Genomic DNA, 57,671 nt, shown 5'->3' on the forward strand with positions numbered 1-57,671 from the left:
CAAAAGTGGTTACAGTAAATCATATTTCAAACGCTCTCGGAATTATCAATCCGATTAAATATATTATCGACAAAGCACACGCTGTTGGTTCTGCAGTTTTGATTGACGGCGCGCAGGCTGTTCCGCATTTAAAACCTGATGTTCAGGAATTAGATTGTGATTTTTATGCTTTTTCAGGACATAAAATGTGCGGTCCAACTGGAACTGGAATTTTGTATGGAAAAGAAGAATGGCTGAACAAACTTCCTCCTTATCAAGGCGGCGGCGAAATGATTAAAGAAGTAACTTTCGAGAAAACTACTTATGCTGATCTTCCTCATAAATTTGAAGCCGGAACACCAAATATTGCCGGCGGAATTGTTTTAGGAACTGCTATTGATTATTTAAACAATATTGGTTTCGAAAATATTCAGGAATATGAGCACGAACTTTTAGAGTACGCTACAAAGCGTTTATCTGAGATTGAAGGCTTAAGAATCTACGGAACTGGAAAGAATAAAGCATCTGTGGTTTCATTTAATATAGATGGAATTCATCCTTATGATATTGGTTCGATTATCGACAAATTAGGAATTGCAGTTAGAACCGGACACCATTGTGCGCAGCCAATTATGAATTTCTTCTGTATTCCGGGAACAATTCGTGCTTCTTTTTCTTTTTACAACACCAAAGAGGAAATTGATCTAATGGTTGATGCAGTTAAGAAAGCGCAAACTATGCTGAGCTAAAAACCTTTTATATGAGAATATTATCTTTTTTACTCTTAACTATTTTTATTGGAACGAGCTGTTCTAGTCAAAAAAATGCAGATATGACCAAAACGCAATTGGAATACACTGCCGTTTCAAGAGGAATTTACAAGAAGATAATTGTTCAAAATAAAACAGCAACAGTTACTAACGGCAGAAATACGGAAGCGGTAGAAATAAAAATTGATGAGGCAAAATGGAAACAAATTGCAACTGAATTTTCGAAAATAAATTTAGAAAATATTCCAAATTTGAAAGCTCCAACAGAAAAACGTTTTTACGACGGTGCCGCGATTGGAAATTTAAAAGTAACTCAAAATCAAAAAACCTACGAAACAAAAGGTTTCGACAATGGTTTTCCTCCAAAGGAAATAGAAAAACTGGTTAATTTACTGATTGATTTTGCTAAAGAATAATTATGACAATAAAAGAAATTCAAAACGAAATAATAGACGAATTTTCGATGTTCGACGACTGGATGCAGCGTTATGAGTACATCATCGAACTAGGAAAAAGTCTTCCATTAATTAAAGAAGAATACAAAACCGACGAGAATTTAATCAAAGGATGTCAGTCTAAAGTTTGGCTTCAAGGCGAACAAAAAGATGACAAAATTGTTTTTACGGCTGATAGTGATGCTATTTTAACAAAAGGAATAATTGCGATTTTAATTCGTGCTTTTTCGAATCAAAAAGCATCAGACATTATCAATGCGGATACTGATTTTATTGACGAAATTGGATTAAAAGAACATTTATCAGCGACACGTGCCAACGGTTTGGTTTCGATGATCAAAAACATCAAAATGTACGCTTTGGCTTTTGATGCTAAAAATAAAAATTAAATTTCTTTTGCCACGAATTTCACGAATTGACACTAATTTTTAAATTCCGGAAATTTGTGAAATTCGTGGCGAAAAAACAAATAACAAAATGGAACAAGAAATAGACACAAACGAATTAGGAGAATCAATCGTAAAAGTTTTAAAAGGAATTTACGATCCTGAGATTCCTGTTGATATTTATGAATTAGGATTAATTTACGATGTAATGGTAAATACAGATTACGAAGTAAAAATCTTAATGACACTTACATCTCCAAACTGCCCGGTTGCAGAAAGCTTGCCAAGAGAGGTAGAAGAAAAAGTAAAAACTATCGAAAACATCAAAGATGTAGAGGTAGAAATTACTTTTGATCCACCTTGGAGTAAAGATTTAATGAGCGAAGAAGCGAAATTAGAATTAGGAATGCTTTAATATTTGTTTCAGGTTTAAAGTTTTCAAGTTTCAGGTTACGCAACTTGAAACTTGAAACCCTCAAACTTGAAACCATTTTTCACATGGAAGAAATCATCAATAAAGTTGCCAATAGTGCTTTAGAAGTTTTTGATCTTGAGGATTATTATCCAAAAGGAATCCGTACGCAAATTGACATTTCACAATGGCTTTTGGAAGGATTTTTATTGAAAGAAAAAGACTTTAGAGAACACCTTAAAAATCACGATTGGTCACAATACCAAGATCAATATGTTGCTGTGCATTGTAGTACAGACGCTATCGTTCCGGCTTGGGCATTGATTTTAGTAAGCATCCATTTAGCACCTTATGCAAAAAAAGTAGTCAATGGAACTATCGAAGATTTAGATGCTAGTTTATATGAAGAAATCTTAAGTAAAATCGATTATTCAGTTTACAAAAACAAACCTGTCATTGTAAAAGGCTGCTCAAGAAAACCAGTACCAATGCGAGCTTATATTTTAGCAGCAAACAACCTTCAATCCTTTGCCCGAAGTATAATGTACGGTGAAGCTTGCTCTGCAGTCCCTTTGTACAAGGAATCTAAGAAATAACTTGCTTTTTCGATCAATTATGCCTTAACCTTTTAAGCGTTTTTAGTATATTTGTTAATACACTTAAACTAAATAACCATGAGAAAGCTGACGTTATTACTCTTCATTTTAGCGAACTTTACTTTTGTTCAGGCACAAAATTCAGAAAAAGAATTAATTCAAAATACCGAAAAAGCGGTAAAAAAAATAAACGATACTATTGAGGAAGATGGCTGGAAAGCAAAAGGAACTGTGTCTCTTTTGCTAAATCAGTCAAGCTTTAACAATTGGATTGCTGGAGGGGAAGACAGTTTTTCTGGAACTTTGGGAATCAACTATGATTTTAATTACAAAAAAGAAGACTTAACTTGGGATAATAAAGTTTTAGCTTCATACGGACTTTTACAAACCAAAAATGCCGATTTTGGAAAAAAGACAGATGACAGATTGGAATTTAATTCCATTGTCGGAAAACGAGCTTTTGGAGAATGGTACTACTCTTATTTCCTAAATTTCAGAACACAATTTACAACTGGCTATGTTTATGGACAGGATGCAAATGGAAAAGAAATCAGAACTGAAAACACCAAATTTATGTCTCCAGGTTATCTTACCACAGATCCTGGTATCTATTGGACCAAAGATGATAATCTTAAAATAAACTTTGCTCCTTTAACTTCAAAATTTACATTTGTTGACAGCGCATATACTTCTGGAATAGATCAAGCAACAGGATTACCTTATGTTGATGGTGCTTATTTTGGTGTAGATGCTAACAAAAGTATGCGTTACGAATTAGGTTTTTATGCCTCTGTTTACTATAAGCTGGCAATAATGACCAATGTAACTGCCGAAAATACTTTAAATCTTTACTCTAATTATTTAGAAGATCCACAAAATGTAGACATCAATTACTCTCTGAATATTGTTATGAAAATCAATAAATTCCTATCGGCAAACTTATCTTTCCAAGCGATTTATGATGATAATGCTTTTCAAGGATTTCAAACTAGAGAAGTATTTGGTTTAGGAGTTAATTTTGGTTTTTAATTTAAACTGCAAACCGCTTAATTTTACCACAGAGAGCGCTGACTAAAGCATCTCAAAAAACACAAAGTTCGTAAAGCTAAATATCTATATAGCTTTACGAACTTTATGTTTTAATAAAAGACCGTTTATAAGAATTTAACTTATTCTTGTTCTTCTTTTTCAACTGCATCCTTATAATCTGGATACAAAAATTTATTGTATGGAAATCGCGTTATATGAATCTGACGAACTGCTTCGTACACCATTTCTCTAAATTCTTCAAAATTTTGCTTTTGTGTTGCCGAAATAAACAAAGTATTATTTTCTCCAACATTACTCATCCAAGTTTGTTTCCATTCCTCAAGTGTGTAATGTTTTCTGGTTCTTTCGGTAATCAAATCATCTTCATCGATAGTCAAATGTTTGTAAGCATCAATTTTATTAAAAACCATAATCGTTGGTTTGTCATTGCTTTTGATTTCCTGCAAAGTTTGATTTACAGATTCGATATGATCTTCAAAATCTGGATGAGAAATATCTACAACATGCAAAAGTAAATCAGCTTCACGAACCTCATCAAGTGTACTTTTGAAAGAATCTACTAATTGTGTTGGCAATTTTCTAATGAAACCAACTGTATCAGAAAGTAAAAACGGTAAATTTTTAATTACCACTTTTCTAACCGTTGTATCTAAAGTTGCAAACAATTTGTTTTCGACAAAAACATCACTTTTACCAATAGCATTCATCAAAGTCGATTTTCCAACGTTTGTATATCCAACTAAAGCCACACGAACCATTGCTCCGCGATTACTTCTTTGAATACTCATTTGTTTGTCGATCGTTTTGATCTTATCTTTCAAAAGTGAAATACGGTCACGCACAATACGTCTATCAGTTTCAATCTCTGTTTCACCAGGACCACGCATTCCAATTCCCCCTTTTTGACGCTCAAGGTGCGTCCATAAACCAGAAAGTCTTGGTAATAAATATTGGCATTGCGCCAACTCTACCTGAGTTCTTGCGTACGAAGTTTCGGCTCTCTGTGCAAAAATATCCAGAATCAAATTGGTCCTGTCAAGAATTTTACAATCAATAATTCTTGAAATATTCTTTTGTTGAGATGGCGATAATTCGTCATCAAAAATTAAAGTCGATATATTGTTTTCTTTTACAAAAAGATGGATTTCATCTATTTTTCCTGTACCAACAAATGTCTTGGGATTTGGACGCTCCATTTTTTGCGAAAAACGTTTTATAACTTCACCACCAGCGGTAAAAGTCAAAAACTCTAATTCGTCCAAATATTCGTTAAGTTTTTCCTCACTTTGATTTTGAGTTATAATACCAACAATGGCGGTTCTCTCAAAATTTATAACTTCTTTTTCTAACATAGCTTTGAATAAGTTGCAAATTTAATGATTTGCCTGCTACTTACAATTATAGAATTAGGTTTTTAAATTGTATTTAAAAAGATAAGCCATTTATAAACTATGTTTTACAAAGGATTTTCTTTTATAAAACTTGTTTCCAAATGGCTTAAAAATGATTTTAAACGTATTTATTCGTAAATAAAGGTTTTCTCTGTTTTTACAATTCCGTTTTCTTCAATTTGCGAACACGAAATTGGAAAATTTAATTTGTTGTATTTATATTTTCTGCTTACAGCAACTAATACAGTAGATGATGGACTAAAATTCATTTCGTTGTTGTATGAAATCGACTCAAAACTAAACTCATCTTCATGATAAGAAATCATTGGAACGATTACTTTATAATTATCACCAAACAAGCTTTGTACAATTAACTGATCGACAGATTTTTTATCATCATATGTGTATGATTTAGAAATTTTATCTCCAACTAATCCTTTATGCTTAGACACATTATCGTTTACATAAACATATTCAATTTTTCCGATGATTGCCTTGTTTCGATCGCGAGAAGTACGTCTTACAATAATTCCGTTTTCTACAATATATTCAATATCATCAACTAAGTTTTGGTGATTAGTGCTTTTTTTAGTAGTTACTTTAACTCGAGCTCCTTCGTATACAAAAGTGACCACTTTAGTTATATAGTCAGGTCCTTCTTGATATTTTTTTACAAATTTGGTAATGTTATTATCGGCATTATAAGTGTAATTAATAACTTCTTTCCAGTCGCTGCCCACTTTGTCTTTAACTGTCATATCAAGCAGACCATTTTTATTATAAAAAAAATGCTGAATAACGTCTGATGTGGTAATTGTTTGAAGTTTACCGTCTTTAAATACAACTGTCTTGTTTACAATTTCACCGTCTTTTGAGTTCTGGTAATTTGTTTTTACAATGTTTATTTGCTTTAATTTTACAGGAGTATCGTCCTGACTATGTGCTAAGAAAGGAAACACCATCATTATGATGGCAATAAAGTAGATTTTCATTTTGTTTTTGTATTGATTTGGGATGACCAAAATACAAAATTCTACTAAAATTTAACACTTTAAAACTTAAAAAAGGTCAAAATACTCTTCTGCAGATTAAAACTAAATTTTGAATTCTCTTTTACTTTTCTCCAAAAATCTTTACATCATCAACCATAAAAGCACCATTAAGCGTTTTGTCTTTTCCAGATCCTACATATCTAAAACCGATATAAATATTTCCTGAATAAGATGATAAATCGATACCGCCTGAACTTATAAATTGGCGTGCAGGAGTTGAAAGCGCCGGAACCTTTGCATCCAGTTTTGTCCATTTTGCTTTGGTAACATTTGAACCATCAAAATTTGTTGAAACGTAAACTTCAAGTGTATTTAGAGGCGAATCAACCTTTAAATCATGTTGTGCGCTTCTAAAAGATAATATCGCATTCTTATATCCGGTCAAATTAATTTTTGGAGAAACCAGCCAGGCAATATTTTCTGCAGCTGTTGTGCTTGTCGTATTAAACTCGGCATAACCATTTCCTGCATAAACGATACTTTTCCATAATTTTGTTGCTTTTTCTACAATATTACTCCAACCTGGAAGTGCAAAATTGACATTGTTTTTAACTGTTTGAAAATCTTCTGAGAAAAAGGGAGTATTTCTTTTCCCATTCATTACAACATCATTTTCTGATCGTACCATCAATTGATAATCTGAACCAAATTTGGTTAGAATCCCTCTAACTTTTCCACTTCCCTCTGGTACAAAATGATCTGCAAATTTTGCATAACTACTTGTTCTAAATATAATTTGATTTCCCGTTTTATCACGCAGGTTCCAATTTGTTGATCCTCCTACATTATTTGATTCTTCAAAATAATGACGATCAAGAGCAGCTTCTGTAAATTCTACATCATTGAACTCAACTAATGTATTTAATTTACTGTCAACAAGTGCTTCTTCTATAGAAAGTGACTCTACTAATTGATTTTCATCAATTATAGTACACGAGGCATTTAATACATTCTTAAAGTCATTCTGAGAAATTCTGCCAATTGCAGGATCTCCTGAATTGCTAACGTATAAACTTCCCATTCTTAAACCTCCATAATACAAATCCGTGAATTGATTTTTGAGTTTCACATAAACTTTGTTCCCCAAACGATAATCAATATAAGTATTAGAAACATCAACTGGAACACTAAACCCCACTGCAGGGCTGTTAGCTGTTGCTTTTGTTTGCAATGAAATAGTTTTAAAAAAGTTCCCTCCTTCGTCACTCGATACTACATAAGCTTCAATAATATCATCATATAAATATTGCTTTGCCGCACTGCTCGAAAGTTCGTACACTTTTTCGACTGTTTTATTTACTGTAAAATCTGGTTGTGTACAAACTAGTTTTGGGATTTCAACTTCGGTGCTGCAGCCGAAAACAAATAGCAATAATGACGCAAAAAATGAGTTTAGGATTATATTTTTCATGATAAATAAATTTTCGTTTATAAACCGATTGTGAGATTTAAGAAATAAGTTCTGCCGTAACCATAATAATGTTTTGGTCCAAAAGAAGGCGTTCCACTGGATACATCTTGGTTTAAGGCTCTAAAGTTTGCATTCCGCGCCTGCTCAAAACCGCCAGTTTTATATATTGAATTCAAAACATTATTAACGCTGGCAAAAAGTCCAATATATTTTTTATGAACCCTCCAAGATTTTCCGCCATTAACATTTAATAAGCTTACAGGATCAAACTTTTCTTGTTTTAATAATTCATTTCCTCTTTCAGAGGTTGCTTCAGGAAAAGAAAATCCATTTGCGGGATTAATGTAGAACTGAGAAGTTCGAGAAATTGGAGAAACATCAATATAATTATCTGTCAAATAATTTATATTAGTTCCAATCCACCAGAATTTAGGATCACGATATTCTAAACCAACTGAAAGGGCGCTTTGAGGTGTTCCAGATTGTTTGTAGTTTTTAAGATAGGCGGAGCCAAAGTCAAAAGTAGTTTGTGCACCATCTTTTGCTGCATTTGCATCATTTGTAATCGATACATTTGGATTACTGCTGTAAATATAATTACCGTAAGCGGCACTTAACGTTGTTTTTAATGTTGATGAGATTTGATATTCAAAACTCAGTTCTGCTCCAGTATTTTTCTTATCTAAATGTGTTAAAGTCTGGCTTACAAAAGCATCTGTTGCATCATAGCCTGCGCCATTATCAAAAATTCCTTCGGCATAAAAAAAAGACGTTTTTGACGTGTTTTTAATTAAAGTGTAAAAAGCTGTTAATCGTATTTTAAGCTTAGGAGAACTATACACATAATTGGCTTCGGCACTGCTTATATTCTCACTTTCTATTCCATTTACTATATTATTATTTAAACGTGAATTTGAAAATGTATTTCGAAGAGACGGCGCTCTTGTAAGATGTGCTCCATTAAAAAACAACCATTGTTTTCCCGAAATTTTATAGGTGAAGCCTCCTTTGAAACCAAAATTCTCAAAATTTATTTTCTCACTTTTTCCTAAAGATGTCGTGGCATAAATTCCGTTTTGATATAATCCTTCTCTTTGATAATTGGATACCGAATACGATTGTGCCAAATAAAACTCGGTTTTATTATAAGAAAATTTAAACTGTGTAAAGGCATCGATTGTATTGGCTAAAAAATTATAATTATAACCAAAAACGTCTCCCTCTTTTACCTGTCTATTTGGGTTCTGTAAGTCAGATTGAGAAAAATCTCCTTTGTAAAATGGATCAATATCTTCAAAATATTTTCCGCCGAGAAGATCTAGTAAATATTGAAAATTATGCGATTTTAAATTCCGATACGTAACTCCTCCATCAAAAGAAATATTTGAAGTAATCTGGGTATTTAGATTAGAATTTGCTGCAAAAGTTTTATCATCTGTTCTGTCTTCGTATAGAATATAATGACTTTGTGCCGGCTCGTAGCCATTTTCTCCTAGTTTTTGATTTGCCAAATACATGGCATTCCAATCTATTTGGGAATTTGCCAAAAATATGTTTTTACTTTTCTCAGCATTTTCATAATCTGGAGTAAATTCACCTGAAAACTCTCCTTTATCTTTTGCATAAAGTGAACTAAAATAACTTGGCATTTTTCTATAATAAACTGGATCGGGACTATCTGCATTTTGATAATCAATTGTACTGTTTCCAACTTTCCCAAATTGATACATAAGACTCGAATTCAGGTTTGTTTTTTCATCTATTTTAAAATAATGATTAAGCATAAAAAGAGGTTCTTCAACCTTTTTCACTCTTGCATTTCGCTTTTTCCCATTCTGAAATCCCCAATACGAATTGTATGTTTCACCCATTAAACTAGTTACTTCGGCTGTATTTGGAGAATTTTTCCCGCGAGAATTTGGCGTATAAAACCCTGTAAAATTGAGAGAATGTTTATTATTTAATTTCTTTTCGACGCTCATAAAAAAAGAATCGGCATCAAAATTTGTTCCTTCAAAATAGCCTTCGTCTGCCCATCTTTTACCTGCTGAAACCACATAAGCCCAGCCCGAAGAACTCATTCCTGAAGCATACGTTGCAATTGCTCGTAAACTATAAGTTGTATTACTTCCTGAAAAGGTCAGCTGTGATCCTTTTCGATAAAGGGAAGCTCGTGTAAAAATCTGCTGCGTTCCTAGAATACCTCCAAAAGTATAATTTGAAGCTGCTGTTCCAATCGAAAAATCCTGATTGCGAAGTACGTTATTTAATCCGCCCCAATTGTTCCATTGCGGTCTGCCGTCATAGATTTTATTCATTGTCATTCCGTTTAGCATCATGGTGCCATTTTCGCTGTCTAGACCACGAATCCTAAATCTTGCCTGGCTCCAATTAAATGCTGAAGCCTGCATAAAAGCATCTTTTGAAGATTGCAAAAGCCCCGAAGTCATTTCGGATGAACTATTATCATCAGATAAATCGCTGTCTAATAAAGTTATCAATGCGGCTGGAACTTCATCTGAATAAATATCTTCTAACTGTAATACGCCGAGATATATAATCTGACCAAAATTTGAATTAATTTTCAGAAGCAAGTCTTTGCAGTCTTGGCTGTGAATCAAAAGTAGCTGCTCTCCCTCTATAGAAGAATGCAGTTCAAATTTGCCGCTTTTTGAAGTAAGTTTTGTTATAGAAGAATTCTGAATGCTTACTACAACATTCTCAAGAGGATTCTGCGTTTTGGCATCAATAACAACTCCTCTAAAGATTGTTTCTTGTGCAAAAGCAAAACTAAAAGACCATAGAATAAAAAAGACAATGTATTTTTTTACCATTAAAAATTCCAATTTACTTTGAAAATTATTTTCGGATATTAATCCTATTCAAAAGATAAAATTGGTTTTTGGAAAAGAGTTTTGTCTTATTGCTAATACAAACAATAGAAAGTTCAAATATAGATAAATTACCTTAAAAAGAAAATAAATTCTTACAAATTTAAAATAATTATGTTTAATCTTTTAGATAATTTTCTAAAAAAAATAAAAATTTAGTGTTACGCTATAAAGTTTGTGAGCAAAAAAGATTATGCTGTAGTTCTAATTTTTGAAACCATAAAAGCAATTAAAACACCAAAAATTCCGATAAAAGCAAAAGAAAACTGAAGTCCGAAATTTTGAGCGATATGCCCAATAACTGGCGGCCCCATTAAAAAACCTAGAAAACTAACACTTGAAACAATTGTTAATGCTTCTCCAGGCGGAACAGTCGGATTTTTTCCAGCCATACTATAAACTGTAGGAACAATAGTTGCAACACCTAAACCAACTGCCATAAAAGCGATAGTACACGGAATAATATAAGGAAGAAAAACTGCTGTAAAAAGTCCAGCAGAAATTAAGATTCCGCTAATTTGCATTACACGTTCACGACCAAATTTATTGATTAATCCGTCGCCTAAAAATCTTCCTCCAGCCATCATAATCATAAATGAAGTATATCCTAAAATAACCAATGGTCCTGGTGCTTTTACTATATCTTTAAAGTAAACACCGCTCCAGTCAAACATTACTCCTTCACTTGCCATACTGCAAAATCCAATAACACCAAGCCAAATTAATGCGCTGTCTGGTTTTGTAAACAGCTTTTTCTTTTCGGCAGTATGTTTGATTTTTTCTTTGGCTTTGACCAAAAATTTAAAATTAAAAGCTACCATTAAAAGTACTATGCCTCCTACTATAATAAAATGATGCAAAGGAGTTAAATTTAAAGCTAACATCCCTAAACCTACTAATGCTCCCGTAAATCCGGCAAAACTCCACATGCCATGAAACGAAGACATGATTGTTTTTTTAAAAAGAACTTCGGTATAAACACCTTGAGTATTAACGGCAATGTTTGCTAAGTTTCCAAATAGTCCAAACAAAAATAAGCCTAACGATAATTGCAAAGCTGATGTCGCCAACCCTAAATTAGCTAAACATAAAACATACATAATTAAAGAGAATACCAAAACACGGTGGCTCCCAAATTTAGTAACCATCTTTCCAGAAAACGGCATGATTATTAACTGCCCCATTGGTAAGGCAAAAAGAATAGAACCTAAATCACCTTCGGTTAAGTGTAAAGCGGTTTTAATATCTGGAATTCTGCTTGCCCAGGTTGCAAAACTTAATCCCATTCCAAAATAAAACATTCCAACAGCAAAACGAATTCGGTTCAGGTAAGAAGCTTTTGCTTCTCTAAAAACTTTCTTGATTTTTCCTTTTGTCTGGAATAATTGTAATGGATTGAAATTTATCAAAATGGATGCTTTTTAAGGTTTGACAGTATAAAAGTACAAAAAAGAGCTTTTATTGACTGCCAAACTCTACTAGTTCTACAAGTTATAACGTTGTAGTTTTATAAGTTGAAGCTATAAAATGTTTTTAACACATAAAAACATTCATTTTTACTAAACTCAAAGAACTATATTGAATGCATTAAAACTTATAAATTAATGGCTTTTTTCTCAGCATTACTTGCAATTGCTGCTTCGATGATCTGCATTACTTTTACACCGTCTTGTGCTGTAACTGGCTCTATTGTATCATTTGATATTGAATTAAAAACGCCATCGAAAAAAGAAAAATAATTTCCTTGAAGAGTTGATACTTTTTCTCGAATCACTTTTCCATTAATTTCAGTATGAATTATTCCTTGTAAATCTTCAGATTCAGTTCCCCATGTTTCTAAATTCGGCTTCTTGCCAATTTTTAATTCATCTTCCTGAACATCACCTCGAGGTTTTAAAAAACTTCCTTTTTTTCCATGAATTGTGTATGCTGGGTTAGCTTCTCTAACAAAAAATCCTGCTTTTAAACGCACTCTAAAATCTTCATAAATCAATAATAAATCAATCCAGTCGTCTACTAAAGAATTCTCTCTTGTAATTCTGATATCTCCAAAAACTGATTTCGGAGAACCAAATAAACAAACAGCCTGATCGATAATATGCGGGCCTAAATCTTTTAGAACTCCGGCTCCGTCATTAGCAGTTTCTTTATGGGCTTTTGGGCTTAATAAGGGGTTGTATCTATCAAAATGAATTTCGGCTTCTACCAACTCTCCTAAAACGCCGTCATGAATTACTTTTTGAACGGTTTTAAAATCGCTGTCCCATCTTCTGTTTTGAAAAACGGCAAGTTTTAATCCCTTTTCTTTTGCAAGCGCAGCAAGTTCTTCGGCTTCGGCAACAGTTGTTGTAAATGCTTTTTCTACAACAGCATGTTTGCCTGCTAAAAGCACTTTTTTTGCATACTCATAATGAGTTCCAACAGGTGTGTTTACAATTACTAAATCGACATCATCTGCTAACAAATCGTCTAGTGAAGGATAACTTTTTACTTCAGGATAGTCTGCCTGAATGAGTTTTTTACTTCTTTCCCAAGATCCCAATAATTCAAAACCGGGATGAATATCTAAAAATGGGGCATGAAAAACTTTCCCTGACATTCCGTACGATAATAGTGCTGTTTTAATTTTTTGCATGTTGTTTTAGTTTTTTTGCCACAGATTAATGTGATTTTTTTTCGCCACAAATTTCACGAATTATCACAAATTATTTTAAGCTTTCGAACGCACCGATTTGTGCAAATTCGTGGCGAAAAAACTCAAAAAAATCCTTTCAATCTGTGCAATCTGTGGCTAAATAAATTATAGTTTAGCTCTTTCGTATTGTTTTGGCCAATGAATATCGTTATTTAATGCTGCAGCAAAATCTAAAGGCAAGTTAGGATTTCTTAATGATGCTCTAGCAAATAAAATTAAATCGGCTTGATCTTTATTAAGAATTTCTTCGGCTTGTTTTGCTTCAGTAATTAAACCTACAGCACCTGTAAGGATGTCTGTTTCTTTTTTAACTTTTTCAGCAAAATGAACTTGATAACCTGGGCCAACTGGAATTTTTTGATGTGAAACCAATCCTCCCGATGAAACATCGATTAAATCTACTCCTTTTTCTTTTAAAATTTTTGAAAGTTTTATAGACTCTTCAATATTCCAGCCGCCATCTGCCCAATCTGTTGCTGAAATTCTAACAATTAAAGGAAAATCTTTTGGCCATTCTGTTTGAACAGCTTCTAAAATTTCAAGTGTAAAACGAATTCTATTTTCAAAACTTCCACCATATTCATCAGTTCTAATATTTGTTAAAGGCGATAAAAATTGATGCAGTAAATATCCGTGTGCTGCATGAATTTCTAAAACTTTATATCCAGCTTCAACTACTCTTTTTGTTGCTGTCTTAAAATCGGTAATTACTTTTTGAATTCCGTTTTTGTCTAAAGCTTCTGGAAGAAATGGTTCGTTATCATGATACGGAATCGCGCTTGGAGCAACAGTCTGCCATCCATCTTGATCGAAATTTAATTTTTTATTTCCAAGCCACGGAGCCGAAACACTTGCTTTTCGTCCTGCATGCGCCAATTGAATTCCTGGAATCGAATTTTGAGAAGTAATAAATTCGGTAATTTGCTTTAGTTTATCAATATGTTCCTCTTTCCAAATTCCAAGATCAGCAGGAGAAATTCTAGCTTCTGGTGAAACTGCTGTAGCTTCCTGAATAATCAATCCAGCACCTCCGCTGGCACGACTTCCTAAATGAACTAAATGCCAATCGTTTGCAAACCCATCAACAGCCGAATACTGACACATTGGCGAAATCGCAATTCTGTTTTTTAAGGTTATACTTTTAATAGTTAAAGAAGAAAATAATTGTGATGCCATATTTGTAACTTTTAATGGTTTTGTGCTACCAATTAAAATGACAGCATCATAAAACGTAAAGTTACGGCATCTTGTTAAAATGAGAAATTTAAATGTTTGTTTATTAACAAACATTTAAAACCTTAAACGTTATCTTGCGGTCTTAAATTAAAATAGAAAACGCTACTTTTGTGCGTTAAATACGAACTAAAAATAAAAAATGGATATAGTTATCAAACTCTCTCAATTTCTATTGAGTTTATCTTTACTTATTATTCTTCATGAATTAGGGCATTTTATCCCTGCAAAATTGTTTAAAACAAGAGTCGAAAAATTTTACTTATTTTTTGATGTTAAATATTCGCTTTTAAAAAAGAAAATTGGCGAAACTGAATATGGAATTGGATGGTTACCGCTTGGAGGTTATGTAAAAATCTCTGGTATGATCGACGAAAGTATGGACAAAGAACAAATGGCTTTGCCTCCACAACCTTGGGAATTTCGTTCTAAGCCGGCTTGGCAGCGTTTGATTATTATGCTTGGCGGTGTTACAGTAAACTTTATCCTGGCTTTTATTATCTATATAGGAATGGCTTTTGCATATGGCGATACTTATATTGCTAATGCAGACTTAAAAGATGGTGTGGCAGTTGAAAATCCTGCAATGATTAAAGCTGGTTTTAAAACTGGTGACAAAATTATTTCTATTGATGGAAAAACTGTTGAGAATTTTGACAAGGATATGAACATGAATATCATCATGGCAAAACATATCTTGATTGAAAGAGACGGGAAACAACAAACTATTACAATGCCTACTGATTTTGTAGATCAGCTTTCTAAAACAGAAAAAGGGTTCCTTGTTGATATAAGAAGACCTTTTGCAGTAGGAAAAGTAACTGAGGATTCTGCTAATCAAAATTTAAAACCAAAAGATTTATTTCTTTCTCTTAACGGACAAAAAATTAAATATTTTGACGAAGTAAAAGCAATTTTAGAAGTAAACAAAGGAAAAACAATTCCTGCTGTTGTTTTACGAGATTTAAAAGAAACACCTATTAGTGTTAAGGTTTCAGAGAAAGGAACATTAGACGTATTGGTTGGTGGTTTAGACATGAAATCATTGGAAAAACTTGGATATTATAAAGTAAGTACAAAAGAATATGGTTTCTTAGAATCTATTCCTGTAGGAATTGAAAAAGGAAAAGATCAATTAGTAGGTTACGGAAAACAATTGAAGATGATTTTTAATCCTGAAACAAAAGCATACAAACAAGTAGGTGGTTTTGCGGCTATTTATAACATTTTTCCAAGTTATTGGAGCTGGGAAACGTTCTGGTCAATCACAGCTTTGTTGTCAATTATGCTTGGAGTAATGAATTTATTGCCAATTCCGGCACTTGATGGTGGTCATGTGATGTTTTTATTATACGAAATGATTAGTGGTAAAAAACCGAGTGATAAATTCCTTGAAAACGCCCAAATGGTTGGGTTCGTACTACTTATAGCGTTGCTTTTGTTCGCAAACGGAAACGATATTTACAAGGCAATTATGAAGTAGAAAAAAAAAATGAGAAAAAGAGTTAAAATATTTTTGAGAAACTAAAAAATCGATTATATTTGCACTCGCTAAAAAGAGCAACAACTTCCTCCTTAGCTCAGTTGGTTAGAGCATCTGACTGTTAATCAGAGGGTCCTTGGTTCGAGCCCAAGAGGGGGAGCAACTTTTTTTAGCAAACATATTTACCTTTAAGGTGATTCCTCCTTAGCTCAGTTGGTTAGAGCATCTGACTGTTAATCAGAGGGTCCTTGGTTCGAGCCCAAGAGGGGGGAGCTTAAAAAAAAGACTATCATTTCGATAGTCTTTTTTTTGTTTAAATACCTTACACTTTATTTTTTAGCGATTTCACTGTTCCCGTTTTTACTTTCAAACAACTTCATCATTTCTTCAGCTTTTTCTATTTCACTTATTGCTTTTAAAGACTGGGCATATCTAAAATAAAATACTGCCTCTAAATTTGACTCAAGATCAATAAGCTTAGAATAATACTTGGCTGCTTCCTCATAATTATCTTCAAAATAAAACTTATCAGCCACTTTTTTAAGCATGTCTACAGATTTGTATCCTTTATCTAAAACATGGGCATAAGTGTTTAAAATATTTATGTTTGCGGAGTTCTCCGTGTACGCTGGCGTAATTACCTCAACTTTTATTGGTTTAATTTTTTGAGACATAGTATCAACAATAGCTTTCGAAGGCAAAATCATCTCTGTTTTTCTAACTTTTGCCTTTTTGTATATTGGAGTAACAGTTCTTGTGTTATTTGGTCCTAGATCGTTTGTATATACCATATCAAGCTTTGAAACTTCATATTTAGTTGTTCTTTTTCCAAATGGCATATTTATTACTTCGACAACCAAATAAGAATCAATAACAAGATCTTCATTTGATTTGCTATCAACTTTTGACTGCGTTTTTCCAGTTCCAGCATGAGCAATAGTCTGCTCTATAGACTGAGCGTAACAACTAAAAGAAAAAACGCATACAATTACTCTAAAAAGCACTGCATTTGTTTTCATGATGAATTGATTTTGATTAAAAGGGTCGTAATACTATATAAAGGTACCGCATTACAAACTTTTTACTTTAATATAACTACAAACTACGTCAAAAAACGTTCAAATGCAGAATCACGCTCAAAAGCAGCAACAAAATAGTACAAAAAAAGCGCTGCAAATTCTATTGCAGCGCTTTCTTATTTTTCAAAAGTTTGAATTAAACTTACACTCCTAACTTCTTAGCAATGTCAGTTGGGATTCCTCCTTTATTTACCATTAAGGCAGTAGTTTTATATTTTACGAAATTTTTGGTTACAAATAAGAAACCTTTATAATCGTTTGTTTCTCCCCAAGAATTTTTTACGATATAATATTCTTTTCCTGTTTGATCTTTTGCAAGACCAATAATGTGCATTCCGTGGTCGTCTGTTGTTGTGTAGTTATCAAACGCAGTTTGACGCATTTCTGGAGTGATTTCCGGTTCTGCTTTTGGTCCGTTAAACATATCTGCTTTTTCTTCGGCTGTCATGTCATCAAATTTCTTTGTTGCAACGTAAGCTACACCATTTTTCCAGCTGAAACTTTTCTCGCTCACATCTGTCGCCCATGCAACTGTATATCCTTTTTTCAAAGCATTGTCAATTACATCTGTCATATCATTTACTTTTACGTTGTAAACTTGATCTAATGACCAGTTGTCTGGCACCATCATAGTTGTTTTTTGGTAATATGGAGATGTTGTAAAAGATGACATTTCGATATACTCGTCTGGATTAATTCCAACTACTTCTTTTGCAAAAGATTGTGGTGTGTAATTTTTTCCTTTATAATTAAAATTATCTGGCACTTTTCCTAAATAAGAATCAATAACAGCTGCATATGCTTTTTGCCAGTTTGGCGTTAATTCACCATTTGGGTTTTTAACTACCGCTGCAAGAACTGCTTCGATTAAAGCTCCCATTTCACCAAATTTATTTTTGTCTGTACCGTAGTTTAATCCTGTATAAACTTCTCTAGGAACAGTTCCGTATTTTTTATACATATTGATTACATCGTGCAAAGCACCGCCATCACCTAAAGAAATCGCTCCATGCATACGAACATAATTCACTCCTTTTTCTACATAAACATTTCTTGCAGAAAAAATTTGTGACAACTCTACTGGTTGTTTTCCTAAACGAATCATTTCTGACTCTAAAAATGAGTTTGTTGAGTAACTCCAGCAAGTTCCTGATGATCCTTGAGATTTTACCGAAGTTGTTCCTAAGTTAATTACTTCAGTGAATTTAAAGTTCTCTTTACTTTTATCACTTGCATTCAACTTTAATGAATTTACCAAAATGTCTTGTGCAAAACAGCTGCTCACACCAACCAAAAATGCTGATGCAACGAAAACTGATTTCATCGTAATTTTATACATAATCAATGATTTAAATAGTTGACTAATTAGTAGTCTGTATTATATTTTTGTTACAAAACAATTAAATATTAAAGTATTTGTGCGAAACACAACTGTTAATTTTTTCTTAATATCTCTTATTATCAAAGTATTTATTACAAAAAGCCTCTATAGAGATGTCTACAGAGGCTTTTGTGTTATATTTTTAAAAAGTAACTTCTTACATATTTTTTTATCTTAACCAATTACTGCCAAAAACAATATAGTAGGCCCAATCTTCCGGACCTCTTGCAACGTCAACTCCCATTCTGAGTTTAAACTTTCTGGCAACTAAGTATCTAAATCCTGTTCCGTAACTATACACTACAGGTTTTGCAAAAGCTTTATCCCAATCATTAAATGCGCTTGCTACGCCGCCAAATCCCATTAAACTCCATCTTCTATACAAATCCCATCGTAATTCTCCTTCGGTTACAATACTGGTTTTTCCTTGATATCGAGCAGCAGGAATTCCTCTTAAATTAATACCTGGACGAAGATAAAAAGGCGGACTTCCAAACGCCTGCTCTCCTTCTATCCTAAGCCCGCCTATTAATTTTTTAGTTAAAGGATAATAACCTATTGCCGATAAATTAACGCGCCAAGCATCATAATCGCTGCCTATTGCATCATCTGACCAAAAAAAGTCTGACTGCAGTCTTATTCCTTTATCTGGTGTAAAGATATTATCGCGTCCATCAAACTGAATAGCAGCTCCAAGCTGACTTACGGTACTTTTAATATCTCCGGGCTGAACAAATGGCGGAGGAATATTTATGTCTGGTAAATTTATTTTAGAATTTAAAAAAAGATATTGCGGCCCAGCACTCCATTTTGCGTTTCTAAACTGCTTTAGCCATTGTGTATAGAAAACAGTAGATCTAAAATTGAGTTTGAATTCCTGATCTTTTCCATTTGGCAGATTGTTTTCGTAAAACGATAAATTCATATCGCCGTAACCTGCCATAACGCGGTATAATATTCGAGAGTTGACTAATGTACCTGAACGAAAAGCTCCTGCCATCCAGCTTTTATTTCCCGTATACATACCAATTCCGCCTGTTATATCTGGATTTATAAACCGCTTTTTTCCGTTTTCATCTATTACTGGCGGGCGTTTTTTAAGAAAAATTGGCACTAGTGCTCCACCTATTCCACCCAAAGCAGGTTCGGTAATAACAGTTGGCACTACAATAAAACCATGTGCATAAATTATATAATCGCTCAAATCAAAAGCTCCATCTAGAGAATCTTTTACACTTATATGCTGTTTTTGTCCTATAATTGTATGACACGAAAAAAGGCAAAATGTAAAAATGAAAATTAATTTCTGAAAAAAAACTCTGTTTTTTATCACTGAATCTGAATAGTTTTTTTTCATTTAAATTAATTTTAAGATTATCGATTTTATAAAAAAACATCAACCATTTAACCTGCAATTAGTTGCTTAAACTATTCTTTTGCAAAGCTGAAGACATGAGCCAATGTTAAAAAAAATGTATTTCCTTGAAATCTGTTTACAGCACCAATCTCTGAAACCCATCGTAATCCTGCTGTAGTTTTGCAGCCAATATGAAAATAATTTACCTCGGCACCTATTGCTCCAACTCTGTCTTTGCTTGGTTCAAGCAGCAGCGTTCCAGCTGGAATTTCATCATGTGATACTTTATACTGTAAATAATAAATTAATCCCGCATTAAGTATTCCTTTTGGAGCGGTTTTCTCTGCATTCATCATATAAAATGTTTTGCCTAAACCACCTTCAATACTTAAAATATCTCCTGTTTTTATATTAGTGTCTTTCTTTTTACCATTCATTTCGTAAGCCGCTAAAGCTGAAAAATGAAACGTTTTTTTATCATTAAAAAACAAGGTTGTTCCTGCCGAAAGTTCATTCATAAACATTCCAAGTCCGCTATTATCACTTGCTCCTAGTTCATATTTTCCAGTTGGAAGATATAATTGATAACTAAAAACAAAATCTGCTCTTTTATTATGCCAGCCTAATTGAATTGGCTGCACAAGCATATCTGTAAAAGAAAAAGAGCTTTTTGAATCGATATAGCTGCCCTGAATAGTATTTGATGCAAAAGCCACTAAGATTGTTGCTCCGTAATTAGCTCCTAAAATTTTAAAATCACTTATATAATTTGCCCCAACACCTGTTAAAAACATATTGATATCTGGATTTGCAATTGATTTATCACCATCAGAATTTCTTAAAGAACCGGCTTCATAAAAATACCCAGGCACATACAAACTCAAAGTATTAGCTGGAGCCTGAGTACCCGACTGTAATCCAGATGAACCTAATATATGTCCGCCTTTAAGTTGTGAATACCCTGAAAAAGAAACAAATAAAAAAAGTAATGTCAGTGTTGATCTTATTTGTCCGTAACTATTAAATTTCGTTGTCATAATCTCTTAATTTAAATTTAGTACTTCTTCAAATTCAATCTAGGCAGATAATTCTTTTTAGTTTGGAGATTGTTTTAAAAAATAGGAAGGTGACTTTTCAGGACTAATTCTGATAACTCTAAAATATTCTGAAGGAGATTTTCCGGTATGCTTAATAAAAGCTCTAAAACAAGTTGTTCGAGATTTAAATCCCGAAGCCCATGCCATTCCTTCTAATGACAAACCCTTCCAATCAGAGTCATTGATTTTTTCTTTAAAAAACTCAATTCTTTTTAAATTAATGTAGTCTTGAAAATGAAGATTAAATTCTGAATTAATTAAATTAGAAAGATTGTTAACTGAAATTCCTGTTTCATCAGCTACATCACGAATCACTAAATCTTTTTTCAAAAAGAGTTTTTTCGCGTCAAATATGCTTTCTAATTTAGTTATATAGATTTGTTTTTTTTCTGGCGTTAACTCCTTAACAATAGGCAATGTGTTTTTTACTTCTCGAGATGCAACAGTAATTAAACCATCCTCAACAAAATCAAGAGTATCTACTGTATTTTTATCATAAAAAATATGAGGTGTAAAATAAAGCCACCCAACAGTAAAAATAAGAACCAATGAAATTAAAACACAGCAGGAAAAATCGATAGTGCCTGCCTTATTGATCAAAAAGAAATGTACGAAAAGAGTTGAAAATAAAAACAAGATCATCAAATTATAAATTCTGATCCATTTTAAGGTCTTTATTTTATGAAGATGATTGCCCTTAAATTTTTCTAAGTCATAATTTAAAATCATCATGGTCTGACAAAAAGCATACATTAGCCAAGTACCTAAACTCAGAATTGAGAAAGGACTGTTGACTTTGGCAGAAACATAAACAATAAAATTACTATCACTATAATTTCCTATCCACACTAAAACTGTCAGCAAAAAGTAAACGACAAATGGTACAAAATGAAGCCAGTCAAATTTTTTAAAAACGATCTCTGGAAACAATATACTTCTAACATATAAAAATGCACTGGGAGCAGCCAGAAAAATAAACGATTTTGTAATCATAAATAAATCTGGAAAGGCCTTAAAAATATTTGCCGATAAATAGAAATTGTAAATACTGACAACCGTCAGGCTGAACAAAAACAATCCTAAGAAAAAACTTTTTGAGTAGTTTCTCTTTGAAAACAGAACCATAAAAGAGGTTGCAAAACCAACCATTGCTGCTATAAAAAAGAAAATTGAAAGTACTATATCGGCCATACGCTTTAAGCTTAATATAATGAATATCTTCCTTTTTTCTTGAGTATCTAAATACTTAAAAAAGGATTACAGTTTACATTTTCATAACAGCTGCACTTGTCCTAAACGAAAAGTACAGCTGTTATAAAAAATAAATTTGAAAGCTATTTTTTTGCTAAGCCGGGAGGAAATCCTGCTAATATTTTTTTAATAGAACTATTAATAAATTCTTCAGGATTATCTGGTTTATTGTCTATTTCGGCATTTCCTATACCTTGCCAAACCAGTTTGTCTGTTTTTGTAGAAACTATATCAATGACTAATGAACCATCAACATAATCATAACTATTAAATGTTGTGTTTGCGCCGCCCATCATTGCACCGCCTCCCCAATATCCATATGGTCGATACATTCCGCCATATCCATAAAAATCTGTATTAGCAGAAACTGAGGTTTTATTTTTTAAGATTGAAACAGCATTTACTTTTAAGTCAGGATTTGAACTTTCAGTAAATCCTTTTGAGATCATTTCAGCACGAATTGCTTTCGTAACTCTGTCAATATTTAGTTGGTTTACTTGACCTTGTTGTATTTTTAAATCATAAACTGCAAAAGTTTTGTATTCACTAAAATTTGCGGCATGATCATAATCGGTTGTAACTTTTACTGTTGGGGAGCAGCTATAAAGTAAGCCCAATACTATCATTGGGATTATGCGAAGATTTGTTCTTTTAATATTCATAGTGTGGTATTTAAATTAATGATTAAATTAGTTTAACTTCAAATTATTAAAATTCCGAAAAATCTGAGAATGAACGTCTATATAACTCTTAAACTGTATGTTACCAATGTTAATTTTTCGTAAACAGCTTATTTTTACACTCTCAAAGATAAATTATTTTATTTAATTTAACATAATTGTTTGCAAAATATTCTTACTTATTTTCACCAAACATTCATTTTCTAAAACAAATTAAATTAGCAGTTGAACCTTTTCTATTTACCTTGTACAACTACATAACTATCTTGGCCGTCTTTTGAAATTGGCTGATAGTAAACATTATTATAAATCATATATTTTTGCCCGTCTATTGTTTTCTCTTCAGATCCTTCTGGCAAATGCGTGACTATAGCCCCTACCGGCGCATTTACTACTTTGTATTTTGAAGTATCTTTAGTATAATAAGTTCCTCCATAGTAATAATAGTCGATACCAGAGACATTAATGGTTACATAGCCTTTGGGCAATTCTGAAATAGTTGCTCCCAACGGTGCTGGAACTACTTTGTAACCGCCTGAATCTTTTACATAATAAACTCCATCATCATAATTGTATTGATTATCCTCAACCGAAATTACAATTGCTGCTGTAGTTAATGTGGCTGCAAAAAAGCCAATCGGATACCATGTTGGCCCCCAATAATAAGGAACAAACGGATGATAGATGTAAGGATACGGCACCGGATAAGGATGAAACGGCGGAGGAGGCAATGGCCTAGGATAAGGATGTGGAGGTATTGGTCGCGGTCCGGGCGGAATTGGACGCGGCCCTGGAGGTATTGGCCTAGGCGTGGGAGGAATTGGCCGTGGTGATGGCGGATGTATGGGCATTGGTCTCGGCATAACTGCATGAGGTGTAAAATGACCAAATCGTTGTGCATTTGCAGATTCTGGAACAATCAGCATTATTACAAATATTATAGCAACAACAAATACTTTTATATGTTTTAGTAAATCTAATTTCATAATGGTAGAATTTTAGATGATTATTTTTTCGTCTCTCTTTCCTTAAGGGGAACTTTTACTGCCTTTGGCGGAGCTGCAAATTCAAACATATAATCGGGGAAATCTGGATTTACAACCCAATCTTTGTATACTGCTTCATATTGAGGTTTGTCTTTGTCATTAGTATAAACTATTACCATTTTTACAGGCAGGAAAAAATCGTCGCTTCCAATCCAGAATTGAAAACTTTTGTTTTTATCTGCTCCTGCAATATGAAAACATTCTTTATCGTCAATAATAGTTTTGCCTAAATAAATTAAATTCCCCTTTTCTGCTTTAAGGTCCTCTAAGAATGTTTCGTAGAAAAAATCGGCAGCAGGAAATTCAATTCCAAATTTTTTGCTGGTTTCATCAATCGTTTCTATAACCGTTTTTGGTGCTGCTGCAGTTGCATAGGTATTATTATCAAAAGAATAATAATATAAACTCTTGCCATTATACCATAAACTTCTGTTTCCTTTATCTCCAGTTGAAGTAATTTTCATTTTATCTGGAAATTTGATCGAAACTTTTTCATTTATCGAATGCTTAATTAATCCCAGACTTTCATTAGAAATATCATAAGTCATTATCGATTTAAAGCTGCATGATTTTATGTATTGCAATGATTCTGTGGTTCTATGCAAAATATAAACTGCTGCAGAATCAATTCTTGTTGTCTGGCTTTGCATTGTAATTGTTATAATAGCAAAACCGATTAAAAACATAATTTTTTTACTCATACTTACAATTATTTAATTAACGAAAATTATATTTCTGCCGAAATAGGCAATCTTCCTTCTTTTACTGCTTCAACCAATTTGTTATAATCCAATTCGTTTTGATGGGCATATGAAATCGAAAATTTTGAAATTGCATTCGCAAATTCATCGTTATTTCCTATATATCCCGACAATATCGATGGATCTCCTGATCTCGCATGAGCTCTTGCAAGCGCCCATCCGCACGCTTTTGCATAATCGGCCATGTTTTCTGCTTTCATTATTTCGATAACAGGTTTTATTTTAGCATCTCTAAGCTGGCGGATATAAAAAAACCTGCCTCTATCATCATTTGTCCATCCTAAAAACATATCTGAAGCCGACTGCATTAACTTTTGCCCCATTACAATTCGTTCTCCCTGATGCTTGTATTTTCCTTTAATTTTTACATTGGGTTCCAAAACACTTTGTCTGGCTTCTTTAAATTGTAAAAAAATAGGTTCTCCAGTTGCGGACATTAATAAACTGATTCCGCAAAGTGTTCCAACACTTCCCACACCAACCACTTTTATCGCAAAGTCATGTATGGTATACCGGCTTAATAAAATCTGTTTATCTTCAGGAAGCGATTCGACATATCGTTTATGAATTAATTTTGCTTCTCTTAAAGTATAGTTTTGATCTGTTCCAGACGGATGATAAATCAATGGCGGATCATCTTTTATTTTTGCCCTGACCCCATCTAGATAAGTCATTTTTGCAAACTCTTTTTCATGTGCGGTAGATTCAGCTGCTTTTTTTATTCGTTTTTGCTGAAACTCTTTTAACTCTTCATCTTTTCCTAATTCAATAAGTTCTGCTAAATCAATATCAGCATACCAAATTTGAAGTGCCGATAATTTACTGTATTCAAGCATGTGTCTTTTATAACTGTCTGCAACATGCCAGGCAAATTCTTTACTTATTTTATTTGAAAATTTCCTCCATTTTCCTGCTATTGCAAAACTTGCAGCGAGTCTTTTAACATCCCATTCCCAAGGACCAGGAAAGGTTTCATCAAAATCATTTATATCAAAGACCAATTTACGTTCTGGAGTTGCAAAACCGCCAAAATTCATTAAATGACAATCACCGCAAAGCTGTAAATGTATTCCGGTATTTGGGGTGTTAACTAAATCTGCGGCCATAATTGCCGCAGCACCTCTATAAAATGCAAAAGGAGATTCAATCATTCTTCGATATCGAATGGGCAGCAAATCTTCAATTCGACCAATGCTGGTTTTTATTAAAATTGCAATAGGATCTTCTCGATCTTCGGGAGCTGACCATTCTTGATGAGAAGAACGAGGCACGTCTTTTCTGATCGCCGTTCCTTTATCGTAGCGTTCTGCTTTTGATGCCAAAGGATCAAATAAGTTCTCGTTGTTATCTGTTTCTTTTTCGGTCATGAGAATTATTACTTAATCAATTCGGGCTGCGGCGCTTTCCATGTTCCTTTTAATATAGATTGATCAGGTCCATAAATACGAATCAAATAATAAAATGCATTTTTTGGAGCGGGAAGCCAATTTGATTCCTTTCCTTTCGGAGATTCATTCTGAATATAAATATTCAAATCTCCATTCGGTTCATATTTCAATCCTGGAGTTCGATCTCCTATTGAATATCTATTTATTGGATTATTAACTAAATATCGACTTGGTAATTCGTATAAAGTTATACTCCAAAAATATTTAGCTGCGGGCGTTTGTCCTTTTGGAAAACGAATAACATATTTGTTTTTTCCTGATAAAATATTATTTACGTTATCCGTTCTTGTCCCAATGTAAATGGCTTCTTCTTTTGTGTTTCCGAATAAACCTGCTGCAGCACCTAGAGCTCTTTTGGTATAATCTCCATTTAGTTCTTCTCTCGTTCCAAACAAATCAGTTGCATTTGTTAGTTTGTTAGCACCATCTTCCAATTCCTTTCCTGCTTCCTTAACACCTTCATTAATCGCTTTTAATACTTCCGGCGAATAATTTTTAGCATCAAATTCTTTTCCTGCAACAATTCCTATTTTAGCAAATTTTGCTCTCAAATCTGTTTCGGAACTGTTTACAGATGCATATTGAAGTAAATTGTTTCCCAAACCTATAAATTCTGCTGAAGCCAAATCAGTTTGCTTAAATGCAGGAAATGGTAAAGTATAATCTTTATGTGCCGGCGCCGTAGTTTTTGAAAATTCATGCCATGGAGTTACTTTATACTGAGCTTGTATTTTTTTTACGTTTTCAATATCTCCAGCTGCCATTTTTAATTCTGTTCGTCCTAATAACGTAACCAAATTAGTTTCAGACTGGATTACTTTATCAATTCCCCTTGGTTTTTCACCTTTCCAATCTGGTCCGACTATTAGATATTTACCTGCTTTATCCCCCGTTGCACGACTTCCTACATAAGCAAAATTGAAGGTATATAAGTCAACAAACTGAAACGAATAATATCGGTTTGAAATAGCGGGTACTTCTAAAACAACAGGTTCATCTGTTAAATCTAAAATTGCCCAAGAATATGGTGTATCATTATTTGGTGTTACCACTGCAGTATCTGCAGGAGTAAAAATTTTATCATAATGTTTAAACTTATTAAAGCCTCCTGCATAATCTGGATAGGTTTTATCTAAAGCATATAAATGCATGGTACGATAATTCATTGCCAAAGGAAAAATATACGTCCAAGCTTCTTTTGCAATAGCTTTTGCCGAATCTGCTGATTTTGTAATGGCAATGTTTGTTGCTGATTCATTTTCAGCACTAACGCTTTCTTTCTTTTTACAAGAAAAAACAGCTAGAAAAACGAATGTTAAAAAGAGGATTTTTTTCATCTTGTATTTTTTTATCTTATTAAATAATTTTCTTATTTCACTTCCTTAATATCATCCATTTTCCAACTTTTATCAAAATATGCGGCAGTTGGTCCGTAAAAACGCATGTAAGTAAACCAGTGTTTTCCTGGTAAAGTCTGAACCCAGTTTTTCTCTTTTCCTGCGGGAGCTTTTGGCCCAAAGTACAAATCAACCGAGCCATCGGCATTTTTGATTAAATCCTTGCGGGAAGATAAATCGGCATTTTGCTGTGGATTATCAATCAGGCAGCGAGTTGCTGTATCGTAAACAGTAATAGACCAAAAATTAACTGCTGGCGGATTTGCAGGAACATTTAAAGTATAGTTTTTAGAGCCGTCCAACCAGTTACCTTCATTGTCAAAGTAAGATCCTAAATAAGCCTGACCCACATTTGGTATTTTGGTCATCATCGCTTTTGAGTAAGTTACAGCTTCATAGAAATAAGAAGTTCTCTCAAAAAATTCATCATAATTGTCAGCACGCTGTGATGGGTCTGAAAGAATCATAACATAATCCCATTGTTTGTCTGGCCAATGTTTTACATCCTTAAAGCGTTTTTCGAATGAATTTGCCATTGCCATTTGTTGTCCTTTTGCTGAAGCGGCAATTAAAATTTTCTTTTGACGTTCATCAGGAGCAAATGGTTTTCCTTTTTCTATTCCGAGATTTCTAAGCCACGCCATAAAAAAACGATCACGCTCTTCTACAGGTTCATTTTGCAAAATAGCATGAAGACGTTCCCAATATGCAATTCCTGTTGGTTGAATTCCGTACCATTTTTTTCCAGTCGGCGGACTAACTATTTTTGTTGGTGTTGGATTTGCTCTTTTATCATAAGGATAAATTTTTACTTGTTTCACAAGTGTTTCGGTAACTTTTGGATCAGGATCTAAAGCTCTAAAACCAAAAAACATATTTACAGTATTGCATGGAACTATAAAATATCCTGCTGGTTTAAAGTCTTTCATGGTTGGCGGTACTAATATATATTTTCCGCCTTTTCCTTTATCAGGTCCCATTTCTCCGATTGTTGCCTGTTCTCTTTGCCAAAAATCTCCCAATCCTCCAGCAGTACGACCCGCAGGCATTTCAATAACTGTTGGTCCATTTGCAGCAAGATCAATAAATGACATGATATAAGGAGTTGTTGCATTTGCAGTAAGAATTCCCAAACGATCATTATAGGAATTATAAAATACAAGATCGTTACTTGATGCTTTAAATGTTTTATAATGCTGTTGCTGCCATTCGGCGAAAGCTACAATTGGAAGTCCCCACAAATAACATTGCGTTGCTTGTTGAAAATCCATTTCGTCAAACAATTTCGGAATTGATTCTTTGGAAGGTAATTCTCCATCCATTGTTATCTCAATTCCAGATGATGAAGCAGAAGTTGAATCCGCATTTTCTGCTTTTTCATTTTTAGTTGTAGACTGCGTACAGCTCACTAAAAAGCTACTTAATATAATTGAGTAAATTTTTATTTTCATGTCTGTTTTTTTTACAATGGAAAATTTTTAAAAACTATTTTAAGATCCCGGGAATATAAATGCTACAACCGCTCTAAGTCCCCAATCTGGTCTTATCGCTGAATGGCCGACAATTGGAATTAAAGGCATAACAGCAAATTGCATGGTCTGACCTCCTAATTTTGTAATTGCACCAACATTTGGACTCACTGTAATAAGAGTTGTATTTCCTTGCCAGTTTTGCGTGATTTCTGAAGTAAAACCTAAACTTGCCCCACTTTTATAACTATGGGTTAGAAATATTTGTGTGTAAAACTGATTAAAATCTGCTCTATCCGCATTTCCTGCTACAGACCAAATTTGATTGGCTAAAAAACCTATAGAAAGTCCTTTTCCTTGATGCATTACCAAAACGCTGGGTCCTATGCCGAATTTTTCTGTTCCTAGAAATTTTTCGGTGGCGGTTGGTACTAAAAAAGCAGGACCAACTCCTAAGATAATTCCTTTAGTTTTAGGAGCAAAAAAGGCTGTTACAGTTGCATCACTTAAACCAAACTCATGTGTATTTTCTCCCGTAACATCCTGCTGATCTACAACTGGAAGAATATAACGGGTAATTAAATTAAGATTTTCACTTAATTTAAAAGGAACAACGGGCTGTATATTGATTTGATATTTTGATCCATTATAAGGACCAATCCCATAAGTAAGATTATTTTGCAGCGGAACACTAATTAAACTCGCAACAGGATTTGCCATTTTATCAGCAAGTTCTTGAGCACTTGATCCGGCTTTTGATTCTTCTTGTGCAAATACAGCTAAAGTTGAAAGAAAAAAAATAGCACCGAATACTATTTTAGTCGTGGTATTTGAGATTATAGATTTCATAGTGGTATTTCTTTTAAAAAGATTTTTAATCATTCAAAGCATACAGCTTTTAAATTAAAAAGCTGTATCGCTTTAAAAACCAACCAAAACCAATTTTATTTGTCTGCAAAAACTTTTTTCCAATCGTCTTTCATGCTTATAACATGATATTTGTATTTTGCAGCGGTATTTAATGACAAATTATCTTTTTCCTGATAATTGTACTCTCTAATAGAATCATTATGGTTTACAATTAATTGAAAAGATGGGTATTTATTTCCTGAAGAATATCTAAGCATAGCAAGATCACCAGCTCCGCCTTCATTTCCGCAGGCAAAAACAGGTCGTTGACCAATATGCAATTGTATTCCAACAGGTTTTCCTTCTTTATCATTAAAATGATCTAAAGCTGGTTCTCTTAAAACTGCATTTTTAGCATCATCAAATTTATATTTGAAAGAAGTTCCAACTACTTGATCTTTTGGGATTCCGTAAAAATCTTGAGATATTGCTCTCACAACTTCAACCGTTCCACCTGTTACAATGAAAGTTTTGAAACCATTTGCACGCAAATAATTTAAAAGCTCCAATTGAGGCTGGTATCTGATTTGTTTTAGCGGAACATTTTTACCAGGATATTGGGCACCAGCAAAAAACTCTTTTGTTGATGCTTCAAACTCATCTTCGGTCATGCCTGTATGAGTTGCAGCAACTAACTCTATAAGAGCTTTATCTCCTCCTTTTTCGAAGAAAGTTTTATCTTTTTCTACTACGGCCTTAAAAGGCTGTTTTTGGGCTAAAGCCGGATTAGCTTCAACCATTTTTTTCACACGATAAAAAGCAAATAATTCCTGAACATATGGTTTTTCAGCCCAAAGTGTTCCATCGTTATCAAATGTGGCAATTCTACTTTCTATCGGAATAAAGTCTGGGCTTCCCTCTTTGGTTACTTTTTCAACATAAGCGATAATGTCTTTTTTTAAAGTTCCGTCGTTCCAGCTTGGCAATGGATCACCGCTAGTTGCAATAGTTTCAGTACTCTCTTTTGGATTTGCAGTTGTATTTTCTTCTGATTTATTTTTACAAGAAACAAACAAAAATAAAAATAGAGCTGCGAGATATAATTTCCTATACATAATGTGAGTCATTAAATAGCAAAGCCCAAATTATTAGAATAACTCAGGCTTTACTTAAGATTATTACTTTATTTTTTCTTTTTGGATGTAGTTTCCGCTTCTTCTTTTACTTTAGGAAGAACATTTTTCTCAATGTATTTTTGAGCCTTAATGTCTTTCATAGCCTCTTCCATAATCGTATAAGCAGAGAAACTTGGCGGTATTGATCTTGGAGGATACTCTTTAAATGTTTCGGCAAATACTCCCACATCATTTATAGCCCCATACACCAATTGAACGTGATTCATTACCCAATCCCAATACGTATTAGAAGTGAAATCGGCTCTTTCAAAAGGGTCTTGGTATAAATTGAATATTTTTTGTAAACGAAGTTTGGTAAAAGGTTCTGCCCATACACCAAGTGTACCAGCTAGACGCTGCTCTGCAAAAACATACTTATAATCTCCTTCTCTCAAACCAACCAAAAGACCATCATCGTCTGTATAAAAGAATTTATCTCTAGCACTTTTTTGTGTTTTTCCTAGTAAAAAATTACTTTGATCAAAACCATCTAAATGTACTTTATAGGTTTTACCATTTGCATTGTACCCTTTTAAAAGTTTATTAACGATATCTGGTTCCCCTGCGATAGCAGCAAGAGTAGGAATCCAGTCATTATGGCCCATTAACTCATTAGTTACAGCTCCTGCTTTAATATGCCCTGGCCAGCGAACGATACAAGGTACACGGAAAGCTCCCTCCCAGTTGGTATTTTTTTCTGAACGAAATGGTGTCATTGCGCCATCAGGCCATGTGTTCATATGAGGTCCGTTATCTGTTGAATAAATAACAATTGTATTATCAGCAATTCCTAAATCATCTAAAGTTTTCAAAATACTTCCAATAGTTTCATCGTGCTCAATCATACCATCAATGTATTCACTATCACCATGTGTATATCTTCCTCTATGTTCCGCTCTCACGTGTGTACGAAGGTGCATACGAGTAGCATTAAACCAGCAGAAAAATGGCTTACCTGCCGCATTTTGTCTTTTGATATAATCAATAGCTGCTGCAGAAGTTTCATCATCAACAGTTTCCATTCTTTTTTTAGTAAGAGGTCCTGTATCTTCTATTCTTTGTTTTCCAACTCTTCCAAAACGAGGATCTGTAGTTGCATCATCAACATTTGTTGCTGTACATTTTAAAACTCCTCTTGGTCCAAATTTTTTCAAATATTCAGGATCTTTAGGATAATCTGGCAATTCTGGTTCTTCTTCTGCATTTAAGTGATACAGATTTCCAAAAAATTCATCAAAACCATTTACTGTTGGCAGGTTTTCATTACGGTCTCCAACGTGATTTTTACCAAACTGACCTGTTGCATAACCAAGACTTTTCATAATGCCTCCAATAGATGGATCTAACTGGCTCATACCCATTGGTGCGCCAGGATAACCTACTTTAGTAAGTCCAGTTCTCAGACCGTGTTGTCCTGTTAAAAAAGCGGCACGTCCTGCAGTACAGCTTTGTTCTCCGTAATAATGCAAGAAACGTATTCCTTCATTTGCTAGTTTATCAATATTAGGAGTTGTATACCCCATTAATCCGTCGCTGTAGGCGCTAATATTAGTAGTCCCAATATCATCACCCCAAAGTACCAAAATATTGGGTTTTTTACTGCTTTGCGCACTCATCTGAACTGCTGCAAAGCATGTAAATGCAAACAATGTCATTGCATTTTTAAATTGACTTTTAAACTTGATTTGTTTCATGGTAATTGAATTCGTTAATAATTATGCTTGTCAAGAAGATTAAATAAATTCGTACAAAAATTATTTATAAAAATTAATCAGAAAAAAATATGTTTATTGGTATAAGTCAAGTTTTTTAAATTATTGTGCGTGGGGGAATTTGCAACAAGAATTTTTTAACTTTTTATTAAGCATTTCAAATTTATGCAATAAAACACGAGATGTTTGTGTTTGTACGGTTTTACTTCGTTTCATTTTATAACTTGCAACATCAAAACTGTTTTAATCTGCTACTATTTGTTTCAAATTATAGATTGCAACTTCCAAAAAAGTGCTTAATGAAGCTGTTAGAATGTCATTCTTTTAAATCAGTCTTAAAAAAAAGAGCCTAAATTTCATGCATTTTTAGATTAAATAACTTTGAAATAATATAAATTCTAAGTCGATTTCGTCAAAAAAGTAACTATTTTCAGTTCAAGTAGTCTATTTTGCAACATTAATATGAAAGAAAAAACTTCGAATCAGAAAGTTTTATCCAAAAAAAAAGCCATCAAAATGATGGCTTAATTATATATAGTATGTTTAAAAACTATTCGATTTCAGAAACTCTCATGGTGTTTACCATTCCTTTATCTTTAATTGGCATAGCAGCAAGATTAATCAAATAATCACCTTTTGCAGCATATCCTTTTTCTACAGCAATTTGATTTACATCTGTAACTGTATCATCTGTACTTTCTTCATTATCATAAAAGAATGATTTAACTCCCCATAATAAATTCAATTGTGTTAAGATTCTTCTGTTTGAAGTAAATACTAAAATGTGAGCAGTTGAAGGTCTCCAAGCCGAAATTTGAAAAGCTGTATAGCCGCTGTTTGTTAAAGTACAAATTGCTTTTGCCTCAATTTCATTTGCTAATAAAGCCGCTTGATGGCAAACTGTTTTAGTAACAAAACGTTTTGTTTTGATTTGAGGTGTATTTTGTGGAACGTGAATAAGTTCTGAATTTTCTACTGCCTCACAAATTTGAGTCATTCTTTGAATTACTTGAACTGGGTAATTTCCTGTTGCAGTTTCTCCAGACAACATTACAGCATCTGCTCCGTCCATTACTGAGTTAGCAACGTCATTTACTTCTGCTCTTGTTGGAGTTAAACTTGTAATCATTGTTTCCATCATTTGTGTAGCAACGATAACAGGAATTCTAGCTGTTTTAGCTCTGCGGATCAAATCTTTTTGAACCAATGGTACTTCGTGAGCAGGAAGTTCAACTCCTAAATCTCCACGTGCAACCATTAAACCATCGCAATATGCTACAATTTTATCCATGTTCTCAAGAGCTTCTGGCATTTCAATCTTAGCAATAATTGGAATTTTAACGTCTGAATGTTTAGCGATTAATTCTTGTAAATCTTGTAAATCGCGAGGTGTTTTCACGAATGAAAGTGCAATCCAGTCTACTTTTTGCTCGATTGCAAAAATAGCATCAGCAATATCTTTTTCAGTTAAAGCTGGTAAAGAAATTTTTGTGTTTGGAAGATTTACACCTTTCTTAGATTTTAATTCTCCTCCTTGAATTACTTTAGCAACAACTTCTGTTTTTTTATCTGTAGAAACAATTTCGAAAATAAGTTTACCATCGTCAAGCAAAATACGCTCTCCAACATTTACATCATTTGGAAAATTTTGATATTTCATAAATGCTTTTTGAGCATTTCCTACAATATCTTCTGCAGTTGTAAAAGTGATTTCATCACCATCATTTACAACAGTTCCTTCTTCCATAACCCCAACTCTAAGTTTTGGCCCTTGCAAATCTCCAAGAATTGCTGTGGTATAACCAAACTCTTCGTTAAGTCCTCTAATGATATTAATCTTCTCTTTTACTCCTTCGTAATCAGCATGCGAAAAATTGATTCTAAACACATTAACCCCTGCATCGATCATATCCTTGATAATCTCTCTTGTACTACATGCAGGCCCAAGTGTAGCAACAATTTTGGTTTTCTTATTTGTTAACATTTTTTTTAAAAAATTAGATTGTTTTTTGATTTTATTTTATTGGTATCCACAGCATAAACTGCTGCAATACTTTCTATTGAGTTTAAATGTTGTTGAATTTCTGAAAAATCGACAGCCTCCTCGCTGTTTTCAATTTTCAGGAAAAAATCTACTTTCTTGAATTCAGGAAGTAAATGAATTGTCGTAGAAACCTCACTTGTTTCATTAGAAAACAAATTCTGGAAATCATTTGTACTCACAGAAATGATCTCATTTTTATTCTGAATCAAATTCCATGAAACAGCCTTTTCAGAATCATAATAATAAAATCTCGAAAAATTTGCCTCGCCTTCTTTAGTTTGAGCATGGATCTCGTTTTTGCTCTTACTTAAGTTAATCGGAAGGTTTTTATTGATAAAATAAGCCAATCTATAATCTTCTAATGAAGTATGAATAGCCATTAAATAATAATCAATTTCGTCAAATTCGTCTAAATCCAATCTATGAATAGCCATGTCATGAAAAATCAAGTTGTAAATATACTACTTCTATCGGAGCATCTATACTTATGAGTCGCTTGTTTTTGTTAATTTATAAACGAAAACGATTTAGCTTTAAGAAAACTACAGCGACTTTGTAATCATTTCTTGTCAATTTTTTCTTGAAATGCAAAATAGGCTCTTTGGGAAGCTTTTTCTTCTGCTTTCTTTTTTGAAGTTGCTCGCGCTCTTGCGATTACTTTATCATCAATGCTTAATTTGACACCAAACAAGCGTTGTCCGTCAATACCATTATCTTCAAAAATGTCGTAATGAAAAATTCTCTTTTCTTTTTGACACCATTCAATAACTAAGCTTTTATAACTAATTACTTTTCCTTCTAATCGAGCAATATCAACATAAGGAGTAATTACTCTTTTTTGAATAAATCTTTCACAATACGAATATCCTTTATCCAAATATATTGCACCAACAAGTGATTCAAAAATGTTTCCGTGAATGTTCTCTCCAAAATGCTGTACAGGTACTTTGCTTTCAACAAATTGTACTAAATTCAGATCTTTACCTAATTCATTCAAGTGCTCTCGGCTCACGATTTTCGAACGCATTTTTGTCAAATATCCTTCATCTCCATTTGGTGCTTTATTAAATAAATGTGCTGCAATTACGGCACTTAACATAGCATCTCCAAGAAATTCTAAACGTTCATAATTGATCGGATTTCCTGATTCATCTAATTTATTTGAAGATCTGTGCGTAAACGCTTTCTTATAAAAATCGATTGTAACAGGCTGAAAACCAACTATTTTTTGAATAGTGTCAAAAAAAATCCCGTCTTCTAGAGAACGGGATTTAGAAAATATTTTTTTGATAATATTCATATACGAAAATTAGTCAACTAATTTTTTAAACAATACACAAGCATTGTGTCCGCCAAAACCAAAAGTGTTACTCATAGCAACATTTACTTCTCTTTTTTGAGGTTTGTTTAAAGTAAGGTTCAATGATGGATCAATGTTTTCATCAACCACAGTATGGTTAATTGTTGGAGGAACAATACCATGTTGCATTGCTAAAATTGAAGCGATTGCTTCGATAGCTCCGGCAGCACCAAGTAAATGTCCTGTCATTGATTTCGTTGAGTTGATATTGATATTTTTTGCATGCTCACCAAATACAGCGCTAATCGCTTTTAATTCGGCAACATCTCCTAATGGAGTAGAAGTTCCGTGAGTATTGATATGATCAACATCTTCTGGATTCATTCCTGCATCTCTTAAAGTATTTTTCATAACTGCAATAACTCCAATTCCTTCCGGATGCGGTGCAGTTAAGTGATAAGCGTCAGATGACATTCCGCCTCCGCCAATTTCGCAATAAATTTTTGCTCCTCTGGCTTTTGCATGTTCATAATCTTCAAGAACTAAAGCTCCTGCTCCTTCTCCTAAAACAAAACCATCTCTAGTTGCGTCAAAAGGTCTTGAAGCCGTTTCTGGACTTTCGTTTCTTGTAGACAAAGCGTGCATTGAGCTAAAACCACCCATACCAGCAATGGTAACAGCAGCTTCAGAACCACCTGATACAATTACATCACACATTCCTAAACGAATGTAATTAAAAGCATCGATTAATGCATTTGCAGAAGATGCACATGCAGAAACAGTAGTATAATTTGGTCCCATATACCCATTACGCATAGAAATATGCGCAGGAGCGATATCGGCAATCATTTTTGGAATAAAAAACGGATTGAATTTTGGAGTTCCGTCACCTTTAGCATAATAAATTACTTCATCTTGAAAAGTCTCTAAACCTCCAATTCCTGCTCCCCAAATAACACCAACTCTTTGTTTGTCGATATTATCATTAGTAAGTCCGGCATCTTTAATAGCCTCGTCACTAGCAGCAACAGCATATTGAGCAAATTTATCTAATCTACGAGATTCTTTACGATCCATAAAATCTTCAATATTGAAGTTTTTTACTTCACAGGCAAATTTCGTTTTATGCTTTTCTGTATCATAATATGTTATAGGAGCCGCTCCGCTAACCCCATTCACAAGTGCATTCCAATATTCCTGGATATTATTCCCGATAGGAGTAAGTGCACCTAATCCTGTTACAACAACTCGCCTTAATGCCATAAATATGTATTTTGTACTTTAAACAAATAAAACCCACGCTTTCTTAACAGTTTTGTTACTTAAGAGCCATGGGCATTACAATATAAATATATCTTTTTGATTGAAAATCAATCGAAATTTAAATTTTAAAAAAATAATAACACCCGACTCTTAAAAATTTCAAATTTCAAAAATCAAATTCCAATTGGAATTTGGAATTTCAAAAATTGGGATTTTTAGAAATCGGGTGCGGTATTATTATTTTTTAGCTTCTTCGATATAAGAAATAGCTTGACCTACAGTAGCAATGTTTTCTGCTTGATCGTCTGGAATTTGAATATCAAATTCTTTTTCGAATTCCATAATAAGCTCAACAGTGTCTAATGAGTCAGCTCCCAAATCATTAGTGAAGCTTGCTTCTGTTACAACTTCGTTTTCGTCAACACCTAATTTGTCTACGATAATCGCTTTTACTCTTGATGCAATGTCTGACATAATCTTTAATTTTAGAATTTAATTTGTTGGCAAAAATAAAAAACTTTATTTTAAAACAACTATTTAGTTTATAAATGTGACACTAATTTATAAAATTAATTTCAAGAAAGGTCTTTTAAAGCTATTTATTTTCGTTTTTTATTCCGTTTTTTGCATTCTCAAAATAAGCACTATTATGAAAAAAATTATCGTTTTTGCCTCAGGATCAGGAACTAATGCAGAAAACATTATAAAACATTTTGCAAATACTGAAATTGCAAAAGTTGTTTCGGTTTTTACCAATAATGCCTCTGCAAAAGTTATTGAAAGAGCAAAAAATCATCAAATTCCAGTCGAAATCTTCTCAAAAAACGAACTTTTAGAACGAAATGTATTACAAAAAATACAAAAAATCGACCCGGATTTGATAATTCTTGCTGGCTTTTTATTGAAATTCCCTGAAAACATAATTGAACACTATCCAAATAAAATAATAAATATCCACCCTGCACTTTTACCAAATTATGGCGGCAAAGGAATGTATGGAATGCACATACATAGAGCAATAGTAAATAATAAAGAAAAGGAAACTGGAATTTCTATTCATTATGTAAATGAAAATTACGACGAAGGTGCTATTATTTTTCAAGCAAATGTAGCATTAACTGAAGAGGACACCCCAGAAACAGTAGCCGAAAAAATCCACGAATTGGAACAAAAACACTTTCCGGAAATAATTCAGACTATCTTAGAAGATTCGAACTCTAATATTTAAACCATATAAGTCATATTAAGAATATATAAGTTCGACGCTTAAATAACTATCACCATATTGACAAAGAAATATAAGACCGTATTTTAAATGAACTTACATTACTTATATGGTTAATCAAAAATTAAAATGACCCAACACGAAGTACATATATACACTGATGGTGCTGCCAAAGGAAATCCTGGAAACGGCGGTTATGGCGTAGTGATGGAATTAGTGGGAACACCGCACAAAAAAGAGTTTTACGAAGGTTTTCGTCTTACGACTAATAACAGAATGGAGCTTTTAGCAGTAATTGTTGGCCTTGAAAAACTAAAAAAACCAAACATGAAAGTTCTTGTAATTTCAGATTCTAAATATGTAGTAGATTCTGTTGAAAAGAAATGGGTTTTAGGCTGGGAAAAAAAGAAATTTGCCGGCAGAAAAAATCCTGATTTATGGAAACGTTTTTTAGTTGCTTACAGAAAACACCAAGTCGATTTTAAATGGATTAAAGGACACAACAATCATCCTCAAAATGAACGCTGTGATCAATTAGCCGTTATGGCTTCTATGCAGCCCAAACTCTCCATAGATGTTTATTATGAAACCATAGGTTCTAAGGAATAAAAAAAGCATCAATATAATTGATGCTTTTTTTTGTACTAGCTTAATTTCCTGCTTACTCTTTATCTAAATCTTTTGCTGTTTTAAATCCTGTCAAAAGTCCGATTCCTGCCATTATAAAAATAATTGAAGGATAAACTGCCCCGTCCTGAAGAGAAGTATAAGTAGTTATAAGTAACGCAAGAAAAATTCCAACACCGCTTCCTATTAATAAGAAAGCAAAATTTACCACAAAAATTTTCCAGACCGGAACGCCGCTTCCTTTTCCCTGCAAAAAGATACTGGCATCTACTCCTTTTTCTATAAGAGCCAAACGCTCTCTATTTCTTGTTGAAAAGATTAAATAAACGATCCCGAAGATCATTAAGAAAAGACTAATTGGAATTAAAATTTTTTCGTCCATGATGTTTTATGTTTTTAATTGATTGATATACCCATATGACGAGACTTTTTAAATTGAGGTTACACGTTTTTGTAAAAACTTTCAAAAATTAAATTCAAAAATCCAAAAATTACTGATAATCAGTTAATTTTGAATATATTTTTCACAAGACAAACTTTGTCAAAGTTTTAAAGATTGACAAAGTTCAACACCGCAATTGGAATTTCCTTTTCATATTTAGAATTTATTTTTAAAATGTTGTAACCTAAATAAACAAACTGTCGTCCTATATAATATGAGCACACTAAATGATCAACATTATATCGATAAAATTTTGCATGGCGAGACAAATGCTTTTGCCATACTTGTTGATCGTTATAAAGATATGATCTTTACATTGGCGCTCAAAATGGTAAAAAATCGAGAAGAAGCAGAAGAAGTTGCACAAGATACCTTTATTAAGGTTTTTAGTTCTTTAAATAAATTCAAAGGTGATTCTAAATTTTCGACCTGGATTTACAAGATTGCTTATAATACTTGTTTAGACAGATTGAAGAAAAATAAAAAAGAAGATTTAAATATTTCTATAGATGATTTTTCTTCTCATTTAATCAAAACCATGGATAATGCATTAAGTGTTTTAGAAGAGAAAGAACGAAAACATACGATTCAGAAATGTTTAAACTTATTACCCAATGATGAAAATTTTCTTTTGACTTTATTTTATTTTGACGATCAAAATTTAGAGGAAATTGGAAAAATCATGAATATATCGGCAAATAATGCGAAAGTAAAATTATTTAGAAGCAGACAAAAATTAGCCGTAATTTTGAGACAACAGCTAGAACCTGAAATAATAGAATGTTATGAGAGAGAGCGATAAAAACATAGAACAACTTATTGATAAAATGATGGCTGAAGAAAAACTGCAGTCACCATCATTCGATTTTACTTCTAAAATAATGGCTGAAGTTCATTTATTAGAAGAGAAAAAAATCAAAACATACCAACCATTGATTTCTAAATCTGTTTGGTTTTTCATAGGAACTGCAATAGTTGCTTTGATTATTTACATATCTCTTTTTTCAGTTTCAGAAAATAATCTGGAAATTGGAAAATTATATACTGATAAAATTACAAATGCATTTTCAGGAATCCATCTTTCTAAAACTACATTGTATGCTGTTTTAATAGTACCTTTTATGGTTTTAGTTCAAGTTGGGATTTTGAAAAATTATTTTGATAAGAAATATCAACTATAGATTTAAAGATGAAAAATAAAACGTCAATTTTCAAATCCGTTCTAAGAGCAAAAAAAACACACACCCATTCTATCTTACTATTGTTGTTATTATTTATTACTAATTATACATCAGCAGTTCCGCCAAAATTTACTACTAAGGAAATAAAATTTGTTAGCGAAGGAATCTCACTCGCGGGAACTTTTTTTACACCAAACAATATACAAGCAGCCGTTGTGATTGTTCACGGATCAGGGCAAGAAAAAAGAATGATAGACTTTGCTGCACATCTAGCCAACAATGGAATTGCAGTTCTAACGTATGATAAACGCGGCGTCGGAGAATCAGCTGGTGTATATGCCGGACCTGAAGTAGGGACTAACAATGTTGATTTCTTCAATCTAAATCTTTTGTCTTTAGATGCAAGTGCTGCTGTAAATACTTTGTCCAAGCATTTACAAAATGATCAAATAGCAATAGGTTTAATAGGAGGCAGTCAAGCTGGATGGATAATTCCATTGGCTGCGGAGAAAAATAGGAAAGTCAAATTTATGACCATATTTAGCGGAGCGCTTATAACCGTTAAAGAGCAATTGAGATTCCAATTTTATACCAATGGTGATAAAAATTTTTGGGATACACATTCCGAAGAAGAGGCAAGAAAACATGTATTCAATGACCCTGACAAATATGAGTTTATTGACACAAATCCTAATGATGTTCTTTCTAAACTATCAATTCCAGGAATCTGGATTTTTGGAAGCAAAGATATTCAGGTTCCAGTGAAACTATCCATCGAATATCTTGATAAATTAAAATCCACGGGAAAACCTTATGAATATAAATTGTTTGCAAACTTAGGCCACAACACAGCATTTTCAGACAATCAAGAGCCTATGAAAGATGCCATCAATTGGATTAAAAATGTAGACAAATTAAAGAATCACAACTAAAATCACTATCGCTGACAGTTACTAGAATATATTTTACGCTTTCTAAAAAATTATTTCGAGAAGAAGCATCAGTTGTAGTTTTATTTAAAAGAATCTTCTCTTTTTCGAATATAATCAATTCCTAGATAACAGTCAGAACTTATATCGTATTTGTTTATATATAAAAGATATTTTACTGTTGAATATTCAATAGAAGTTAAATTTGATTTTTTTAATTCAAGCCTATCTTTTCTATGTGATGATTTTGAATATTTTTTCAAAAAATCATGAAATTCTAAACTATTGTATTCATTTTTGATTTTTGAATTTAATTTGAAGCTTTCTAAATAATAACTCTTGTTTTTAAATAGCTTTTTATCAAAAACAAAATTGGTATTAAGACTCGAATCTAGAAATTGATTAAAAGACTTGAAATCCTTAGAATAGTATTTTTTTATAAAAAAACATCAATTCATTATTATTTGTCTGATGGATTTCGTTATTGTTTGTTAAAATATATAAATCTAATCTCAGATAATACGGAGGCAAACCATCATCCTTAAAAACTAACTTTTGAATCATTTCTTTCGAAAAATTAGGTTCTTTTCGTTCGCAAGAAATCAAAAAACAGATCAACATTAATAAGCTTATAATTTTCTTCATAAATGAGATTTGAGGTTGAAACAAATCTAACAAAAATATCCAGCATTTTTTCCAAAATAAATATTGCAATTTAATTCTGAAAATGATATTTTGAGCACTCAAAAGAACCTTCGATAATTTACTCATTCCCAATAGTTTTAAGCTCGAAATCGTTCTCAATTTTTTATGAAAATTTTGAGAACTTAAACCATTGCAATATTGCAACTTATGAAGTATCTTTGCACCCTAATTCGAAATTCATAAAATGAATAAATTATTGATTGTTGGAACAGTTGCTTTCGACGCGATTGAAACTCCTTTCGGAAAAACAGATAAAATATTAGGTGGTGCTGCAACGTACATTGGTTTATCAGCATCCTTTTTTAACTTGCAATCAGCCATAGTTTCTGTAGTTGGCGACGATTTTCCTCAAGAACATTTAGATCTTTTAACTTCAAAAAATATTGATATCTCTGGTATCGAAATTGTAAAAGGCGGAAAAACCTTTTTCTGGAGTGGTTTGTATCACAACGATTTAAATTCTAGAGACACTCTTGTAACTGAGTTGAACGTTTTAGCTGATTTTCAGCCAAAAGTTCCTCAAAACTATAAAGATGCTGATGTTGTGATGTTAGGAAACTTACATCCGTTAGTACAAAGCAGTGTTTTAGACCAAATGGAGAAAAAACCAAAATTAGTTGTTTTAGATACTATGAACTTTTGGATGGACTGCGCTCTTCCGGAACTTTTAGACGTTATTAAACGTGTAGACGTTATTACAATCAATGACGAAGAAGCAAGACAACTTTCTGGTGAATATTCATTAGTAAAAGCAGCGGCTAAAATCCAAGATATGGGACCAAAATATGTGGTGATCAAAAAAGGAGAACATGGCGCACTTTTATTCCATAACAGAGAAGTATTCTTTGCACCAGCTTTACCATTAGAAGATGTTTTTGACCCAACTGGAGCAGGAGACACTTTTGCAGGTGGATTTTCAGGATTCATTGCACAAAGTGAAAACATTTCGTTTAACAACTTGAAAAATGCAATTATTTACGGTTCGAATTTAGCTTCATTCTGTGTAGAGAAATTTGGAACTGAAAGGATGGAAACATTAAGCAAAGCCGAAGTAGCGATTCGATTACAACAATTTAAGTCGTTAACTCAGTTTGACATAGAAATATAATGCCTAAGAGCCTCGATAAAACGGGGCTTTTTTTATTACGTTAATACACACAACTTACAACAACACAAAATACAAAAACAATGAGCGACGCTTTAAAACACGAATGTGGTATAGCCTTAGTTAGACTTCTTAAACCGCTTGAATATTATAAAGAAAAATACGGAACTGCATTTTACGGAATTCAGAAAATGTATTTAATGATGGAAAAACAGCACAACCGTGGTCAAGACGGAGCTGGATTTGCAAGCATTAAACTTGATGTTGAGCCAGGACAACGCTACATAAGCAGAGTTCGTTCAAATCATTCACAACCAATACAAGATGTTTTTAAACAAATCAATGAGAGAATCAGCGAAGAATTAAAAGCGAATCCTGAAATTGGTGACGATGTTGATAAAATAAAATCACAAATTCCATATGTTGGCGAATTGTTTTTAGGACACGTTCGTTACGGAACTTTTGGAAAAAACAGCATCGAAAGTGTTCATCCATTTTTACGTCAAAGTAACTGGATGCACCGTAATTTGATTTTAGCTGGAAACTTTAACATGACTAATGTTAAAGAACTTTTCGAAAACTTAGTTGAGCTTGGACAACATCCAAAAGAAATGGCGGATACCGTTACGGTAATGGAAAAAATTGGTCACTTTTTAGATAAAGAAGTAATGCAATTATACCAAGACTGCAAAGCCGAAGGTTATTCAAAAAGAGAAGCTTCACCGGTAATTGCTGAGAGATTAGATATTGCAAAAATTTTAACTCGTTCAGCTAAGAACTTAGATGGCGGTTATGCAATGGCAGGTTTGTTAGGACATGGTGACGCATTTGTTTTTAGAGATCCAGCTGGAATTCGTCCAGCATACTTCTATCAAGATGATGAAGTTGTTGTTGTAGCTTCTGAGCGACCAGTTATTCAAACTGTGTTTAATGTTCCTTTTGAAAGTGTACAAGAAATCGATCCAGGAAATGCTTTGATTATCAAGAAAAACGGAACAGTTTCTATGAACCAAATCTTGGAACCAACCGTTAAAAAAGCGTGTTCATTTGAAAGAATCTATTTCTCAAGAGGAAGTGATGCTGAAATTTACCAAGAACGTAAAAATTTAGGAAAACTAATTTTACCAGCCGTTCTTAAAGCTATTGACAGCGATACAGATAATACTGTTTTCTCGTATATTCCAAATACAGCCGAAACATCATTTTATGGTTTAGTCGAAGCTGCTCAGGATTTCTTAAATCAGAGAAAAAACAATTATATTTTAGCAAACAGAAATACACTTACTGCTGAAACATTGCAAGAACTATTAGCAGTAAAAATCCGTACAGAAAAAGTTGCTATTAAAGATGCTAAACTTAGAACCTTTATTACTGAAGACAGCAGCCGTGACGATTTAGTTGCTCACGTTTATGATGTTACTTACGGCGTAATTAAACCAGAAGACAATTTAGTTATTATTGATGACAGTATTGTTCGTGGTACAACTTTAAAAATGAGCATCATAAAAATGATGGATCGTTTAAATCCAAAACGAATAGTTATCGTTTCATCGGCACCACAAATTCGTTATCCTGATTGTTACGGAATTGATATGGCGAAACTAGAAGGTCTTGTTGCATTTAGAGCAGCATTAACTTTACTAAAAGAAAGAAACTTATACCATATCGTTGACGAAGTTTATGCTAAATGTAAAGCACAGGAGAACTTTGAAGACAAAGATGTTGTTAATTATGTAACTGCAATTTACGATCAATTTACTCCTGAAGAAGTTTCAGATAAAATTGCCGAAATGTTAAGCTCACCTGAGATTAATGCCGAAGTTAAAATTATTTTCCAAAAAGTAGAAGATTTACATATTGCATGTCCTAAAAACCTGGGCGATTGGTACTTTACAGGAGATTATCCAACTCCTGGAGGAAATCGAGTTGTAAACAGAGCTTTCATGAATTTCTATGAAGGAAAAGATGCAAGAGCTTATTAATAAAATACTAACAAAAGGTTAATTAGTGCATTTCATCGGTTTTTTTTGCCGTTTATCCTGTTTGTTTGGTAAAAATGAAAAGCTATAATACTTTTGAACTACCATAACATTAGTAGGTTAAGTTTATGGTAGATTTGGGGCAAAAAGGGTGGAAGCAATTCCACCTTTTTTATTGGAGTAAACTTAAATATCTCGCCTTGCACCTTTTATTCCATTTTGTCGAATATATTTGCCATTCAACTAAAAAGTTTTTTTCACAATAATAACTGCCATACATTTACTGAACCATAACATTAGTAGGTTAAGTTTATGGTAGATTTGGGGCAAAAAAGGCGGAAGAGATTCCGCCTTTTTTATTTAAATAATATTAAATAGCTAAAAAACAGATAATTACATCTTTTTATCGGATATATTTACCATTCAACTAGAAAGTTTTTTTCACAAGAATAACTGCCATACATTTACTAAACCATAACATTAGTAGGTTAAGTTTATGGTAGATTTGGGGCAAAAAAGGTGGAAGAGATTCCGCCTTTTTTATTTTACTTTTTTTAGAAGAAAGAATATAGAACAAAGAGAATAGATGATACTAAATAAAAAAAAGACGGATACTTGCGCATCCGTCTTCTTTCTATATTCTTTACTCTAACCTCTTATTTGTCTAAAGCAAATCTTCTAGCAACTTCTGTCCAGTTAATTACGTTGAAGAAAGCCTCGATATAATCTGGTCTTCTGTTTTGGTAGTTTAAGTAGTAAGCATGCTCCCAAACGTCCATTCCTAAAATTGGAGTTCCACCGCAGCCAACTTCTGGCATTAATGGATTGTCTTGGTTTGGAGTTCCGCAAACGTCTAATTTACCTCCTTTGTGTACACATAACCAAGCCCATCCTGAACCAAATTGTGTTGCACCAGCTTTAGCAAACTTTGCTTTAAACTCTTCAAAAGTTCCAAAAGAAGCTTCGATAGCAGCTAATAAATCACCAGTTGGCAATCCGCCTCCATTTGGAGCCATTACTGTCCAAAATAAATTGTGGTTGTAAAAACCTCCACCATTGTTACGAACAGCTGCATTAGTTTTATCTAGATTAATTAAGATATTTTCGATTGTTTTTCCTTCTAAATCTGTACCTGCAATAGCAGCATTAAGATTTGTAGTGTATGCATTATGATGTTTTGAATGGTGAATTTCCATTGTACGTGCATCAATATGTGGTTCTAATGCATCATATGCATAAGGTAATTGTGGTAATTCAAAAGCCATGGTATTATGATTTTTATGGTTTATAAATAATTTATTCCAAATTTAGACATTTAACTTTGGAATTGAAAATAGTATTTCGTTATAATTCAATTTAATTAATTGATAAATTGAATTTTATCCAAGCCAAACATCTGATAATCTTTATTTTCCGTTAAAGGTTGTCATCGTGTTTTCAAGACCGGCTGTACCAAAAGATTTTATAATTTCTGACGCAACCTCTAAACGTTCTGTCAATTTTGCTTTTTCGTCTTCATCCCATTCTCCCAAAACATAATCAACCTGCTGTCCTTTTTTAAACTGATCACTGATTCCAAATCTAAAGCGGGTATATTGCTGCGTATTCAAAACAAGATTGATATTTTTTAGTCCGTTATGACCTCCATCACTTCCTTTTGGCTTAATTCGGATCGTCCCAAACGACAGGTTTAAGTCATCAGTAATTACCAAAATATTTTCTAACGGAATATTTTCTTTATCCATCCAAAATTTTACTGCTTTTCCGCTCAAATTCATGTACGTATTTGGCTTAAGAAGCAAAAATGATCTTCCTTTAAATTTATATTCTGCTAACGCTCCTAATTTTACAGTTTCAAATGAAAGACCTTCTTTTTTAGCTAAAAAGTCTAATACTTTAAATCCGATATTATGCCTTGTGTTTACGTATTCGGCTCCGATATTTCCTAAACCTACGATTAAATATTTTTTACTCACGCTTTTTATATTATTTTTTTGGTGTTCGTGAACCTCCAGTTTCACATTGCCTTCTGTCTTCTCTTCTTTTTGTGTTAATGAAAACAGTTTTGCTATCCATTTTATCATGTTCACAAAAGTAAGATTAATTAGAGAATGTGGCAATCGGTTAATTAGATAATTTGTGAATGTGACAATTAGATAATTGCCTGTTGGTGGTTATTTAACCGTAAAGGTCACTAAGAATGGTACGCGGATGAAACAGGCTTACACTGATTTTATTTTGTGCTACTCTTATGTCATCCTGAGCGAAGTCGAAGCTCTCTCATATTAAAAAACTTAGAACCTTAGTACCTCAGCATCTTAGAAACTTAGAAGCTAAAAAAAAAGCCCCAATCGTAAGATTGAGGCTTTTTGTATTGATTTGAAAAAAATTATTTTTTCTTTCCTTTTGCAGGAGCTTTTGCAGCTTTTGCAGCTTCTTGAGCAGCTTTCATAGCAGCACGAGAAATTCTTACTTGAGCAACAACTGTGTTGTCTGGGTGCATAATTTTGTATTCTGGAGCACCAACTTTAGTAACATATAATTTGTTACCCATTTCAAGTGGAGTGATGTCAGCTTCAACAAAATCAGGAAGATTTGCTGGTAAAGCTTTAACTTTTAATTTACGTTGGTTTAAACGTAAAACACCACCTGCAAGAACACCTTTAGATGTACCAACGATTTTTACTGGAACTTCCATAGTGATTTCTTTCTCATCAAATAATTGAAAGAAGTCAATGTGTAAAATTTTGTCAGATACAGGGTGAACCTGAATGTCTTGTAAAATTGCATTGAATGATTTTCCTTTTCCAAGTTCGATCACAACTGTGTGAGCGTTTGGAGTGTAAACCAAGTTTTTGAATGCTGTAACGTCTGCTGAGAAGTGTACTGCCTGATTTCCTCCGTATAAAACGCAAGGAACCTGTCCAGCATTACGTAAGGCTTTAGTTGACACTTTGCCCACGCTTTCTCTTTCTGATCCTTTAATTGTAATCGATTTCATTGTAAAAAAATATAGTTATTAAATAAATATTCTTATTTGCTTTAAGCTTTAGGCACTAGACTTTAAACTTTTTTAAATGAGTAACATTGCTTACGACTTATAGCCTAAAGCCCACTGCTTCTACATTATAAATTTTCCACTAATGGAATTGTTGTGGTGCACCATGTGCATAACCTCTGCAAAAAGCGGTGCACAACTCACTACTTTTATTTTCTTTGATTCTTTCTTTAACGGAATTGAATCTGTAACGATTAATTCTGTCAATTTTGAATTTTCGATTTTCTCATACGCACTGCCAGATAATATAGCGTGTGTACAAATTGCTCTAACACTTAGCGCTCCTTTTTCGATCATTAGGTCTGCAGCTTTTGCTAAAGTTCCTCCTGTATCGATCATGTCGTCTACTAATATTACGTTACGACCTTTTACCTCACCAATCAATTCCATAGTGTCGATAACGTTGGCTGCTTTTCTTTGTTTATAACAGATTACTACATCTGATTCTAAAAACTTAGAGTAAGCATATGCTCTTTTTGAACCTCCCATATCTGGAGATGCAATTGTCAGGTTTTCTAATTTTAAACTTTCTACGTATGGTAAAAAGATAGTAGATGCGAATAAATGATCTACTGGTTTTTCAAAAAATCCTTGGATCTGATCTGCATGCAAATCCATTGTCATTACTCTTGTCGCTCCTGCAGCATCTAATAAATTAGCTACTAACTTAGCTCCAATCGGAACTCTTGGTTTATCTTTTCTATCCTGTCTTGCCCAACCAAAATAAGGCATAACAGCTGTAATGTGTCTTGCTGATGCGCGTTTTGCCGCATCAATCATTAATAACAATTCCATCAAATTATCAGCAGTTGGAAAAGTCGAGCATACGATAAAAACACGTAATCCTCTAATTGACTCTTCGTAAGACGGCTGAAATTCTCCGTCACTATACGTTGACATTGTTACTTTTCCTAACGGTATCCCGTATTGTTCTGCAATTTTTTCTGCAAGATAAACACTTTGTGAACAAGCAAAAATTTTAGCTTCTGGTTCTAGGTGCGACATTATAATTTGTTGTTTTTGCTCCGCTGCACTCTGCACAATTCGGCTTTATCATTTTAGACAAAGCAAAACCTGCATAAATGCCTCGGGTGTAGTTAGTTGTGTGTGCGTCGTTTTAACGAGGTGCAAATTTATAAAATTTATTGGACACTGAAAGGAAAAATTTAAGTATTTTTAGTAGTTGGTTTAAATTTATTTTTTACATTTGCACCGTGTTAAAGGAATGGCGCCATTTATGACTTCATTCTATTGCGTTAAAACAATTGATTTATTAGTTATTTTTTCGTCTGCTAAGCCCGGATGGCGGAATTGGTAGACGCGCTGGTCTCAAACACCTGTGGGAAACCGTGCCGGTTCGACTCCGGCTCCGGGTACATTAACGGAAAAGCTGTCATTTTTGACGGCTTTTCGTTTTTTAATACCTTCCGAAACCTTGATATTCCTAGTGAGAACCTCAATTACCTCATTCACTTTAGTGGTTCGACAATTTTCATTTCCAAAAATCAGTTTTTCAGAAAATATAGCTCCTGCCAGTATCCTTTTCCCTTCGTAATCACTAGTAGCAAAGAATTTTTGCAAATTCATAAGCAACTCAAGTCCTGATTCAATATCCGACTTTATCGAATCCGTTTTTAATCCCAGAATTTCAATTTCATTATTGACAGCGTTTAATTCTTTATTAATTCGAGAGACTATATTATTAAATCTATCTTTATCAATATCTTTTGCCAACAACATATCTTCTGCATCTTCTATTTTAGCTTTTAAAGTCCTTTGAAGCTCTTTTTTTAACTTCAACTTACTTTCTCTATCTCCGTTAATTTGAGACTCAGAATCTTTTAAAATATCGACATACAGCCCCTTTGAGCTTTCATTAATTCCTAATTCAGCCAGTATGTTCTCAATTTTAGAATGTGCGTGCTCAGCACGAACTCTAGTTTCACATTTATTTCTACAATGATAATAAGCGTATTTTTTAGTTCTACCTGTAGATAAACTACCTGTAATTTGGCCTCCACAAACTTCACAAATTAGAAAATCGCGCATTGGAAATTCTAAATTTTTATGAGAAGGCTTTATTCCATACCATCTTTTTCTTTTAAAAACGTCCTGTACTTTATTAAATGTCTCAATGTCAATTAAAGCTTCATGCTTCCCATCAACCACCATAGCAGACTCTTTTTTATATTCGGGAACTGCTATTTTACCAATGTAAATGATGTTTTTCAACATTTCACTAAAAGCACTTTTCTCCAACTTCATTCCATCTGCTCTCAATCTCTTGCGAATAACTTCTACTGGCTCAATATTTATTGCTACCTCATGAAATGCTCTTTTAACAAAAACCGCATAATCATTAGGTTTTAATGTAGATTTTTTGAGCTCATTGCGGAAATTATTATAACCATATGGAGCTTTTCCTGTAAAATACCCATCTTTTTTACATTGATAAGTTCCTGCTATGGTTCGACTTGATATCTTGTCTCGTTCAACTTCTCCTGCTGTCAAATATATTGACAGCACCATCTTATTATCTGAATTACTTGTATCTAAGTATTGTTCAGATGCATTCAATTCAATCCCCATTGAGTCAAACTCCCTTAAAACAGTCAATGCCTGCTCAACGTTGCGAGAAAATCTATCCCACTTGGCAAAAAAGACTTTATGAATCTCTCTTTTATTGGCTTTTGCAAAAGTCTTTAATTTTGACCATTCTGGTCTGTTGAAATTTTTAGCAGAGTGGTCTTCTCTGTATATCTTCACAATATTATAGTTTCTTGCATCACAATACCTTCTTAATGATTCTTCTTGGAAATCAAGACTAAAACCTCTTTGTGCTTGCTCATCCGTACTCACACGGCAATATATTATTACATTTATATTATTATACATTTTTTCTGTTTTTATTCTTAAAATGCACTTCAGCGAATTTATAAAGTACATTTCTAATTAGCTTTACTTCTTCATCAGTGTAACAAACACCATTTCTATTTAATTTTTTTTTACACTCTGTTATACTTAACATTTTATTCTCAGACACCCATCTCAATTGTTATTAGGGAGGAAGATTAATTATTGGGACAAAATCCCAATCAAAATGCTTACAACCAGTAGGCACTTTTTTTTATTTCCATACAATTATTCTGGAAATAATGTCTCATCTATCATCATCAATGCAGATTTCAAATAATACTTTCCTGAATCTGGTACTTTAATCGCTTCATCTTCAAATTTTGTTGTACCATCAACAACTGTAATCATTACGAAAGGAAAATCACCACCGTCTTTAAATTGGTCGATTAACGATTGCCCTATTCCTGTATTACTTTCTAAATCATCCCATTCAACTATAAGATAGTCTTCAACAGCTTCGGAACTTTCTAGAAAATCTTTTCTAATATCCATTGGATTTTCATACCCTTTAACAATTTCAGGATTCACTATTTCGGAAGGAACTAATTTATTTTTCCTTCTCTTTCTGCTCCATGCATAATTGTCATCTTTGACTTTCCTTACCGTAGGCACAATACTAATCTTTGATTTTTCTAGAAAATCATCTGGAAATATCCATTTTTCAATTTGTACAACCTCAGCCTCACGTAAGTCATTGGTATGCTTTCCATCATTATATGGTTGAGTATTCAGATAACCTAAACTCTCTAAATATTGGAAATTCATTTGAATAGTCTTCTTTTTATAAGTTCCCAACTCTTCCGCTAGAACACCACTTGTTTTAAAGTATGATTGTCCCTGAATCTGTCTTGATATCACATCACTTATGATTATTTTTTGAAGAAGAGTTAGTTCTTTATTTCTCATTACTTTGGGAAACAAGCGAAGAAAACTATCTACTCCTTCAGATTCTGTTTTTTTATTTTTAAACATTGAATTATAATATTATTACCCTCAATTCAAATTGAAGATTTATTGGATTAATATTTGCATCAATCAGACCGATTAATGCTGTAAACTAAAATATTATATGATTTTTAAATAAATCCTCACGAAAGGTTGAAGAACCATTTCTAATTGAAGTTTTATTAATTATAGTTTTTTCAAAACCCGAATTTAGTTCACCAGACAGTTATCTTTTTTAGGTGCTAAACTCCTTTAGTTGTCAAACGTTAAATCACTCAAATAACGCATCTTACTGACCTATAACAAATATACTTCGGAATTTACAGGTAGCCAATAAAAATAAATTTTGGTGTTATTTTCTTTTCTCATATATTGCTCCAAAAATTAAAAATAGCATACCTCTACCTTTTATTTAGCATACTACTACTATTTAAATTCCATCGGAATACTACCTAAAAAGGATACAGTCTACCTTCTGAAGAGTAATAAAATAAGAATATAGATAACATTAAAATAAGAAAAAGTATAAGAATAAAATAATGTATATTACATTGAATTAATCTTATTCTCTGCAAAGAAACAACATCAAAAAAAAAAAGATAGCCTACGGCAACAATTGGATATTATATCTTTCAGAACATACCAACAAAAAGATTTATAACTATAATAAGCAAAGTAATTATATCTATAAAAAAACTCACCAATGCTTTTTCTATATCACTACTTTCTTGATAACACCCCCTTCTATATAGTACCCCCTCCCAGAGGGTACCCCCCCCTCCATAGAAATCAAATCACCAAATGCTTTTGTTCGTTACTTCTCTTTTTATATACACAATAGAAAAAATAGCAATTATATACACATCATGCCGAAAAAATATTTTTGGGAATTTTTGACAATTTTCTGTACTTAAACAGTATTTCTTGAGCATTTTTCAGCATTTTATGATACAATTTTGAAATAAAAGAGCACGTATTAAACCACAATTTTAGCGCCAAAACCCCTTTATTTTTATGATATTTAAACGTTTAGTCGAGTTCTCTTTATACCGTAAAGTATTTTTTCTTATTTTTTTTAGCTTAAACAGCTTTTTAGACCTTATCGGTTTTACTTCCTTCTAAAATCATTAAACCTTTTTCAATAAAACTTTTAGCTTCCTCAATCTCACTTTGAGCGATAGACGTTCCTTTAGTAGGAACGAACATCTCCCTTACATCAACATCAAGTGCTTCTGCCAACTGAAGCAACAAATTTATTGTTGGCAAATTTTTCTCTGATGAAATATTGGAGATTGTTGTCATGCTTACACCAACCTTACTCGCAAGCTCATCTCTTGAAATTCCTTTCAAATTCATCAATTGTTTTAGTCGTAGTATTTCCATTTCAGTTTTTTTTCAAATCCAAAGATAATCAAAAAATAAAGCACAGCTTACTTTATTTAAATAAAAATAAAGTAAAATTTGCTTTTAAGTAAAATATTACTTTACTTTGTCATGCAATAATAAAGTAAAACTTGATTTATGACAGCAACAGACTTTAAATTAGAATTAAGAGAAATAAAAGAAAGCTTAAAAGGACTAACTCTTCAATTGGTAACTAAAAATGGCTATAGACCATATTTCAGTCTAAAAGATTTTGGTAATGCAATTTTAAACGAAGAGTCGAAAGGAAATGATTTTAGAATAAATCAAATTTGGACAGATTGTGGAACGCTATCGTTAAAATCAATTAAAAACCTTGGAGAGCTAATTAAAACTAATTCTGTAACTGGAATCCAATTTGAAAGCTTTTGGAATCCTAAAACGGATGAAGAATATATAAAAAGCTTTGGAGCATTAGACTAACGTAATCAAGAAAAAATGGAAACATCATCAAGAACAATGCAAATTGCATATACAATATTAGAACAAATTAATTACTCAGACAGAAGTGCTTTAATGGCATGGGGAGCTAAAAACTTTTCGGCAATCAGCGAGAGCAAAGAATTCGAAGGTGGATTAGCTTTTCGCGTAAATGGATTAAAGCACAAAGGATGGGTAAAAATTTGTCTTCGTTGGGTCGACGATTATACAATAATATTCATCAACAAAAATCGCGAAGTCGTTAAAACCTTTGAAGGAGCATATTGTGATATGTTAGTTCCCGTTATCGATTGGATTGAAGGTAAATAAATTTCAGTTCTGCTTTAGTTTTAGACTATAACCATAAACTAAAGCAGGCAAACTTCTCTAAAGCATTATTAAATGAGTCAAATGATTTAAAATAATTCGGAGTCTAATTTTAAAACAAAAATCAATAAATTTTTAGGTATGTATTACTTTTATTCTCGCATTTCAACTGCTCAACAAAATTCAAGTCGCCAAATTGAAAATTTCAAAAATCACATTGGTTATGATGCAAAATATGTTTTCATTGAAAAAATTCAAGGAAATATTCCATTCATGCAACGCCCAGAGGCAATAAAAATGTTTGATGAAATTACAAGTCAAAATAATTACTGTACTGTAGTAGTGGATTCTGTCGATAGACTTGGGAGAAATTTATTAGATATTCTGAATACTATTGAACTATTTACTCAAAACGGTATTAATCTTAAATCTTTAAAAGAAGGATTCTCAACCCTTCTGGATAATGGTCAGGAAAACCCAATGGCAAAACTTGTGATTTCAGTAATGGGAAGTATTGGAGAAATGGAACGAAACCGCATTAAAACCAGAACTGCCGAAGGTGTCGCAATTGGTAAAGCTTTGGGCAAATTCACTGGTAGAAAATTAGGAAGCATCCAAACTGACGAAAAGCTTTTACTGAGACACCAAACTATTGTCAAAAAACTTCAAAAAGGTCTTACTATCCGCGAAATTTCAGAGATTACAGGAGCATCCTCCGCTACTATTATAAAAGTAAAAAGAGTAATGAAGTTTAGACAAATAAAGTAATCATATAATCAAACAATTATCACATTTAATCTAAGAATTTCAAAGATACTCCCATATATAAATTATCCTAGATAAGCTTTGTCAAATTCTTCAATCGTCTTATAGCCTAAAAATGAGTGCCTTCTTTTTTTATTATACCAATTTTCAATATATTCGTAAACTTCCGCTCTCATCTCTTTCCTCGATAGCAGTTTATTCCCAACAAGCATTTCGGCTTTGAAAAAAGTGAAAAAACTTTCGCATACAGCATTGTCAGTATGGTTTTCTCTACGGCTCATACTCCGTCTAACAAATTTACTTGAATCTAATATATCAGTAAAAAGTTTGTTAGCATATTGAACTCCTCTATCAGAATGAAAAATTAATTCTTTGGTAATTTTTCTATTTTTAATAGCCATTTCCCAAGCAGGCAAAGTTGTTAATTTAGTACTCATGTTTGAACTTAAATTCCATCCTATGACTTTCCTATCAAATAAATCCATTACAATAGTAAGATACAAAAAGCCTTTCGCCGTTTGTATGTAGGTTATATCTGAAACCCAAGCTTCAGCAGGCTCACTTACCGTAAATTGTCTATTTAAAACATTTGGAACTACGTAGTTATTATGGAATGAATCAGTCGTGACCTTAAACTTTCTTTTAATTTTTCGACGTAGCCCTAACATTCTCATGTACTTCTTTACTGAGGAGTTTTTTATTTTAAATCCTCTATTTTGAAGTTCTCTTGTAATTTTAAAGCATCCATATCTTCGTTTAAATTCATAGTAAATGGACGTAATTTCTTGTTTTAATAAAATTATTCGAGATTCTGTATCTGTTAGCTCTTGTTTTTTTGTTCTATAATATGTGGTTTCTGATACTTCTAATACAGTTAACATTTTTGCAATTGAAAATTCAAATTTATTGTCTTCAATGAAATTTTTAGTCGGTATTTTTCCTTGTGAAACGTATTTAGTTCCTCTTTTTAAAATTTGAAGAGAAATTTTCGAATCTTTAATTTTTCTTTCAAGGACTGTAATTACAGCTTGTTCCGCAGTTAAATTTGGGTGACCAGGACCTGGAAAACTTCTTGTTCCAAATTTTTCAAAGTCTTTTCGCCATTTGTACAAATTATCTGGAGATATTCCCAACTCTCTTGCAAGACATGCAAGTTGTCCCTTACCTCGCTCATAACTTACTTTAACTGCATTCACTTTGAAAGTACGTTCGTATGTTTTCATAGGCTGAAGTTTATGGTCAAAGATTTTCAAAATATTCGGATATTTTTTCTTGCATTTGTTTTCTGGTAAGAAGCATGCTTGAATTAACCAGTTTGGATTTAAAAGATTTGAAAAAACTTTCTGACACAACATTGTCCGAATGATTTCCTATTCGACTCATACTTCTTCTAATAAACTTATAGGAGTCTAATTTATGGCTGAAGATTTTGTTTGCATATTGAATGCCTCTATCGGAATGAAATATTAATCCTTTCTCTGGTTTTCTTTTTTTGACAGCCATTTCCCATGCTGGCATTGTTGTTTCATTTATAGTTAATCCATTACTAAGGTTCCATCCAATAATTTTTCTGTCATATAAATCCATAATAATTGTTAAGAATAAAAATCCGTTGGATGTTTGGATTCGGGCTATGTCAGATACCCATGCCTTAGATGGTTCTTCAAATGTAAATTGCTGATTTAAAATATTTGGAAACTTATATGGACTATTAATTGAATTTGTCTTAAGTCGGTAATTTCTTCTAATCTTGCTGACAAGACCTAGTTTTCTCATATGTACACAAACTTGACCTGTTTTAATTTTAATTCCTCTACTCTGCAATTCAGCGGCAATTTTTGCTCCGCCGTATAGCTCTCTATATTCATAAAATATGGAAGTTATCTCTTTTTTCAACAAATTTACTCTATGCTGTCTTGGCGAAATTGCCTGACTTTTCCATTTGTCGAATGTAGTTTTATCCGTACCCAAAACTTTACACATTTTTGTAATTGTGTATTTGTCGGAATGGTTTTTTATAAAGTCGTAGATGGTCAGGTTTGCTTCAGAAGTGTATTTACTTGCATTTTTAAAAATTTCAAGCTTAAGTTCTGATTCTTTAAGCTCATTTTTAAGCTTCCTTTTTAGTTTAGAAAATTCTGTTTGTTCTTTATTCAATCTCCATTTAGTACGTCCACAGAAACTTGTTATTCCAAATTCAAGAAACTCTTGTCTCCATCGTGTCATAAAGGTAGGATTGATGCCGAGCTTTCTTGCGCCTTTTGTAAGACCTATTTCGTATCCTAACTGGACTGCCTTCACTTTAAATTCTCGGTCGTAAATTCTACTACCCTTTTTCATTTCGTAAGCTTCAGGTTTTATTAAGTGAATTTAAGAAATATAATGACATCGATAAATAAAAGATAGTGATATATCGTTATACTGTATTTAATGGAAATTTAAATTAAGGCAAAAAGCAACTCTATTTGAGTTGCTTTTCGTTTTAAACTATCTACAGGTTGGACAAGTACTT

General features: G+C 32.9%; 54 protein-coding genes and 3 tRNA genes (1 of these 57 running past the window's edge). 20 read left to right on the forward strand and 37 right to left on the reverse strand.

Annotation, left to right across the window (positions count from 1 at the left end; genetic code table 11):
- The 6 genes from BOW57_RS15460 to BOW57_RS15485 all read left to right on the forward strand — a co-directional run.
- Window positions 1–728, forward strand: a 728-nt coding sequence (locus BOW57_RS15460) for a cysteine desulfurase (protein ID WP_164973720.1), incomplete at its 5' end; no start/stop codon positions are given.
- Between the two features lie 11 nt (window positions 729–739).
- Window positions 740–1,165 (forward strand): hypothetical protein, encoded by a 426-nt coding sequence (locus BOW57_RS15465; protein ID WP_129055534.1) that lies wholly within the window; start codon window positions 740–742, stop codon window positions 1,163–1,165.
- A gap of 2 nt (window positions 1,166–1,167) precedes the next feature.
- A complete protein-coding gene (locus BOW57_RS15470; RefSeq protein WP_129023475.1) occupies window positions 1,168–1,593 on the forward strand; it encodes a SufE family protein in 426 nt (141 codons plus the stop codon).
- 88 nt (window positions 1,594–1,681) lie between these two features.
- Entirely contained in the window at window positions 1,682–2,005 is a 324-nt protein-coding gene (locus BOW57_RS15475; protein ID WP_071636312.1) for an SUF system Fe-S cluster assembly protein, read from the forward strand.
- 83 nt (window positions 2,006–2,088) lie between these two features.
- Complete coding sequence (locus BOW57_RS15480; protein WP_129055536.1) at window positions 2,089–2,598, forward strand: DUF2480 family protein; 510 nt, start codon at window positions 2,089–2,091, stop codon at window positions 2,596–2,598.
- Window positions 2,599–2,676: 78 nt separating this feature from the next.
- Window positions 2,677–3,627, forward strand: a complete 951-nt coding sequence (locus tag BOW57_RS15485; RefSeq protein WP_129055538.1) for a DUF3078 domain-containing protein — start codon at window positions 2,677–2,679, stop codon at window positions 3,625–3,627.
- A gap of 140 nt (window positions 3,628–3,767) precedes the next feature.
- On the opposite strand, the gene hflX is transcribed toward BOW57_RS15485, so the two are convergent.
- From hflX to BOW57_RS15520, 7 genes are all read right to left on the reverse strand, one after another.
- Complete coding sequence (gene hflX / locus BOW57_RS15490) at window positions 3,768–5,000, reverse strand: GTPase HflX (RefSeq protein WP_129023478.1); 1,233 nt, start codon at window positions 4,998–5,000, stop codon at window positions 3,768–3,770.
- 167 nt (window positions 5,001–5,167) lie between these two features.
- Window positions 5,168–6,031, reverse strand: a complete 864-nt coding sequence (locus BOW57_RS15495) for a hypothetical protein (protein ID WP_129055541.1) — start codon at window positions 6,029–6,031, stop codon at window positions 5,168–5,170.
- A gap of 121 nt (window positions 6,032–6,152) precedes the next feature.
- The gene (locus BOW57_RS15500) at window positions 6,153–7,502 is read right to left on the reverse strand and encodes a DUF5689 domain-containing protein (RefSeq protein ID WP_129055543.1); all 1,350 of its coding nucleotides are present in this window, start codon (window positions 7,500–7,502) and stop codon (window positions 6,153–6,155) included.
- Window positions 7,503–7,519: 17 nt separating this feature from the next.
- Window positions 7,520–10,336, reverse strand: coding sequence for a TonB-dependent receptor (locus tag BOW57_RS15505; RefSeq protein ID WP_129055545.1), 2,817 nt, complete (start codon window positions 10,334–10,336; stop codon window positions 7,520–7,522).
- A gap of 248 nt (window positions 10,337–10,584) precedes the next feature.
- Window positions 10,585–11,802, reverse strand: a complete 1,218-nt coding sequence (locus tag BOW57_RS15510; RefSeq protein ID WP_129055547.1) for an MFS transporter — start codon at window positions 11,800–11,802, stop codon at window positions 10,585–10,587.
- A gap of 185 nt (window positions 11,803–11,987) precedes the next feature.
- Window positions 11,988–13,028, reverse strand: coding sequence for a Gfo/Idh/MocA family oxidoreductase (locus tag BOW57_RS15515; protein ID WP_129055549.1), 1,041 nt, complete (start codon window positions 13,026–13,028; stop codon window positions 11,988–11,990).
- A 165-nt stretch (window positions 13,029–13,193) separates the two neighbouring features.
- Window positions 13,194–14,264 carry an NADH:flavin oxidoreductase/NADH oxidase gene (locus tag BOW57_RS15520; protein ID WP_129055551.1) on the reverse strand — a complete coding sequence of 357 codons (1,071 nt, stop codon included), beginning with the start codon at window positions 14,262–14,264 and terminating at the stop codon, window positions 13,194–13,196.
- Between the two features lie 199 nt (window positions 14,265–14,463).
- On the opposite strand from BOW57_RS15520, the gene rseP reads away from it, so the two are divergent.
- The 3 genes from rseP to BOW57_RS15535 all read left to right on the forward strand — a co-directional run bounded on the left by rseP (window position 14,464) and on the right by BOW57_RS15535 (window position 16,076).
- A complete protein-coding gene (gene rseP, locus BOW57_RS15525) occupies window positions 14,464–15,804 on the forward strand; it encodes an RIP metalloprotease RseP (protein WP_129055553.1) in 1,341 nt (446 codons plus the stop codon).
- Window positions 15,805–15,890: 86 nt separating this feature from the next.
- Window positions 15,891–15,964: transfer RNA gene (locus BOW57_RS15530), tRNA-Asn, on the forward strand.
- Window positions 15,965–16,002: 38 nt separating this feature from the next.
- A tRNA-Asn gene (locus tag BOW57_RS15535) sits at window positions 16,003–16,076 on the forward strand.
- A 57-nt stretch (window positions 16,077–16,133) separates the two neighbouring features.
- Here the strand turns inward: BOW57_RS15535 and BOW57_RS15540 are convergent.
- The 19 genes from BOW57_RS15540 to BOW57_RS15630 form a co-directional block, all read right to left on the reverse strand.
- Window positions 16,134–16,823, reverse strand: coding sequence for a tol-pal system YbgF family protein (locus BOW57_RS15540; protein WP_129055555.1), 690 nt, complete (start codon window positions 16,821–16,823; stop codon window positions 16,134–16,136).
- Between the two features lie 202 nt (window positions 16,824–17,025).
- Complete coding sequence (locus BOW57_RS15545) at window positions 17,026–18,222, reverse strand: aminopeptidase C (protein ID WP_089053638.1); 1,197 nt, start codon at window positions 18,220–18,222, stop codon at window positions 17,026–17,028.
- A 211-nt stretch (window positions 18,223–18,433) separates the two neighbouring features.
- Window positions 18,434–19,621: a BamA/TamA family outer membrane protein gene (locus BOW57_RS15550; protein WP_129055557.1), complete on the reverse strand. Its 1,188-nt coding sequence runs from the start codon at window positions 19,619–19,621 to the stop codon at window positions 18,434–18,436.
- 71 nt (window positions 19,622–19,692) lie between these two features.
- Complete coding sequence (locus BOW57_RS15555; protein ID WP_129055559.1) at window positions 19,693–20,658, reverse strand: transporter; 966 nt, start codon at window positions 20,656–20,658, stop codon at window positions 19,693–19,695.
- 57 nt (window positions 20,659–20,715) lie between these two features.
- Window positions 20,716–21,909 carry an AraC family transcriptional regulator gene (locus BOW57_RS15560; RefSeq protein ID WP_129055562.1) on the reverse strand — a complete coding sequence of 398 codons (1,194 nt, stop codon included), beginning with the start codon at window positions 21,907–21,909 and terminating at the stop codon, window positions 20,716–20,718.
- Between the two features lie 143 nt (window positions 21,910–22,052).
- Complete coding sequence (locus tag BOW57_RS15565) at window positions 22,053–22,631, reverse strand: DUF4136 domain-containing protein (protein WP_099717791.1); 579 nt, start codon at window positions 22,629–22,631, stop codon at window positions 22,053–22,055.
- A gap of 254 nt (window positions 22,632–22,885) precedes the next feature.
- Window positions 22,886–23,635 carry a DUF6515 family protein gene (locus tag BOW57_RS15570; protein WP_129055564.1) on the reverse strand — a complete coding sequence of 250 codons (750 nt, stop codon included), beginning with the start codon at window positions 23,633–23,635 and terminating at the stop codon, window positions 22,886–22,888.
- Window positions 23,636–23,655: 20 nt separating this feature from the next.
- Window positions 23,656–24,396 (reverse strand): DUF2092 domain-containing protein, encoded by a 741-nt coding sequence (locus BOW57_RS15575; RefSeq protein ID WP_129055566.1) that lies wholly within the window; start codon window positions 24,394–24,396, stop codon window positions 23,656–23,658.
- Between the two features lie 26 nt (window positions 24,397–24,422).
- Window positions 24,423–25,823, reverse strand: coding sequence for a DUF2252 domain-containing protein (locus tag BOW57_RS15580; RefSeq protein WP_129055568.1), 1,401 nt, complete (start codon window positions 25,821–25,823; stop codon window positions 24,423–24,425).
- An 8-nt stretch (window positions 25,824–25,831) separates the two neighbouring features.
- A complete protein-coding gene (locus BOW57_RS15585) occupies window positions 25,832–27,241 on the reverse strand; it encodes a DUF1254 domain-containing protein (RefSeq protein ID WP_129055570.1) in 1,410 nt (469 codons plus the stop codon).
- 32 nt (window positions 27,242–27,273) lie between these two features.
- Window positions 27,274–28,752 (reverse strand): DUF1254 domain-containing protein, encoded by a 1,479-nt coding sequence (locus tag BOW57_RS15590; RefSeq protein WP_164973721.1) that lies wholly within the window; start codon window positions 28,750–28,752, stop codon window positions 27,274–27,276.
- A 39-nt stretch (window positions 28,753–28,791) separates the two neighbouring features.
- Window positions 28,792–29,619 (reverse strand): hypothetical protein, encoded by an 828-nt coding sequence (locus BOW57_RS15595; protein ID WP_129055572.1) that lies wholly within the window; start codon window positions 29,617–29,619, stop codon window positions 28,792–28,794.
- A 95-nt stretch (window positions 29,620–29,714) separates the two neighbouring features.
- Entirely contained in the window at window positions 29,715–30,734 is a 1,020-nt protein-coding gene (locus tag BOW57_RS15600; protein ID WP_129055574.1) for an HAD family phosphatase, read from the reverse strand.
- A gap of 68 nt (window positions 30,735–30,802) precedes the next feature.
- Window positions 30,803–32,488, reverse strand: coding sequence for an arylsulfatase (locus BOW57_RS15605; protein ID WP_129055577.1), 1,686 nt, complete (start codon window positions 32,486–32,488; stop codon window positions 30,803–30,805).
- Between the two features lie 568 nt (window positions 32,489–33,056).
- Entirely contained in the window at window positions 33,057–34,490 is a 1,434-nt protein-coding gene (gene pyk / locus BOW57_RS15610) for a pyruvate kinase (protein ID WP_089053626.1), read from the reverse strand.
- A 5-nt stretch (window positions 34,491–34,495) separates the two neighbouring features.
- Complete coding sequence (locus BOW57_RS15615; RefSeq protein ID WP_089053625.1) at window positions 34,496–34,984, reverse strand: IPExxxVDY family protein; 489 nt, start codon at window positions 34,982–34,984, stop codon at window positions 34,496–34,498.
- A gap of 125 nt (window positions 34,985–35,109) precedes the next feature.
- The gene (rnc, locus tag BOW57_RS15620) at window positions 35,110–35,850 is read right to left on the reverse strand and encodes a ribonuclease III (protein WP_089053624.1); all 741 of its coding nucleotides are present in this window, start codon (window positions 35,848–35,850) and stop codon (window positions 35,110–35,112) included.
- A 9-nt stretch (window positions 35,851–35,859) separates the two neighbouring features.
- On the reverse strand, window positions 35,860–37,113 hold the full coding sequence (fabF, locus tag BOW57_RS15625; RefSeq protein ID WP_089053623.1) for a beta-ketoacyl-ACP synthase II: 1,254 nt from the start codon (window positions 37,111–37,113) through the stop codon (window positions 35,860–35,862).
- 237 nt (window positions 37,114–37,350) lie between these two features.
- Window positions 37,351–37,587, reverse strand: coding sequence for an acyl carrier protein (locus BOW57_RS15630; RefSeq protein WP_007137004.1), 237 nt, complete (start codon window positions 37,585–37,587; stop codon window positions 37,351–37,353).
- Window positions 37,588–37,762: 175 nt separating this feature from the next.
- On the opposite strand from BOW57_RS15630, the gene purN reads away from it, so the two are divergent.
- A complete protein-coding gene (purN, locus tag BOW57_RS15635; protein ID WP_129023504.1) occupies window positions 37,763–38,341 on the forward strand; it encodes a phosphoribosylglycinamide formyltransferase in 579 nt (192 codons plus the stop codon).
- A gap of 126 nt (window positions 38,342–38,467) precedes the next feature.
- Window positions 38,468–38,947 (forward strand): ribonuclease HI, encoded by a 480-nt coding sequence (gene rnhA / locus BOW57_RS15640; protein ID WP_129055579.1) that lies wholly within the window; start codon window positions 38,468–38,470, stop codon window positions 38,945–38,947.
- Between the two features lie 52 nt (window positions 38,948–38,999).
- Here rnhA and BOW57_RS15645 read toward each other — a convergent pair whose 3' ends face one another.
- Window positions 39,000–39,347, reverse strand: a complete 348-nt coding sequence (locus tag BOW57_RS15645) for a DUF6249 domain-containing protein (protein ID WP_089053620.1) — start codon at window positions 39,345–39,347, stop codon at window positions 39,000–39,002.
- 274 nt (window positions 39,348–39,621) lie between these two features.
- Between BOW57_RS15645 and BOW57_RS15650 the strand changes: the two genes are divergently transcribed.
- The 5 genes from BOW57_RS15650 to BOW57_RS15670 all read left to right on the forward strand — a co-directional run bounded on the left by BOW57_RS15650 (window position 39,622) and on the right by BOW57_RS15670 (window position 45,309).
- The gene (locus BOW57_RS15650; protein WP_129055581.1) at window positions 39,622–40,209 is read left to right on the forward strand and encodes an RNA polymerase sigma factor; all 588 of its coding nucleotides are present in this window, start codon (window positions 39,622–39,624) and stop codon (window positions 40,207–40,209) included.
- On the forward strand, window positions 40,193–40,588 hold the full coding sequence (locus BOW57_RS15655; protein ID WP_129055584.1) for a hypothetical protein: 396 nt from the start codon (window positions 40,193–40,195) through the stop codon (window positions 40,586–40,588). The genes BOW57_RS15650 and BOW57_RS15655 overlap by 17 nt, the downstream gene beginning before the upstream one ends.
- Window positions 40,589–40,596: 8 nt before the next feature.
- The gene (locus BOW57_RS15660) at window positions 40,597–41,520 is read left to right on the forward strand and encodes a S9 family peptidase (RefSeq protein WP_129055586.1); all 924 of its coding nucleotides are present in this window, start codon (window positions 40,597–40,599) and stop codon (window positions 41,518–41,520) included.
- A gap of 886 nt (window positions 41,521–42,406) precedes the next feature.
- Entirely contained in the window at window positions 42,407–43,330 is a 924-nt protein-coding gene (locus tag BOW57_RS15665; RefSeq protein WP_089053615.1) for a PfkB family carbohydrate kinase, read from the forward strand.
- 80 nt (window positions 43,331–43,410) lie between these two features.
- Entirely contained in the window at window positions 43,411–45,309 is a 1,899-nt protein-coding gene (locus tag BOW57_RS15670) for an amidophosphoribosyltransferase (protein ID WP_129055588.1), read from the forward strand.
- A 653-nt stretch (window positions 45,310–45,962) separates the two neighbouring features.
- Here BOW57_RS15670 and BOW57_RS15675 read toward each other — a convergent pair.
- The 4 genes from BOW57_RS15675 to BOW57_RS15690 all read right to left on the reverse strand — a co-directional run bounded on the left by BOW57_RS15675 (window position 45,963) and on the right by BOW57_RS15690 (window position 49,369).
- Complete coding sequence (locus BOW57_RS15675) at window positions 45,963–46,571, reverse strand: superoxide dismutase (protein WP_089053613.1); 609 nt, start codon at window positions 46,569–46,571, stop codon at window positions 45,963–45,965.
- 141 nt (window positions 46,572–46,712) lie between these two features.
- Window positions 46,713–47,390, reverse strand: a complete 678-nt coding sequence (pth, locus tag BOW57_RS15680) for an aminoacyl-tRNA hydrolase (protein ID WP_129055590.1) — start codon at window positions 47,388–47,390, stop codon at window positions 46,713–46,715.
- A gap of 305 nt (window positions 47,391–47,695) precedes the next feature.
- Window positions 47,696–48,307, reverse strand: coding sequence for a 50S ribosomal protein L25/general stress protein Ctc (locus BOW57_RS15685; RefSeq protein WP_089053611.1), 612 nt, complete (start codon window positions 48,305–48,307; stop codon window positions 47,696–47,698).
- Window positions 48,308–48,427: 120 nt separating this feature from the next.
- Window positions 48,428–49,369 carry a ribose-phosphate pyrophosphokinase gene (locus BOW57_RS15690; RefSeq protein WP_089053799.1) on the reverse strand — a complete coding sequence of 314 codons (942 nt, stop codon included), beginning with the start codon at window positions 49,367–49,369 and terminating at the stop codon, window positions 48,428–48,430.
- 291 nt (window positions 49,370–49,660) lie between these two features.
- On the opposite strand from BOW57_RS15690, the gene BOW57_RS15695 reads away from it, so the two are divergent.
- Window positions 49,661–49,740: transfer RNA gene (locus BOW57_RS15695), tRNA-Leu, on the forward strand.
- Here the strand turns inward: BOW57_RS15695 and BOW57_RS21060 are convergent.
- From BOW57_RS21060 to BOW57_RS15710, 3 genes are all read right to left on the reverse strand, one after another.
- Window positions 49,694–51,310, reverse strand: coding sequence for a recombinase family protein (locus tag BOW57_RS21060; protein ID WP_371413530.1), 1,617 nt, complete (start codon window positions 51,308–51,310; stop codon window positions 49,694–49,696). The genes BOW57_RS15695 and BOW57_RS21060 overlap by 47 nt on opposite strands.
- A 195-nt stretch (window positions 51,311–51,505) precedes the next feature.
- Window positions 51,506–52,138: a hypothetical protein gene (locus BOW57_RS15705; RefSeq protein ID WP_129055592.1), complete on the reverse strand. Its 633-nt coding sequence runs from the start codon at window positions 52,136–52,138 to the stop codon at window positions 51,506–51,508.
- A 1,179-nt stretch (window positions 52,139–53,317) separates the two neighbouring features.
- Complete coding sequence (locus BOW57_RS15710; protein WP_129055594.1) at window positions 53,318–53,608, reverse strand: helix-turn-helix transcriptional regulator; 291 nt, start codon at window positions 53,606–53,608, stop codon at window positions 53,318–53,320.
- Window positions 53,609–53,746: 138 nt separating this feature from the next.
- Between BOW57_RS15710 and BOW57_RS15715 the strand changes: the two genes are divergently transcribed.
- From BOW57_RS15715 to BOW57_RS15725, 3 genes are all read left to right on the forward strand, one after another.
- The gene (locus tag BOW57_RS15715; protein WP_129055596.1) at window positions 53,747–54,070 is read left to right on the forward strand and encodes a hypothetical protein; all 324 of its coding nucleotides are present in this window, start codon (window positions 53,747–53,749) and stop codon (window positions 54,068–54,070) included.
- 15 nt (window positions 54,071–54,085) lie between these two features.
- Window positions 54,086–54,397 carry a hypothetical protein gene (locus BOW57_RS15720; protein ID WP_129055598.1) on the forward strand — a complete coding sequence of 104 codons (312 nt, stop codon included), beginning with the start codon at window positions 54,086–54,088 and terminating at the stop codon, window positions 54,395–54,397.
- 138 nt (window positions 54,398–54,535) lie between these two features.
- Complete coding sequence (locus BOW57_RS15725) at window positions 54,536–55,162, forward strand: recombinase family protein (RefSeq protein ID WP_129055600.1); 627 nt, start codon at window positions 54,536–54,538, stop codon at window positions 55,160–55,162.
- 62 nt (window positions 55,163–55,224) lie between these two features.
- Here the strand turns inward: BOW57_RS15725 and BOW57_RS15730 are convergent, their stop codons facing one another.
- From BOW57_RS15730 to BOW57_RS15740, 3 genes are all read right to left on the reverse strand, one after another.
- A complete protein-coding gene (locus BOW57_RS15730; protein WP_129055602.1) occupies window positions 55,225–56,382 on the reverse strand; it encodes an IS3 family transposase in 1,158 nt (385 codons plus the stop codon).
- 16 nt (window positions 56,383–56,398) lie between these two features.
- Window positions 56,399–57,499, reverse strand: a complete 1,101-nt coding sequence (locus BOW57_RS15735; protein WP_129055604.1) for an IS3 family transposase — start codon at window positions 57,497–57,499, stop codon at window positions 56,399–56,401.
- 147 nt (window positions 57,500–57,646) lie between these two features.
- Window positions 57,647–57,671 carry the 3' end of a hypothetical protein gene (locus BOW57_RS15740; RefSeq protein WP_129055606.1) on the reverse strand. 533 nt of this gene lie beyond the right edge of the window, so the window shows 25 of its 558 coding nt (coding positions 534–558); its start codon lies beyond the right edge, outside the window; the stop codon is at window positions 57,647–57,649.

Source organism: Flavobacterium sp. YO64 (assembly GCF_004119505.1).
In the GTDB taxonomy this organism is placed as follows: domain Bacteria; phylum Bacteroidota; class Bacteroidia; order Flavobacteriales; family Flavobacteriaceae; genus Flavobacterium; species Flavobacterium oncorhynchi.

What these genes read in the sequence shown, in the direction of transcription:
- BOW57_RS15465 (WP_129055534.1), top strand. Translation starts at nt 740, where the DNA reads ATGAGAATATTATCTTTTTTACTCTTAACTATTTTTATTGGAACGAGC.
- BOW57_RS15470 (WP_129023475.1), top strand. Translation starts at nt 1,168, where the DNA reads ATGACAATAAAAGAAATTCAAAACGAAATAATAGACGAATTTTCGATG.
- BOW57_RS15475 (WP_071636312.1), top strand. Translation starts at nt 1,682, where the DNA reads ATGGAACAAGAAATAGACACAAACGAATTAGGAGAATCAATCGTAAAA.
- BOW57_RS15480 (WP_129055536.1), top strand. Translation starts at nt 2,089, where the DNA reads ATGGAAGAAATCATCAATAAAGTTGCCAATAGTGCTTTAGAAGTTTTT.
- BOW57_RS15485 (WP_129055538.1), top strand. Translation starts at nt 2,677, where the DNA reads ATGAGAAAGCTGACGTTATTACTCTTCATTTTAGCGAACTTTACTTTT.
- hflX (WP_129023478.1), bottom strand. Translation starts at nt 5,000, where the DNA reads ATGTTAGAAAAAGAAGTTATAAATTTTGAGAGAACCGCCATTGTTGGT.
- BOW57_RS15495 (WP_129055541.1), bottom strand. Translation starts at nt 6,031, where the DNA reads ATGAAAATCTACTTTATTGCCATCATAATGATGGTGTTTCCTTTCTTA.
- BOW57_RS15500 (WP_129055543.1), bottom strand. Translation starts at nt 7,502, where the DNA reads ATGAAAAATATAATCCTAAACTCATTTTTTGCGTCATTATTGCTATTT.
- BOW57_RS15505 (WP_129055545.1), bottom strand. Translation starts at nt 10,336, where the DNA reads ATGGTAAAAAAATACATTGTCTTTTTTATTCTATGGTCTTTTAGTTTT.
- BOW57_RS15515 (WP_129055549.1), bottom strand. Translation starts at nt 13,028, where the DNA reads ATGCAAAAAATTAAAACAGCACTATTATCGTACGGAATGTCAGGGAAA.
- BOW57_RS15520 (WP_129055551.1), bottom strand. Translation starts at nt 14,264, where the DNA reads ATGGCATCACAATTATTTTCTTCTTTAACTATTAAAAGTATAACCTTA.
- rseP (WP_129055553.1), top strand. Translation starts at nt 14,464, where the DNA reads ATGGATATAGTTATCAAACTCTCTCAATTTCTATTGAGTTTATCTTTA.
- BOW57_RS15540 (WP_129055555.1), bottom strand. Translation starts at nt 16,823, where the DNA reads ATGAAAACAAATGCAGTGCTTTTTAGAGTAATTGTATGCGTTTTTTCT.
- BOW57_RS15545 (WP_089053638.1), bottom strand. Translation starts at nt 18,222, where the DNA reads ATGTATAAAATTACGATGAAATCAGTTTTCGTTGCATCAGCATTTTTG.
- BOW57_RS15550 (WP_129055557.1), bottom strand. Translation starts at nt 19,621, where the DNA reads ATGAAAAAAAACTATTCAGATTCAGTGATAAAAAACAGAGTTTTTTTT.
- BOW57_RS15555 (WP_129055559.1), bottom strand. Translation starts at nt 20,658, where the DNA reads ATGACAACGAAATTTAATAGTTACGGACAAATAAGATCAACACTGACA.
- BOW57_RS15560 (WP_129055562.1), bottom strand. Translation starts at nt 21,909, where the DNA reads ATGGCCGATATAGTACTTTCAATTTTCTTTTTTATAGCAGCAATGGTT.
- BOW57_RS15565 (WP_099717791.1), bottom strand. Translation starts at nt 22,631, where the DNA reads ATGAATATTAAAAGAACAAATCTTCGCATAATCCCAATGATAGTATTG.
- BOW57_RS15570 (WP_129055564.1), bottom strand. Translation starts at nt 23,635, where the DNA reads ATGAAATTAGATTTACTAAAACATATAAAAGTATTTGTTGTTGCTATA.
- BOW57_RS15575 (WP_129055566.1), bottom strand. Translation starts at nt 24,396, where the DNA reads ATGAGTAAAAAAATTATGTTTTTAATCGGTTTTGCTATTATAACAATT.
- BOW57_RS15580 (WP_129055568.1), bottom strand. Translation starts at nt 25,823, where the DNA reads ATGACCGAAAAAGAAACAGATAACAACGAGAACTTATTTGATCCTTTG.
- BOW57_RS15585 (WP_129055570.1), bottom strand. Translation starts at nt 27,241, where the DNA reads ATGAAAAAAATCCTCTTTTTAACATTCGTTTTTCTAGCTGTTTTTTCT.
- BOW57_RS15590 (WP_164973721.1), bottom strand. Translation starts at nt 28,752, where the DNA reads ATGAAAATAAAAATTTACTCAATTATATTAAGTAGCTTTTTAGTGAGC.
- BOW57_RS15595 (WP_129055572.1), bottom strand. Translation starts at nt 29,619, where the DNA reads ATGAAATCTATAATCTCAAATACCACGACTAAAATAGTATTCGGTGCT.
- BOW57_RS15600 (WP_129055574.1), bottom strand. Translation starts at nt 30,734, where the DNA reads ATGTATAGGAAATTATATCTCGCAGCTCTATTTTTATTTTTGTTTGTT.
- BOW57_RS15605 (WP_129055577.1), bottom strand. Translation starts at nt 32,488, where the DNA reads ATGAAACAAATCAAGTTTAAAAGTCAATTTAAAAATGCAATGACATTG.
- pyk (WP_089053626.1), bottom strand. Translation starts at nt 34,490, where the DNA reads ATGTTAACAAATAAGAAAACCAAAATTGTTGCTACACTTGGGCCTGCA.
- BOW57_RS15615 (WP_089053625.1), bottom strand. Translation starts at nt 34,984, where the DNA reads ATGGCTATTCATAGATTGGATTTAGACGAATTTGACGAAATTGATTAT.
- rnc (WP_089053624.1), bottom strand. Translation starts at nt 35,850, where the DNA reads ATGAATATTATCAAAAAAATATTTTCTAAATCCCGTTCTCTAGAAGAC.
- fabF (WP_089053623.1), bottom strand. Translation starts at nt 37,113, where the DNA reads ATGGCATTAAGGCGAGTTGTTGTAACAGGATTAGGTGCACTTACTCCT.
- BOW57_RS15630 (WP_007137004.1), bottom strand. Translation starts at nt 37,587, where the DNA reads ATGTCAGACATTGCATCAAGAGTAAAAGCGATTATCGTAGACAAATTA.
- purN (WP_129023504.1), top strand. Translation starts at nt 37,763, where the DNA reads ATGAAAAAAATTATCGTTTTTGCCTCAGGATCAGGAACTAATGCAGAA.
- rnhA (WP_129055579.1), top strand. Translation starts at nt 38,468, where the DNA reads ATGACCCAACACGAAGTACATATATACACTGATGGTGCTGCCAAAGGA.
- BOW57_RS15645 (WP_089053620.1), bottom strand. Translation starts at nt 39,347, where the DNA reads ATGGACGAAAAAATTTTAATTCCAATTAGTCTTTTCTTAATGATCTTC.
- BOW57_RS15650 (WP_129055581.1), top strand. Translation starts at nt 39,622, where the DNA reads ATGAGCACACTAAATGATCAACATTATATCGATAAAATTTTGCATGGC.
- BOW57_RS15655 (WP_129055584.1), top strand. Translation starts at nt 40,193, where the DNA reads ATGAGAGAGAGCGATAAAAACATAGAACAACTTATTGATAAAATGATG.
- BOW57_RS15660 (WP_129055586.1), top strand. Translation starts at nt 40,597, where the DNA reads ATGAAAAATAAAACGTCAATTTTCAAATCCGTTCTAAGAGCAAAAAAA.
- BOW57_RS15665 (WP_089053615.1), top strand. Translation starts at nt 42,407, where the DNA reads ATGAATAAATTATTGATTGTTGGAACAGTTGCTTTCGACGCGATTGAA.
- BOW57_RS15670 (WP_129055588.1), top strand. Translation starts at nt 43,411, where the DNA reads ATGAGCGACGCTTTAAAACACGAATGTGGTATAGCCTTAGTTAGACTT.
- BOW57_RS15675 (WP_089053613.1), bottom strand. Translation starts at nt 46,571, where the DNA reads ATGGCTTTTGAATTACCACAATTACCTTATGCATATGATGCATTAGAA.
- pth (WP_129055590.1), bottom strand. Translation starts at nt 47,390, where the DNA reads ATGATAAAATGGATAGCAAAACTGTTTTCATTAACACAAAAAGAAGAG.
- BOW57_RS15685 (WP_089053611.1), bottom strand. Translation starts at nt 48,307, where the DNA reads ATGAAATCGATTACAATTAAAGGATCAGAAAGAGAAAGCGTGGGCAAA.
- BOW57_RS15690 (WP_089053799.1), bottom strand. Translation starts at nt 49,369, where the DNA reads ATGTCGCACCTAGAACCAGAAGCTAAAATTTTTGCTTGTTCACAAAGT.
- BOW57_RS21060 (WP_371413530.1), bottom strand. Translation starts at nt 51,310, where the DNA reads ATGTACTTTATAAATTCGCTGAAGTGCATTTTAAGAATAAAAACAGAA.
- BOW57_RS15710 (WP_129055594.1), bottom strand. Translation starts at nt 53,608, where the DNA reads ATGGAAATACTACGACTAAAACAATTGATGAATTTGAAAGGAATTTCA.
- BOW57_RS15715 (WP_129055596.1), top strand. Translation starts at nt 53,747, where the DNA reads ATGACAGCAACAGACTTTAAATTAGAATTAAGAGAAATAAAAGAAAGC.
- BOW57_RS15720 (WP_129055598.1), top strand. Translation starts at nt 54,086, where the DNA reads ATGGAAACATCATCAAGAACAATGCAAATTGCATATACAATATTAGAA.
- BOW57_RS15725 (WP_129055600.1), top strand. Translation starts at nt 54,536, where the DNA reads ATGTATTACTTTTATTCTCGCATTTCAACTGCTCAACAAAATTCAAGT.
- BOW57_RS15730 (WP_129055602.1), bottom strand. Translation starts at nt 56,382, where the DNA reads ATGAAAACATACGAACGTACTTTCAAAGTGAATGCAGTTAAAGTAAGT.
- BOW57_RS15735 (WP_129055604.1), bottom strand. Translation starts at nt 57,499, where the DNA reads ATGAAAAAGGGTAGTAGAATTTACGACCGAGAATTTAAAGTGAAGGCA.